Source organism: Leptospira interrogans, assembly GCF_900156205.1.
Lineage (GTDB): Bacteria > Spirochaetota > Leptospiria > Leptospirales > Leptospiraceae > Leptospira > Leptospira interrogans.
In genome coordinates this window covers 115,343-173,013 of sequence record NZ_FTNA01000001.1, presented here as the reverse complement: position 1 = coordinate 173,013, position 57,671 = coordinate 115,343, and the positions used below count along the sequence as shown (strand labels likewise).

Annotated in this window: 49 protein-coding genes, 2 pseudogenes and 1 riboswitch (2 of these 52 running past the window's edge); of the genes and pseudogenes, 35 read left to right on the top strand and 16 right to left on the bottom strand. The window is 34.4% G+C overall.

Annotated features, from left to right (window positions below; translation table 11 throughout):
• Positions 1-79: the start of a hypothetical protein gene (locus BW942_RS21350; protein ID WP_001017780.1), read on the bottom strand. Its footprint begins 197 nt before the window's first position; only the first 79 of its 276 coding nucleotides appear in the window; it begins with the start codon at positions 77-79; its stop codon lies off the left edge, out of view.
• Here BW942_RS21350 and BW942_RS00765 point away from each other — a divergent pair.
• From BW942_RS00765 to BW942_RS00755, 3 genes are all read left to right on the top strand, one after another.
• The gene (locus tag BW942_RS00765; RefSeq protein WP_000691276.1) at positions 50-1,405 is read left to right on the top strand and encodes a membrane protein; all 1,356 of its coding nucleotides are present in this window, start codon (positions 50-52) and stop codon (positions 1,403-1,405) included. The two genes, BW942_RS21350 and BW942_RS00765, sit on opposite strands and share 30 nt — an antisense overlap.
• A 104-nt stretch (positions 1,406-1,509) precedes the next feature.
• Complete coding sequence (locus tag BW942_RS00760; protein WP_000492446.1) at positions 1,510-1,815, top strand: YbaB/EbfC family nucleoid-associated protein; 306 nt, start codon at positions 1,510-1,512, stop codon at positions 1,813-1,815.
• Between the two features lie 417 nt (positions 1,816-2,232).
• The gene (locus BW942_RS00755; protein ID WP_000397121.1) at positions 2,233-3,006 is read left to right on the top strand and encodes a hypothetical protein; all 774 of its coding nucleotides are present in this window, start codon (positions 2,233-2,235) and stop codon (positions 3,004-3,006) included.
• 12 nt (positions 3,007-3,018) lie between these two features.
• On the opposite strand, the gene BW942_RS00750 is transcribed toward BW942_RS00755, so the two are convergent.
• On the bottom strand, positions 3,019-3,744 hold the full coding sequence (locus BW942_RS00750; RefSeq protein WP_000614776.1) for a leucine-rich repeat domain-containing protein: 726 nt from the start codon (positions 3,742-3,744) through the stop codon (positions 3,019-3,021).
• 471 nt (positions 3,745-4,215) lie between these two features.
• Between BW942_RS00750 and BW942_RS00745 the strand changes: the two genes are divergently transcribed.
• The 4 genes and pseudogenes from BW942_RS00745 to BW942_RS20690 all read left to right on the top strand — a co-directional run bounded on the left by BW942_RS00745 (position 4,216) and on the right by BW942_RS20690 (position 9,061).
• Positions 4,216-4,794: an LIC20153 family lipoprotein gene (locus BW942_RS00745; protein WP_001226846.1), complete on the top strand. Its 579-nt coding sequence runs from the start codon at positions 4,216-4,218 to the stop codon at positions 4,792-4,794.
• Positions 4,795-4,818: 24 nt separating this feature from the next.
• On the top strand, positions 4,819-5,520 hold the full coding sequence (locus tag BW942_RS00740; RefSeq protein ID WP_001079022.1) for an HmuY family protein: 702 nt from the start codon (positions 4,819-4,821) through the stop codon (positions 5,518-5,520).
• On the top strand, positions 5,499-7,631 hold the full coding sequence (locus BW942_RS00735) for a TonB-dependent receptor plug domain-containing protein (protein WP_017861714.1): 2,133 nt from the start codon (positions 5,499-5,501) through the stop codon (positions 7,629-7,631). The genes BW942_RS00740 and BW942_RS00735 overlap by 22 nt, the downstream gene beginning before the upstream one ends.
• 900 nt (positions 7,632-8,531) lie before the next feature.
• Positions 8,532-9,061, top strand: a pseudogene (locus tag BW942_RS20690) (DUF1564 domain-containing protein).
• Between the two features lie 191 nt (positions 9,062-9,252).
• Here the strand turns inward: BW942_RS20690 and BW942_RS00720 are convergent.
• Positions 9,253-10,461 carry an MFS transporter gene (locus BW942_RS00720; protein ID WP_000612020.1) on the bottom strand — a complete coding sequence of 403 codons (1,209 nt, stop codon included), beginning with the start codon at positions 10,459-10,461 and terminating at the stop codon, positions 9,253-9,255.
• Positions 10,436-11,113: a biliverdin-producing heme oxygenase gene (locus BW942_RS00715; RefSeq protein WP_000050531.1), complete on the bottom strand. Its 678-nt coding sequence runs from the start codon at positions 11,111-11,113 to the stop codon at positions 10,436-10,438. Before BW942_RS00715 ends, BW942_RS00720 begins: the two co-directional genes overlap by 26 nt.
• Before the next feature lie 797 nt (positions 11,114-11,910).
• On the opposite strand from BW942_RS00715, the gene BW942_RS00710 reads away from it, so the two are divergent.
• The 4 genes from BW942_RS00710 (at position 11,911) to BW942_RS00695 (ending at position 15,993) form a co-directional block, all read left to right on the top strand.
• Positions 11,911-12,102 (top strand): hypothetical protein, encoded by a 192-nt coding sequence (locus tag BW942_RS00710; protein ID WP_000466206.1) that lies wholly within the window; start codon positions 11,911-11,913, stop codon positions 12,100-12,102.
• A 695-nt stretch (positions 12,103-12,797) separates the two neighbouring features.
• Positions 12,798-13,190: a Fur family transcriptional regulator gene (locus tag BW942_RS00705; RefSeq protein WP_000444124.1), complete on the top strand. Its 393-nt coding sequence runs from the start codon at positions 12,798-12,800 to the stop codon at positions 13,188-13,190.
• A complete protein-coding gene (locus BW942_RS00700) occupies positions 13,187-14,764 on the top strand; it encodes a hypothetical protein (protein ID WP_001083737.1) in 1,578 nt (525 codons plus the stop codon). The genes BW942_RS00705 and BW942_RS00700 overlap by 4 nt, the downstream gene beginning before the upstream one ends.
• Positions 14,761-15,993 (top strand): AZOBR_p60025 family cell surface glycopolymer formation protein, encoded by a 1,233-nt coding sequence (locus BW942_RS00695; RefSeq protein ID WP_000599986.1) that lies wholly within the window; start codon positions 14,761-14,763, stop codon positions 15,991-15,993. The genes BW942_RS00700 and BW942_RS00695 overlap by 4 nt, the downstream gene beginning before the upstream one ends.
• A 1,360-nt stretch (positions 15,994-17,353) precedes the next feature.
• On the opposite strand, the gene BW942_RS00690 is transcribed toward BW942_RS00695, so the two are convergent.
• The 8 genes from BW942_RS00690 to BW942_RS22040 form a co-directional block, all read right to left on the bottom strand.
• Positions 17,354-18,937 (bottom strand): PDZ domain-containing protein, encoded by a 1,584-nt coding sequence (locus tag BW942_RS00690; RefSeq protein WP_000944569.1) that lies wholly within the window; start codon positions 18,935-18,937, stop codon positions 17,354-17,356.
• Positions 18,938-18,951: 14 nt separating this feature from the next.
• Positions 18,952-20,466, bottom strand: coding sequence for a S1C family serine protease (locus BW942_RS00685; protein WP_000125234.1), 1,515 nt, complete (start codon positions 20,464-20,466; stop codon positions 18,952-18,954).
• A 37-nt stretch (positions 20,467-20,503) separates the two neighbouring features.
• Positions 20,504-21,037 (bottom strand): adenine phosphoribosyltransferase, encoded by a 534-nt coding sequence (locus BW942_RS00680; RefSeq protein WP_000029425.1) that lies wholly within the window; start codon positions 21,035-21,037, stop codon positions 20,504-20,506.
• Positions 21,038-21,557: 520 nt separating this feature from the next.
• Entirely contained in the window at positions 21,558-22,445 is an 888-nt protein-coding gene (gene htpX / locus BW942_RS00675) for a protease HtpX (protein WP_000264281.1), read from the bottom strand.
• Positions 22,446-22,886: 441 nt separating this feature from the next.
• Positions 22,887-24,497, bottom strand: a complete 1,611-nt coding sequence (locus tag BW942_RS00665) for a permease (protein WP_001075232.1) — start codon at positions 24,495-24,497, stop codon at positions 22,887-22,889.
• A complete protein-coding gene (locus BW942_RS00660; RefSeq protein ID WP_000360826.1) occupies positions 24,494-24,964 on the bottom strand; it encodes a hypothetical protein in 471 nt (156 codons plus the stop codon). The genes BW942_RS00665 and BW942_RS00660 overlap by 4 nt, the downstream gene beginning before the upstream one ends.
• Complete coding sequence (locus BW942_RS00655; protein ID WP_000457972.1) at positions 24,957-26,846, bottom strand: polysaccharide biosynthesis protein; 1,890 nt, start codon at positions 26,844-26,846, stop codon at positions 24,957-24,959. Before BW942_RS00655 ends, BW942_RS00660 begins: the two co-directional genes overlap by 8 nt.
• Entirely contained in the window at positions 26,771-26,962 is a 192-nt protein-coding gene (locus BW942_RS22040; protein ID WP_080010724.1) for a hypothetical protein, read from the bottom strand. The genes BW942_RS00655 and BW942_RS22040 overlap by 76 nt, the downstream gene beginning before the upstream one ends.
• Between BW942_RS22040 and BW942_RS00645 the strand changes: the two genes are divergently transcribed.
• Complete coding sequence (locus BW942_RS00645; protein ID WP_000871586.1) at positions 26,888-27,460, top strand: hypothetical protein; 573 nt, start codon at positions 26,888-26,890, stop codon at positions 27,458-27,460. The genes BW942_RS22040 and BW942_RS00645 overlap by 75 nt on opposite strands.
• 5 nt (positions 27,461-27,465) lie before the next feature.
• On the opposite strand, the gene BW942_RS00640 is transcribed toward BW942_RS00645, so the two are convergent.
• The gene (locus BW942_RS00640) at positions 27,466-29,589 is read right to left on the bottom strand and encodes a hypothetical protein (RefSeq protein WP_000465640.1); all 2,124 of its coding nucleotides are present in this window, start codon (positions 29,587-29,589) and stop codon (positions 27,466-27,468) included.
• 1,964 nt (positions 29,590-31,553) lie between these two features.
• Positions 31,554-31,733: riboswitch (cobalamin riboswitch) on the top strand.
• 212 nt (positions 31,734-31,945) lie between these two features.
• Between BW942_RS00640 and BW942_RS00635 the strand changes: the two genes are divergently transcribed.
• The 18 genes from BW942_RS00635 (at position 31,946) to BW942_RS00550 (ending at position 49,655) form a co-directional block, all read left to right on the top strand.
• Positions 31,946-33,115: a CbiX/SirB N-terminal domain-containing protein gene (locus BW942_RS00635; RefSeq protein ID WP_001025017.1), complete on the top strand. Its 1,170-nt coding sequence runs from the start codon at positions 31,946-31,948 to the stop codon at positions 33,113-33,115.
• 20 nt (positions 33,116-33,135) lie between these two features.
• Complete coding sequence (locus BW942_RS00630) at positions 33,136-33,507, top strand: DUF3209 family protein (protein ID WP_000752159.1); 372 nt, start codon at positions 33,136-33,138, stop codon at positions 33,505-33,507.
• Positions 33,508-33,512: 5 nt separating this feature from the next.
• The gene (locus BW942_RS00625; protein WP_000160087.1) at positions 33,513-34,262 is read left to right on the top strand and encodes an FAD-dependent oxidoreductase; all 750 of its coding nucleotides are present in this window, start codon (positions 33,513-33,515) and stop codon (positions 34,260-34,262) included.
• Between the two features lie 3 nt (positions 34,263-34,265).
• Positions 34,266-35,369 (top strand): cobalt-precorrin-5B (C(1))-methyltransferase, encoded by a 1,104-nt coding sequence (locus tag BW942_RS00620; RefSeq protein WP_000145960.1) that lies wholly within the window; start codon positions 34,266-34,268, stop codon positions 35,367-35,369.
• Positions 35,366-36,037, top strand: coding sequence for a cobalt-precorrin-8 methylmutase (gene cbiC, locus BW942_RS00615; protein WP_000999239.1), 672 nt, complete (start codon positions 35,366-35,368; stop codon positions 36,035-36,037). The genes BW942_RS00620 and cbiC overlap by 4 nt, the downstream gene beginning before the upstream one ends.
• Positions 36,034-37,269: a bifunctional cobalt-precorrin-7 (C(5))-methyltransferase/cobalt-precorrin-6B (C(15))-methyltransferase gene (locus BW942_RS00610; protein WP_000649054.1), complete on the top strand. Its 1,236-nt coding sequence runs from the start codon at positions 36,034-36,036 to the stop codon at positions 37,267-37,269. Before cbiC ends, BW942_RS00610 begins: the two co-directional genes overlap by 4 nt.
• 2 nt (positions 37,270-37,271) lie before the next feature.
• Entirely contained in the window at positions 37,272-38,030 is a 759-nt protein-coding gene (cobI, locus tag BW942_RS00605) for a precorrin-2 C(20)-methyltransferase (RefSeq protein ID WP_000092523.1), read from the top strand.
• Positions 38,017-39,174 (top strand): cobalt-precorrin 5A hydrolase, encoded by a 1,158-nt coding sequence (locus tag BW942_RS00600; RefSeq protein ID WP_000828193.1) that lies wholly within the window; start codon positions 38,017-38,019, stop codon positions 39,172-39,174. The genes cobI and BW942_RS00600 overlap by 14 nt, the downstream gene beginning before the upstream one ends.
• Positions 39,171-40,664, top strand: coding sequence for a precorrin-3B C(17)-methyltransferase (cobJ, locus tag BW942_RS00595; protein WP_000715695.1), 1,494 nt, complete (start codon positions 39,171-39,173; stop codon positions 40,662-40,664). The genes BW942_RS00600 and cobJ overlap by 4 nt, the downstream gene beginning before the upstream one ends.
• Positions 40,665-40,677: 13 nt before the next feature.
• Positions 40,678-41,442 carry a precorrin-4 C(11)-methyltransferase gene (gene cobM, locus BW942_RS00590; protein ID WP_000870283.1) on the top strand — a complete coding sequence of 255 codons (765 nt, stop codon included), beginning with the start codon at positions 40,678-40,680 and terminating at the stop codon, positions 41,440-41,442.
• A complete protein-coding gene (gene cobO, locus BW942_RS00585) occupies positions 41,439-41,975 on the top strand; it encodes a cob(I)yrinic acid a,c-diamide adenosyltransferase (protein ID WP_001083457.1) in 537 nt (178 codons plus the stop codon). The genes cobM and cobO overlap by 4 nt, the downstream gene beginning before the upstream one ends.
• Positions 41,975-43,339, top strand: a complete 1,365-nt coding sequence (locus BW942_RS00580; protein WP_001022069.1) for a cobyrinic acid a,c-diamide synthase CobB — start codon at positions 41,975-41,977, stop codon at positions 43,337-43,339. The genes cobO and BW942_RS00580 overlap by 1 nt, the downstream gene beginning before the upstream one ends.
• The gene (locus BW942_RS00575; protein WP_000639347.1) at positions 43,336-44,019 is read left to right on the top strand and encodes an adenosylcobinamide amidohydrolase; all 684 of its coding nucleotides are present in this window, start codon (positions 43,336-43,338) and stop codon (positions 44,017-44,019) included. Before BW942_RS00580 ends, BW942_RS00575 begins: the two co-directional genes overlap by 4 nt.
• The gene (gene cobU, locus BW942_RS00570; protein WP_001166821.1) at positions 43,995-44,579 is read left to right on the top strand and encodes a bifunctional adenosylcobinamide kinase/adenosylcobinamide-phosphate guanylyltransferase; all 585 of its coding nucleotides are present in this window, start codon (positions 43,995-43,997) and stop codon (positions 44,577-44,579) included. The genes BW942_RS00575 and cobU overlap by 25 nt, the downstream gene beginning before the upstream one ends.
• Positions 44,579-47,170 carry a cobyric acid synthase gene (locus tag BW942_RS00565; RefSeq protein WP_001052891.1) on the top strand — a complete coding sequence of 864 codons (2,592 nt, stop codon included), beginning with the start codon at positions 44,579-44,581 and terminating at the stop codon, positions 47,168-47,170. The genes cobU and BW942_RS00565 overlap by 1 nt, the downstream gene beginning before the upstream one ends.
• A gap of 3 nt (positions 47,171-47,173) precedes the next feature.
• Positions 47,174-48,121, top strand: coding sequence for an adenosylcobinamide-phosphate synthase CbiB (cbiB, locus tag BW942_RS00560; protein WP_001145777.1), 948 nt, complete (start codon positions 47,174-47,176; stop codon positions 48,119-48,121).
• A gap of 16 nt (positions 48,122-48,137) precedes the next feature.
• Positions 48,138-48,761: a histidine phosphatase family protein gene (locus BW942_RS00555; RefSeq protein WP_000658522.1), complete on the top strand. Its 624-nt coding sequence runs from the start codon at positions 48,138-48,140 to the stop codon at positions 48,759-48,761.
• Between the two features lie 552 nt (positions 48,762-49,313).
• The gene (locus BW942_RS00550; protein ID WP_000807028.1) at positions 49,314-49,655 is read left to right on the top strand and encodes a hypothetical protein; all 342 of its coding nucleotides are present in this window, start codon (positions 49,314-49,316) and stop codon (positions 49,653-49,655) included.
• A 509-nt stretch (positions 49,656-50,164) separates the two neighbouring features.
• Here the strand turns inward: BW942_RS00550 and BW942_RS00545 are convergent.
• The 3 genes and pseudogenes from BW942_RS00545 to BW942_RS22185 all read right to left on the bottom strand — a co-directional run.
• Positions 50,165-50,812, bottom strand: coding sequence for a hypothetical protein (locus tag BW942_RS00545; RefSeq protein WP_000682106.1), 648 nt, complete (start codon positions 50,810-50,812; stop codon positions 50,165-50,167).
• A 119-nt stretch (positions 50,813-50,931) separates the two neighbouring features.
• The gene (locus BW942_RS00540; protein WP_000683580.1) at positions 50,932-51,555 is read right to left on the bottom strand and encodes a YiiX family permuted papain-like enzyme; all 624 of its coding nucleotides are present in this window, start codon (positions 51,553-51,555) and stop codon (positions 50,932-50,934) included.
• Between the two features lie 354 nt (positions 51,556-51,909).
• A pseudogene (locus tag BW942_RS22185) lies at positions 51,910-52,037 on the bottom strand (IS481 family transposase); the annotation flags it as partial.
• A 676-nt stretch (positions 52,038-52,713) separates the two neighbouring features.
• Between BW942_RS22185 and BW942_RS00530 the strand changes: the two are divergent.
• From BW942_RS00530 to BW942_RS00510, 5 genes are all read left to right on the top strand, one after another.
• Entirely contained in the window at positions 52,714-53,214 is a 501-nt protein-coding gene (locus BW942_RS00530; RefSeq protein ID WP_001971886.1) for an RNA polymerase sigma factor, read from the top strand.
• 20 nt (positions 53,215-53,234) lie between these two features.
• Positions 53,235-54,326, top strand: a complete 1,092-nt coding sequence (locus BW942_RS00525; RefSeq protein WP_000392377.1) for a FecR family protein — start codon at positions 53,235-53,237, stop codon at positions 54,324-54,326.
• A 63-nt stretch (positions 54,327-54,389) separates the two neighbouring features.
• Entirely contained in the window at positions 54,390-54,941 is a 552-nt protein-coding gene (locus BW942_RS00520; protein ID WP_001240474.1) for a HAMP domain-containing protein, read from the top strand.
• Positions 54,942-55,193: 252 nt separating this feature from the next.
• The gene (locus BW942_RS00515; RefSeq protein ID WP_000581670.1) at positions 55,194-55,901 is read left to right on the top strand and encodes a FecR family protein; all 708 of its coding nucleotides are present in this window, start codon (positions 55,194-55,196) and stop codon (positions 55,899-55,901) included.
• Between the two features lie 1,619 nt (positions 55,902-57,520).
• On the top strand, positions 57,521-57,671 hold the start of the coding sequence (locus BW942_RS00510; RefSeq protein WP_000749351.1) for a SpoIIE family protein phosphatase. The gene runs 1,337 nt beyond the window's last position; the window shows 151 of its 1,488 coding nt (coding positions 1-151); it begins with the start codon at positions 57,521-57,523; its stop codon lies beyond the right edge, outside the window.

Below are 57,671 nucleotides of genomic sequence, written 5' to 3'. Positions count from 1 at the left end.
TATTTGAGACTAGTCCTTCGATTCTGATTACCGATAATAAATTAAGAACATGAAAATCATCGGGGTCATCAATATTCAATCCTCTTTGTTTATTAGTAGCCTTTCTGCGGTTGGGTTAGGGGTTCTTTTATCTATTACTCAGGTCAAAACCCCAGAGAATTTTCAAGAAATGGAATTTTCTCCTTTAAAAGAAAAAAACGAATTCAGTCCTACCTTCAAAGAAAAAAGAGAATCAAAGGAAACTCAGACGTTTCAAGTTTTAGGTTCTAAAAAATTCCAGGAAATAGAAAAAGATTTGGAACTCACAGAAAACAGTGGTTTCAACTTTACAGGAATGGGGAATGTTTGGAGAAATTTCTCCAATACTTTAAACTGGAAACAGCCAGATATTCTATTTAGCGATTCGAATTTAAGTTGGTCAGGTGCGCGTTTTTTAGGAGTAAAACAAGATAAATTTCAAATGATGACTTCCGTTCTTCCTACCTTGGCTTTTTCAGAATTGTCTCCTTCTTTCAAAGGAAGAAAAGCGGACCCTTTCGGAGCTACAACAGGAATTAATCAAGCTAAGTTAGACGCCTTTGAATTGAGTTATACAGTTTTACCGGGAGTAAACGCAATTTTGAAAACCGGAAATTCTCTTCCTTATACTGCGGATCAAAGGGATCAGGGTTATTCGATGGCCGGATTTTCTTTTCAACCGAATGAGTACCTTAGTGCCAAAATTGTTTCTGGAAGTTCTTTCGGAAATGCAAGTTTAATTGCGAACAGATCTTCTTATTCTACTTACTCTGCCAATTCTCAATTTACAAATATAGATCCGAATATTGGAAACAATCCGGTTCTTAGAAATCAGGCGATGGGAAATACAGGAGGTAGGGTGATCGAATGGCAGGCAAATATTCAGCCCGTTAGACGTCTTTCATTTCAAACTTCTGTTTTGAATAAAGAAAAAGACAAAGGATTTTATAATCCGGAAGCGGCTCGTTTTTCTATGTTTATTGATTTTTCTAAAATTATTTTGAATGTAAGATACAGTTATTCCGCGGATCCAAATACTAGAAATAACGGACTTTATATTACTCCCGAATCCGACGCAACCACTCTTGGATTTACAATGCTTTTAGATCCGGCAGGTAGATATTCTTTATTTTTTGGAAACAATTACTACAATTTACTCTCTCAAAAAAATTCTGGAATCAATACCCAGGTTGACGAACCACTGCGTTCTTTTTCAGCCAGTTTTAGAGGAAAGACTAGTTTTCAGAACGCGATTTTTTTCATGAACTTCAGAAACAATCTTTCCAAGGGTGTAATTTATACAGACGTGGGACCGTATAGACTTCCTGCCTTCTCTCAATACTACACTGAGTATTTTACTTCCTTGGGAATGGAACTCTCCTTCTAATTTCTTATTTTAACGTTTTTGAAATTGGATCGAAAAAATTTTCGATCGATCGTTTGGGTTTGTAAAAAAATCATAGTTAAAAGTTTTTTGAGAGGGAATATAAAATGTTCAGTAACAAGTTAGAATCCATCAAACAAATGAATCAAATGCGCGTGAGAATGAAAAAAGTAGAAAAGGATCTTATGGCGCTTTCTTTTGAAGCGAAATCTAAGAACGATCTAGTAACTTGTATTTCTGATGGTAAGCTCAATATCAAAGATATATTTATTGAAGATGAACTTCTCGCAAAAAACGATAAAAAACTTCTACAGAAAAGTATCAAACAGGCAGTGTCTCGTTCTTTGGAATTGGCACAAGATGCTGCAGAAGAAAGAATGGCGGAGTTTCGTGGAATGATGGGAATGGAATAAACGTAAGCAAAATGGCGCGTTCAAGAGACTATTGCTGGGTTTGTACAAATCTATATGCGCGATTTAGAATGTAATTCAACATGTTTGTTTTTGGTTAGAGCGGCTTTATAAATTGTATTAAAATCATGTCGACAAATTATAATGTCTGATCAACGACTTTAGGTGTTAAAAACCTAAATAACTGATAAGGTCGAATATTAAAAATTTTACTGTAAGATATAAAACTGTGGTTAGTTCCCACAATTTTTATAGAGAAATTCAATTCTATAAAAATTGATTGAGAATCTGTAATTTAACTTAGAAATTTAGAATTTGTCGTTTTGTGAAAACTCACTTTAATAGATTTATAGAAAAATTAATTTTCCATCTGTTTTTGTTGTATTGAAATGAACATGAAACGTTTTACAAATCTTCACTATGGAATTTTCAACAATTCTAATGTTTAGTTTAAAAAAGAAACAGTATTATTTGCTATCTTTTACGATTTACATTTCTTTGATTGAGTTTTGTTCGTTTAACCATTCAAAAACGGAAAATTTACCCACTCTCAAGACCACCTTGCCTTTGTTATCCGGAGAATATTATTCTAATATCCAAAAATTAGAAGAAGGTTATTTTGTAAGACAGTTATTTTTAGACACGACCCGAAAACAGAATAAATTTGTTTTTGTACAATTGAGCGTGACACTTAGTAAAAACCGAGAAGAAACTAGAATTGAAGGAATTGTAAAGTTTACTGCTCGAGGGGCTGAGTTAATTCCTGAATCTTGTAGGGTTTTTACAAACAAGGAATCCGGAAACAGATGGGCTTTAGTAAGAGCTTACGATTGTGATCATCTTTCTTTTCAAATCGAATCTAACCGGCCTAATTTTATTTTTATTGAACCAGATTTTATGCCTGGGAATTCGATCGGAGTTTATAGAAAATCTGCGTCTTCCGATCCGAGTAAAATTAGCGCGCTCGTTTTGGAAAGTAATGGAAAAATCTTAGAGGTTTGGGGGCTTAGACTTTCTAGAGTGAGAAAAAACGCAACCGTTGTATTAGAAAAAGAAAACGGACAAAAATATTCAGTTCGAGCTTTAGAAACCATCGAAACCACTGGACAGGTTACAGCGGAAAAAATTCCTATCGAAAAAGGAGATATTCTATTATATGATAATCATATTAATTTTGGATCTTTTGTATATTAAAAAATTAAAATATTATAATCCTGGATGTATTGGAACTAACTTTAGATAGGGGAGCCGTTTCCGGATTTGATCCAATTCTTCCTTGGATAGATTTAACTCCGACCATTCTAGATAACGTAAATGGTTCATTTCGTAGACCGGATGTATTTCTCTGATTTTAGTATGCCCGATTCTAAGTTCTAATAAATTTTTACAATTTGAGATTGGTTCTAAGGATGAAATTTCAGTGTTTCGAATGTCTAGTTGTTGTAATCTACATTCTGAGCCGATAAAAGATAGATCTTTGATTTTCGTTTTATACAAACCTAATTTAGTCAATTTTCCGATTTCGGAATATTGTTTTAGGTCTTTCTCATCTACTGAAGTTTCTCCTAGATATAAACTGTGTAAGTTGGTTAGTTTGGACAAAGGAGAAAGTTCTTTTACTTTGGTTCCGTTTATATTTAAAAAACCGATCGTTTTTAAAGAGCTGAGTTCTTCTAAATTCTGAAATTCAGGATGTAGAATTTCTAGTGAAACTAAATTTCTAAAATCTACCAACCTGGTCGTATCTGGAAATTCACTTTCATTAAATCCGATCCAACGGATTTGATATGGATAGTATCTGAGAATCTTACCTTCTTTAGAAAATACTGGAATTTGACCTGGAATGGATTCTTTTTTAAATAAAGAACAAGAAAAGATCCAAGAACAAAAAATTAAAATTTTGAGTAAGGTAAAAAAGCGGATTTGGATCATCTAAGTTATTTTTCAACCAATCAAAAATAAAATGTCGTGTATAAGTTTAGATTTCAAAACTTGACCGCCAAATTTGTGCAATTCTAGGAACTCCCACTTTTTAGAATGGGATGCTCTAATTTCGATAATGTGGGAACTCATACAAGATTCTCTACAAAATTAGAGTTTCACAAATTTCTAAGTAAAACCTTTTTTAATAAGGTTTGATTCTACAAACAACTTGGATTTTGTGTAAGAAACTAAGTTTTATATAACTGAACTTTTACATAAAAATGTGGGAACTACTGCAAATTGCAATTTTACAAATAAATTTTGAAAATGTAGGAACTACCACTTTAGAAAACGACCTATAGTTTTCTTTAAAACAAATTTACGTTAAAAATCCAAATTTGTTTTACTTTATCCTGATTTTGAGTTTGACTCTCATCTTCACGTTTTCAAGATGATCCAAAATTAGGAAAAGGGTTCAATATGAGAAAAATTCAAAAATGTATAAATACAACAGTCATTTTCAGTCTGATTTTTAGTGTATTCTTAAATTGTAAAGACGACAAAAAAGACGATATAGATCCGTTATTAATTTTGGTAGGTTTAGCTTCTGGTTCACCCAGTTATAACTGTTCGGCAACCGTAAAGGGGAAAGTCGCTTCTTTGCCTGCGATGACCGCAACTACTTCCATTCAAACTCTTGTTTACGGTAAGGTTCCGTTTGTGAATCATTCCATTGCAGCCGTAAAAGTGACAGGTGCGGTCAACGGAACTAGAATCGTTTTTACCGGACGAAACGTTGCTGATTTTGATGAAGGGACTTCCAGTAATGAGAATGCACCTTTGATTTATAATACTTCTTCTTGCCCACTTGCCGATTCTAGCCAAGATACTACAAGATCGACTTACACAACAAGTAGCGAAGGTCAATATGGTTCTGCAGCTGGAGATGGTCCTTACACTTACACTTTAAATGCTACAAAAGGTGGGGATTACTACTTCGTTTTTTATCTTGCAAGTAGAACCGCGGAATCTCCTACGACCACGTTCCAACTACAGTAAAATTTAGATTTCTATTGATCTAAAATGAACCGATTCCCGATTCTCAAACAATTTTTGAAACATACTTGTTTTTGGTTCGGGATTTTCGTTCTTTTTCAATGTGCAAGACAACATCCCGCCGTCGATCAAAATGAGGTCGCGTTCCAACAAGCGCTTCTCGATCTACAAAAACAAATCGAAGAATCTACTCGGTCCAAAATCATTTCTACGGAACCAAATGGAGATGGTTCTTTCACTACAAGGATTCGATCCGTTTCTTATGACGTTTGGATCAAATATAATTTTGCCGACAAATCCCAAGCTTTTGTTCCGGACATGTCTGGGGGTTGGGATGTAGGTTTTCAAAGATTTAAACTTCAAACTAATAGCGGGCTCACGCATTCCGAAGGACAAGGTGGGGCTTGTATGACCAATCCTGTGGTTACCGATTTTGAAACTGCGGCTTCTTCTACTTCTACCGCTTTGGGTTGTGTAAATGCTTCTTTTTCTCCCGATACGAACGTATCCGAACTTGCAAGCGGGGGAATTCAAACAAATTACGTAGGCAATGACGTACTCAATAAATGGTTTAATTACAGTCTCGCTTTTTTACAACCTAATTATAAGGTTTTTGTAATCCGTTCCAACACAGGAAATGAATACTATTTGTTTCAGATTACTGGTTATTATAATTCCGAAGGCACTTCAGCTCATCCAACCATTCGATGGAAACAAATCCAATATTAAATCAATTGAATATGTTTTTCTCGTTCAGGCGCTTTTTTTCGTCCAATTGGATTCAAATTCTATTTTTGTTTCTTTTTTATGTTTCTATTCAGGCCCAAGATGAAAATATAAAAACAGAAAATAAAGTTATTCAAAAAGAGTCGCCAAACACAACCACTACCGATTCTAAAAAGGACAACGGGAATGGTCAAAACGGACAAATCGTTCCGGAAGAATCACAGATTGTGGTCACAGGTTCCAGAGGAGAAAGAAGACTTAAAGATTCTACGGTCTCTACCGAAGTCATTTCCCGTAAAAAGATAGAAGCAAGTGGCGATAGAAATGCTGCAGAAGTTTTAGAAACCCAACTGGGAATTGACGTAGTACCTTTTTTCGGAGGTTCTAGGGTACGAATGCTTGGTTTAGATTCTCAGTATGTTTTGATCCTTATTGACGGCGAAAGAATTTCCGGACGCTTAAATAACGCTGTGGACCTTAGTAGATTCAAAGTTCAGAATATTGAAAGAATCGAAATTGTAAAAGGCGCCTCATCGGCGTTATACGGAGCAGACGCAATCGGAGGAGTAATTAATTTAATTACAAGAGAAGCAGATAAAAAACTAAGCTATGAAATGCGAACTACTTACGGTAACGGAAGCAGAAAAAATTTCAACACCGAAGGAGAATTCAATACCACAGCCAACATGGGTTTTAGAAATGAATATGTGAGCGGTGCGGTTTCCGCAGGTTACAATAAAAACCCCGGTTATAGATTGGTCCCAAACTCTCAGGCGACTACTGGGAACGCCTATCAAGACTTAAACACAGGAATTAATCTTACCTTCAATCCGGATGGAAAATTCAAAGGTAAAACTAGAATTCTTTACCAACATAGAGATCAAAACGGAGTAGATGTTACCCAATCCAAAGCCGTCTTTGATCGTAATAACAAGACTCATGACTTTTTAGCTACTGGTTCTTTAGAATACGGATTTGGGAAAAGAAATTTGATTTCCTTTAGAGGAAATATTTCCAAATGGGAAAACAAATACTATAATAACCAAAGAGGTTCAGACGAATTAGATGTAAAACAATTGAACTCTGAATTAACTTCTCAAGGTACCGTTCAATTGGACATGGAAGCCTCTGAAAAACATTTTATCACTGTAGGTGCTGAATCCTTTGCGAATGAATTAGAATCAGATCGATTACAAAGTAGATATGTATATAGAACTAGGAAAGCGGTTTTTTTTCAGGACGAGTGGACCGTTTCTCGTTCTCCTAGAATTCGAGTAGTTCCAGGAGTAAGATACGACGATGATTCTCAATTTGGAAATCAAACAACTCCTAAACTTGCAGCCCGTTACGATATCTTTCAGAACTTAGTTTGGAGAGCGAGTTATGGAAGAGGTTTTCGTCCTCCGAGTTTTCAAGAATTGTATCTTCGTTTTGAAAATCCAGCCGTAGGTTATGTTGTAGAAGGGAACCCAAATTTAAAACCGGAACGATCAATTACGATTAACTCGGATTTAGAATATAGTCCTTTTAGTTTTTTGACTTTTTCTTTGAGTGTATATCGAAACGATATTATCAATCTAATTCAGTATAAATTCGATTCAAACAAAGGAAGAGAGTTTGCGGAATTTCAACTACAGAACATTGCAAAGGCTTATACAAGAGGAGGGGAATTTGGAGTTCAATATAGATTCTTAAAATATTTCACTCTTGAATTAGGATACAATCATACGGATACTAGAGATCTAAGCTCGGATAGACCTTTAGAAGGAAGAGCACTTCATCAGGCGTCTGCAAATTTCATCTATAATTCTCCCGGAGGATTCCAATTTAATCTGAGAGGAAAACATTTAGACAAAAGACCGTTTTATAGTTCGACTAACAATCTTTCAGCGGCAGGACAGGATTATATTCCCAGCGAAGTTAAATTAAATGAAAACCCTCCCGTGATTTACGGAAAACCGTTTACGATTTTAAACGTTAGAATTGAGCAGAAATTTTTCAATAAACACTTCGCTCTTTTTTTGGGAGTGGATAATTTACTCAATCAATACGAACTGGCTTATAATCCTACTCGGCCTAGATTTTATTATGGTGGATTCTCGGCCCAGTTTTAATTTCTTTTTTCAAAGTTTGATTCATTAATTTTATTCGATAAATTAAAAAGTACTTTTGAAATGTTCCGCACGAACTTTAGCTTACAGTGAGTTGGTATAATTGCTTATAATTACAGAATAAAGTTCCGAATCTAATAGTTTATATCAATAATATGTAATTCTGCGTAAAAGGTTTTGGGCGAATCCGGCAAGCCAGACCGAGCTCTCAGTTCTGGTCAATAAATTGTATACACGAAATATAATACAACACGCCTTTAGTTTCAATTTATTAACCTCGCATCGATCCTAACGCTGCGATCCATAGAAAGCAGTGTTGCTGAGTTACCCACGCTACAACCCATAGATGAATCTAAATCGGCTACTACAAACCAAAATGTGGCGACTTAACAAAGTCGAACGACCCCGAAAAACTCAGTGAAATACCTCTCTAAGGATCGGCATTCAGGAAAGCGATGTATTGAGTTCATGGAGTGAAATTCTAAGTTCTCCTACGTTTCAATTACTTTCGCATTGATTCGATCGAGTTTGTGTTAACCAGACACTTTATCATAATATTTAAAAGGTACTCAATTTTATAGGATGAGTATATCTGAGTGGTAAAATGTAGGAACTGTTACAAGTTATTTCATTGTAAAACTTTGAAAATATGTAGACTGCTTTTTAAGAGATTTTCTCCAGGTGCATGTTAAACTAAAGTGAGCTCGGTATAAGAAAGAATTTTCTAAAAGTATGAGTTTCTACATTTTTAGAATTTGTTCATAAAATCGTGATTTGCGGTAGTTCAACATTTTAGGAATGATTTATAAATTTTTCCACGAATTCACGTTAAAATATTTTGTTTCTTTAAAATTTTTTCTATAAATCGCTCCGTTTGGAAAGTTTGAAGAACCGTTTTCTAATATGGACATTCTTTTGTTGGATGACGGTCAAAAAATTGAGTCTGCTTTGGTAGAAAGTTCTGTTGCAACGGATTCTCTTTTGGTTCCAGATGTTTATTGGAATCGTTTGAATGCTCAAGAAAAAAAAGCTCTGCGGGGCAAACTCCCTTTTTTATTGAGAAAATATTCCAAGCAGATCGCTTCTATGAAACGTCTGCATGATCGGGCGGGTAAAATCAAATACAATCGGGGCGTTGGTAAGATGAAAAAGTTCAGCATTCGAGTCCATACTGGTATTTGGGCTACTTTGGGTGTCTTGGCGGCGGCTCATGGTGTTTGAGGTGTTATCTTTTTAATTATATGCTTTGGCTGGAGGATCTTGGTGGAAAAGAAGATTTTTTTGTAAAAAGTTTAAACCCAGGAGTTCCTAGCTTTCACTGGACTTACAAAATGATTTGGAAGATTAACAGGAGACAAAATATAATTTCGAGAGAATTACAATTTGAACCAAATCCAATGACAAATAAATATCCATATGATTTAACGTCGTGAAGTAATCAATGAAAAGCGATTAAAATTGAAACATTATGCTACAATCTATCAAGAGTAGCGCATTGAATTTTTTATATCTAAAGTTTAAAAATATAATAATACACTTTTACCAAAAAAACAGCTTTATTCAAAATTCAAATTTCCTGAGAATAAAAAAAACAAATACATAATAGTTTCAGAATATTCTAAAGTTATTTTTCATTAAGAATTTTATAAAACGGAATGCTTACCAGAACGATTAAAATTTGTGCAGTACCAAATACGAATGCGGTAGAAGATGATCCTATAAAAGTGGTTGAAATTCGATCTAATCCGACCGAAGAAATTGGACCTAAAAAAAATCCGAGAGAACCAAATCCGGTTAAACTTGCCATTACGATCCCGTTATTCTCTCGAGTACAAAGAGAAGACGCAAGACGTAGAGAAGTAGCAAACATTAAACCTGCTCCTAAACCGCAAAATAAAAGTGAAATTCCAATCCAAACAACGGACTGAAATATACCGGAAAGTATTAAAGAAACGCCGTAGATCAAAGATCCGATAGCAACTGGAAAATACTTTCCAGTTTTTTTTGAAAGATGAATTGCGGGGTAAGATAATAAGGCCATGGGTAAAAAAACTAAGGATAACATCTTTCCGGTTTCGGAAGGGTTGAGTGAAAATTCTTCTCGAAGACGTAGATTGAGCGAACTCATAAAATACCCGGATGTAAAACGATCTAAAAATTGGAACGCAAGAGGAAATAAAAGAAGAGGGTGTGTTAAAAATAGAATCAAAGATTCTTTCCAAGAATGTTTTTTAGAAACTCTGAACTTTTCTTCAGGAACAAATTGATATACAATCCATCCAAGAAACAATAAAATTACTGAACCAACTTGAAACGGCAAAACTGGATTCAATTTTCCTAAAAAACCAAACGAAAGACCTACGGCCCCTCCTAAAGAAAGAAGCATTCCAGACAAACCCATCAAGATCCCGTTCCCAAACTTACGTTTAGAATCTACGTGTTCGAAATCTGCAACAGATGCAAGAAGCAATCCGATCACAAATACATGTGCTCCTCCTTCCAAGAAACGGAGAAATAAAAGAGTAAAAAGAGTATCTGCGTAAGGAAGAAGATTTAAAAGTAAAGCATCAAACCCGCAGAAAAGTATAATAATTTTTTTACGAGTTCCAAAAGAATCCGAAAGAAAACCGGCCATCGGGGAAAAAACAAAAGAACCGAGCATCGCTATACTTAAAAACCAAGCAACTTCTTCGTTACCGGATTGAAATCTGTCCTTTACAATTTCCTTAAATACAGGAACGATCATCGTTACCGGAAGCATCGCCAAAAAAACTGCCACCGGTAAAAAGTATGCGGACTTTTTAGAATTAACCTTTTCCAAGAACGGAATCATATGTTTCCTTACCGATTGCGGAAACTAAGTCCTGTTCCAGTTCGGAAAAAATTCCCTGATTTAAAAGAAAAACTTGTTTTGATTCGGCAAGAATGGATTGTTTTTCGGAATCGTTGACTGGTAGGGAATCTAACGCGGTACGATAATTTTGTTTGAATCCATTGATGTCTTGAATCATAGGAAATTCGTAAAAAGAAATTCCTTTTCCTTCTGGAAGATTTAAAGCTCTAGCCGCTACTTTTTTCAAAATTTGCCCACCGGAAAGATCTCCCAAATAACGAACGTAAGAATGAGCCGCCAAAAGTTCCGGTTGAGTTTCTGAAATTTTACGAATTCTTTTCACATAGTCTTGAGTTGCCACACTTGGTTGATGATCGTTAGGTTTCCAAGTTCCGTAAAAAAACTGAAGATCTTCTAAAAGTGCGTTTTTACGGTAGAGTTCCGGAAAATAAATCGATTTTAAAACCAGATTGTTCTTATTACGTTCTAACTCTTCTTCCATTGACTCATAAACATAGTAGAACGCTTCTAGATGTCTTGCATAAGTCCCTTTTTCCAATATTCCTTTCATAAAACAACGAATGAAAGCAGAACTTTCTGCGGCTTTGTGCTCTTCAGATGTCCCTTCTCGTAAAATAGTTGCTAAACTCATTTTGATTCTCCTGACAATACTGTGACAATTCTTATAAATTGATATTGAGAATCAAACTTATTTTTGGACAAATATACAGATTTTCTAAAAATGTGGGAACTCATACGAGTTAGAATCAGTGGGTTTTATATTCAATTTTAATGATATTTAGAAAAACGAACTTTTATGAAACGGGTTTTTAATTCACAATGATCATAGATATCAATCATTCACTTAAAAATTAAGGATAGGCAGAACCAGAATTCTGCTTTTGAAATGGCATTTGTTTCAAAATTGAATGATGCAAACGTGAGTTCGGCGTAAGGGCTGGTTCATTTTTCTAAAAAAAAGTTGTGATTTTGATTTCTAAAATGTGGGAACTCTCGCAAATTACGATTTTACAAATAAATTCTAAAATTGTAGGAACTCACACTTTTCTATTTTGCGAGAAATTTTGTCATTAGGAAATAAATTAGAATTTCAAACGATTCATGAAATTACTACTCAGATGCATGAAAATAGTACCAAATTATTTTAACGGCCGAGGCCGAATTTGTGAAAAAATAGCAGTATTTAAAAAATACCGCAAATTCAGGATTTACGGCATCTTAGAACAAAACCAGAAATATTCAATTTTTTGAAACAATCTAACCCAAGTATTTTATTTATATGTACCGAGTAATTACTCAGAATTATATAATAAAGCATCTAGTATTTTACACTGAAACACTGTTACGATAAAAATTAAAGGTACATAATTTTATAGAAATCAAGTAGTAACCGTTTAAACAATTTTATGCCTTTCTTGAAATCTTTCGTTGTTTTTCAGAGTAAAACTATTTTCTTCCAACAAAGTTCTACAAAAACGATACGCAGTAGTTACACTCAAAAAAATCGTTTTCTTTCTTCAAGGGTATCTTAAAAAAATCAGTATCATTTTACTGGCCCTTAGAAAATTGAGCATCTGTAATTGTTGTGACAAAGTGTCGGTTAACGCGTTTTCGGTATAATCCAATACAAAAGCGATTGAGGTGGGGAACTCAGCAGAACACTCTTTCAAACTTAGTGTTTCGCTTCTTGAACTCAATAAAAACCGATTCTTAGAGAGACATTCACTGAATTTCCGGGTCGTTCGAAGTAACCTAGCGTTTCAGCTCGACAGATCACGTTCTATAACAAATTAAATTCGGAAAAAAATTTTGTTCCTCAATTTGTTGATCGGAGTTGAAAGCGTGGTCTGACGACGAATTTACCTAACCGTTCTGACTCAGAATTTATGTTATTGAAGTGTAAACGATTGGTTACTTCATTAGAATTGTTGAAAAATTAATTCTCTATGGGTTTTCGTTGTATGGAAACGGTCGATTGAAGTGTTTTGTTAATTGTTGCTATGGAATTTTTCAACAACTCTATTATATAGTTCTAAGTTCAATATAAAATATAGGAGTTCCCACACAATTGGTGGTTTATAAATGTTCATGGAAGTTCCTACAATTCGAGATTTTGAGACAGGCTTAAAATAAAAACACATGATCGAATTTCTTAATTTAAGAATTTTGCATCGATAGAAACAAGTAGTAGCAACCATCTATTTTCAGTTACAAAGTCCGTATCCTTAAAATAAAGAAGTTCCTACAAGGAAATGTTAATAGATTGACAGAAAAAACAAAAAGATCCGAAAATTTATAACAGTTGGCCGTATAACGTGGAAAGTAAAAAGACAGTTCTTAGAAATACAAAACAGAAGGGAGAAATTTTGAAAGTTTTGGAAATGGCAAAGGGTCCACTTTCCATCAAAGAAATTTACGAACTTTCCCGAAAGAATTTAGACAATTTAGGAATTGCAACGGTCTATAGAGCGGTCAATCATCTGATGGAAACGGGAACTATCCATGAAATCCATCTTCCGGGAGAATCTTCCCGTTTCGAAGCAAGCCGTCATCATCACCATCATTTTCACTGTAAACAATGCGACCGTGTATATGATATTGAAATCTGTCCGATTCCTCTGGACAAAAGTCCGAAAGGTTTTACTGTGGACACCCATGAGATCATTCTCTATGGGACTTGTTCCGATTGTAATTCCAAGGCACAATGAATTCTGAAACCCGAATCAAAATCAAAATAATTTGGATCTTTTTATTCCTTTTACTTGGATTTTTATTTTTAGATCGAGTTCTATTTCCGATCGCACTTTTCGAATTTCCGAATGAACTTGAATGGGATACTTCTCCTTGGTATAACTTTCTTCATAAACGAAAAAACATTCATTTTGAAAAAGATGAAAAGGGAATTCTCATAACGGGAAGTAGTGTAGCTCTTTATTCCTCTTATCCTAAACAGATAACCGAAGAAATACAAAATTCTAATATAAAAGACGGAAAAAAATTTAGAGCGGAATTTTATTCTCATCCTGCCTTATCTCCTACGGATCTTTATTATTACTCAGATGATATTTTATCTAAAAAACCTGAGCTGGTAGTCTACATATTAAATCCAGCAGATTTACAATTAGATTATATTCAAAAATTAGAATCTTCTGAAGTCCGTTTTGACGAACGAACAAGAATAAAAGATTATAAGATTCGCCACCAGAATCGTTTCATTTTTCCGGGAGAGTTTCTTGCTGATCATTGGAGAGATTATACAAAAGCAGAAATTTTTGCTCAATTGACAAAAACATTCATACTGTTGAATCGCTTTAGAAGTTTCTTATACGATCCTTGGGTAGAATACATAGAACATCATACCAGAACTATGCGTTCTTATCATTACTACACTGGTTCCATACCTAAGGAAGGGATTTTTCTCCGCGGATGGACCCCGCCTTCATTTACGATCGAATGTGAGCTCAAAGATGGAAAATTGTCGGAAGATATTTTTACTCAGAAGCCGGGAGTTCGGATTCAAGTTGAAGAAATAAATTCAAGTGCAAAACATCTAAACAGAGAACCGATTTTTTATGATCGAACCTTTTCTAAACCCGGATGGAAATCGCTTTTTCTCGACTTCAAAAAGAATTCATCCGGAGAAAATCCTCAATCAGTTACCTTAAAATTTACTGTTTCTCCTACTACAAGTTCTGACGAAGTGGATGCGAGAATTTTTGGGATCCCAGCTAATTATGGAATTCGTCTTCCTCAAAATTTTTGTAAAAAGGAAATTAAAACCAATATTTCTTATGATAGAATTCACGGTTTAGACGATGATCGGATCGAAACTATGTCCGATGAAGATTATTTGAAAGACTATGAAAAACGCCTCTATTTCAATCCGGAAAACGAAGGTGCCCTTAATCGTTTGAAAAAAATTCAAAGAAACAAAGAAATTTTAGGAAACTCAACTTACTTTACTTGGTCTGAAATTCAATTTTTGGAAAAGACAATCTCTAAGTTTCAAGCAAATGGTCAAAAATGGATCATCATCAATTCTCCTGAAAATCCAATTGAAAGCAAATATTATAAAAATGGAAATTGGTATCGTGGTTATCTTAAATTTTTAAATTCTTATAAAAATGATACATATGGTTTTTACGATCTCAAAGATGCGATTCCGGATAAAAGATCGTTTTTAGATCCGCATCACCTAACATTTAACGCTGCAAAACATAGTTCTTCTTTATATACAAACGTCATTCTAGATTTTTTAAACGTTTCGGAGCGAAAAAAATGATTCTGTTTTTTTCAAAAGTGCGTACTTTTTTTGAAAACCCTTTTTGGATTCTTCCTTTATTTATTACGTTATACGCTCTTTGTTCTCTATTGATTTGGAAAAAATACCATTGGAATCCAAGTTCACAAATTAATTTCGGAAAACAATTCGCAGTTCAAAATATCGAAGAAACTCCGAAAGGTGCTGTTATTTTTTTAGGTCGCCCAGGGGATTTAGGAGCTGGTTATGACGGGCAAATCTTTTATTACTATTCTAGAATGTTAACTGGATTTCATTTAAATTGGCCCAAGGGTTTTGAAGAAAACATTCGCGCTCCTAGAATTGGTTACCCCCTTTTGGTTGCGGCTTTCGGTTGGTTTGGGGCTTGGGGCACCATATTTGGAATGTATTTTTTAAATTTATTTCTGATTTTATTTTCCTGGTTCTTAGTCAGGGATCTATGTGGTGTAAAATATCGTATCTATTCTAGTTTTTATTTATTTTCTCCTTTTCTTTTAGGGAGTTATACTCTTTTGGTTAGCGACGCAGTATTAACCGGGCTTTTAGTAATTACGTTTTGGTTCTACAAAAAGGAAAAGTGGATTTGGTTTTCTTTATTTGGTGGGCTTTCGATTTTAACAAAAGAACAGGCATTCTTTTTACTCTTTCCTCTCGGTGTTCAATCCCTTTTGGAAAAAAAATGGAAGGACTCTATTCTGATCGTTTCCACTTTATTATTACCGTTTCTTTGGGCTGTTTTTTTAAGAATTCAATTTCCAAGTTGGTCTCCAACACGATTTACCGATTTTTTTACTCCGTTAGACGGATTTGTAGGTTACTGGAATGAAATCAACGAACCTTCTTTATTATCTTTTTTGCAAGTTCCAAATTTAAAAACGAGTCTCGTTCTTTTTGCTAAAAAATTTTCTAGACTTCCTCTTTTTCTTTTATTTCTTGCGGGTTTGTTTGTATTTTGCAGTGGGAATTGGAAAAAGGGAATCGCGGGAAGACTTTCTTTTTTTCTGGTGATCTTTTCCGTTTTTTCCGCGGGTTATGTGTTGTATTGGTCTTCCTATGAAAACGTTTCTAGAATGTTTACAGTTTCAATTGCATTTTTAATTTTTTGGAAATTAGAAGATGATTCTGTTGCGGATCTTCTCTATTGGATTATTACAGGAAGTATCTTTTTGATTTTCTTGTTTAAACTTGCATTTGTTTCTTCTATTCTTCCTTATGAAATCTGGAAATAGCCGTATTTTATCAGAAATCTCCAAACAAATTTGATCCATAAAAACAAGTTGAAGCGCTTGTATTTCATTTCGGATTAACACGAAAGTTCATATAAAGTAATCAGAAAGAATTTTTTACGAATCTGTATAAAGTTAAGTAATTGTGAATTTTTATGATACGTTCTGTTTGAGTAAAAGATATTATTAAGAACTATGTAAAAATTATTCAAAATTTTCTACTACTCAAGAACTGTATAATTTAGTATTTTATATTAAAATTGTATTTTGCGATGAAAATTTACGGTATCTATTTTATCAGGATCAATAGTTTACTTGTTTATTAGAGTTGTTGAAAAATTCCATAGCAACAATTAACAAAACGCTTCAATCGACCGTTTCCATACAACGAAAACCCATAGAGAATTAATTTTTCAACAATTCTATTAATAAAAATCCGAATTCCTACATTTTGATATATTTCTAAAATACAACCTGTTATGCCGTTGAGTTTTCGGATCAGGTTTTACGCGAACTTAGAATTTAGGATATTCGAATATTTTACTTTTTTAAAGTGATATTGTGGTGGAGATCTTATTAGTTGCGGCAACAGGCAATAAACCAAACCTTTCGGATTATTCTCTCGAAGAAATTCTAAAGAATGTGAAATTCGGCGTAAGAAATTCGTTTTATAAAAACCCTATTTTTCTATAAAAAATAAACGTTTAAAAATTTGTAATGTGACTTAATTTGTGAGAACCACCCGAACTCTAATCATAAAAAATGAATGTTTGAAAATTTATAACGGAACTTAATTTGTAAGGAACTATCACAAATCGTGGATTTACCAGTTAATCTTTGAAAATTGTAGGAACTACTAGAAAATACAAAGGAATCATCGTCCAATCAGATTTTTGCATAAAACTGCTGTTTTACGACTATCATAAAAATTTAAATCCCATTTTAACGCGAGTAAAGATTTTCTAAAAGTATGAGTTCCTACAATTTTAGAATTTGTTCGTAAAATCGTGATTTGTAATAGTTCCTACACTTGAATATGATAGATTCAATTATTATAAAATTCTCTTTTATAAAATGATGTAGTTTTCCACATCATTTTTAGATGACAAATCTAAGTTTTGTAGTAGTTCCCACTTGAATACAACAGATTCAATTGTTATAAACTTTTATTTTATAAATTGTGGTAGTTCCCACATTTAAAAAATCAATCTGTAAAATTCAGATTCTAACTTTTTTTCAGAATTATGGGTTTCTTACGTCGAACTCAAATTAAATATTTCATTATGAAATAAAGATTTGTAATAGTTAACTTTGCAGAAAAATCGATGAATTTACGCTAACTAGGATTTATATTTTCCTAGAATCAATGTCCATTTTCCGAAAAACGAATTTTATAACTTTTATAAATTCTTTCGTTGATTTCCGGAAGTTCTTTTCGATTCAAGGCGATTTCAGTTCCATCATCTAAAGAAATCAAAGCGTATTCCGATTTACCGTGTTTTATAATTTGTCTTAAATCTCGAACAGATTTTACATTTTGACCATCTATCTTTTCTACGATTTTAAAACTCAGATCGTGGAAACCGTTATTGGATTCGTCTGGAAGAACCTGAGATAGAAGAACGATCTTTCCTACGCCATCTTCCTTTTCGTGAAACTTATAGTAATCGTAGAGATAAAGAAGTTTGCGATCCACTCTAGATCTCCAATCCTTTCCCCATTCTTCTAAGAGGGCTTCGGAAAGTTCTAGAAAAACAAAACCACCTTCTACGGCAAAATCGTTGGAAGTGGGAATATTTTTAAACGGAATTCGAACCGCAGAATAAGGAAATGGTTTCAATTTCATACTCAAACGGATCTTCTGCTTATTTCGTAATACTAGAATTGGAATTTCTTTGCCTAAAGAATATCCGAACAAATCCCCTGTATGTGCTAAAAAGGAAAGAACTTGTTTCCCGTATAAAGGATGTTCTATATATCCTTTAGAATCTACATTCTTACCGCCGAATTCTAAAATAATATCTTCTAATTTGAGTACACCACTTGCTGATGACCCTGGAATTACATCTGCAACTAGAATTCCAGAATCAGATTTTTCCATACCATAATATTTTTTTACAGAGCCATCGGTCATTGGGCGGAAACGAAATCCTTTATAACCAAAAACGTCAGGACCAGAAGTAGTTAAGAATTTTTGAATGATAAAAGAAGGAATCATTCTACCTGAATTTTTACCCGAAGTAAATTCGTACAAAATACCGGAAACCTTTCCATTTTCAATCACGACTTCTCCAAAACCGTTTAAACCTTCACTGGAACTTACATCCACAACCGGAAGTTCAACTTGACCCAGAGGCATCTGATCCATGTCCATACTCAAAAGTGAAACACTCGTAGCTTGGATCGAACCCGAATTATCGAGTTGATAAACGTTTGTTTGTTTTGGAAATACTACAATCGGAGAAAATTTAAGAGGAACTAAATCTTGAAAAAAATCCTTTTTTTCTACAAGAAGAAGCGCCAAATTAGCTTCCGGGTCCATACGAAATGCAGTCGCTTTTATTTCTGAATAGGAAGAATATTTTTTTACTTCGATTAAAGTTGCATTTGGTAAAAGAGAATAGGGAATTAGGATCTGATTTTCCTCCGTAACAATACCCACTCCTCTGCGAACCCTAGGATTTTTTTTCTTCCAAGGTTGATGATATTCCGGTTCTTGAAATGTAACTTTAATTTGAACAATACTTTTATGATACGTTCCTTGAGTGGATAAAATTGAACTTTCTTTGGTGGACAAAAATTCCTTTTTTTTATCGGGATCAACTTCCTTCGCTTTAGAAAGATTTTTTTTAATGAGAATTCGATTGGATTCTCTCTTTGAAGAAATCTCCGCCAAAACTTCGAACGAAAAACAGACTAATATTGTTATGATCCAGATTCGTAACATTATAATTTCCTTAATTATTCCAGACCGTAAATTTTACGGATTTTTTCGTCTGCTTTTTCCGCTTCTTCACGATTTAGAATGAGAGGAACTTGAATATCTAAAAATTTCAAACGTAGATATTTATCTTTGGATTCTTTTAAAATTTTTTTCAGATCCTTTAATTCTCCAACAGGTATTCCATTCACGGATTCTAAAATCATATTTACAAAATAATCCGAGGAAGAATTTACCGGATGAGAAAGTTTTCTATATAAAACTACGTCTGTCTTTTTAGTTCGATTGAGTCCATCTTCTATAAAATAAAAAAATCTATATAATAACTGACTTCCTCCAGAAGTGTTTCCACTTCGACCCCAACTAGTAATTAAATCTCGAGATATCTCTTGAAATAATAGCCCACCAATCATTTCGAAGTCATATGATCGATCGTATTGATTTCTCATAAAATCGAAATCGGACATACGACGCGCCGGGAAAGACACCGATATTTCTTTTCCTTCTCGATACAATTTAAAAGAAATTTTATCTCCCGCGTGTTTGTTATCTACGATTTCTACAAAGTCCACTCTTGCGTCCTTGTCCTGCATAACGGTTCCGTTTTTTCCAATTGGTTGTCCGTCAATTTCTAAAAGAAAATCTCCTTCTTTTAAATGATTTTCAGCGGAACCATTTTTTAAAACTTTAGAAACAAAAACACCTTCCAAATGATCCGGAATTCCCTTTGCTTTTCTAAGAAATACGTTAAACGAATTGAGAGTTCGCACTCCTAATTCCACATATCCATCGTATTTTCCGTCTTCAATATCCTTAAGGAAATGACGTATAACGTTTGTAGGGATGAGATAACCTATATTTTCTCCTTTAGTCGCTACTTGAAACGCAACTCCTACTACTTTGTCGTCTTGAATTGCGGGCCCTCCGGAATTTCCGGGATTGATCGCTGCATCTACTTGTAAAACCAAATGACTGTCTACCGCAGAATGAGAATAAACCGATTGATCTTTTCTGGATACAATTCCGCGAGTAACCGAAACTTTATTGCCTCCGATCGGATAACCTACTACGATCAAAGGGGAATTGAGCTCTGGAATTTCTCCGAGTTGTAAATCTCTGGAATCCTTATAGAACTCAGGATTTTCCGCTTCTAAAACTGCTAAGTCACAATCATGAGCTAAGTGAAGAATTTTTACTCCGTACCATTCTGTTTGATTGTATCTCTGAACCTGAACAAATTTAGCATTGGAAACTACGTGTGCATTGGTTAGAATTCTTTTATTTCCGATTAAAAAACCAGTTCCAGAACCCGCCCGGACTGCATCTGTCGTCCAAGGAGTAAACGGATTGACCGCTTGCGAATAAACTCGAATTTGTACAACTCCTTTTCTAAGTTCGTCAAAGGGTAGTGGGTTTTCGACGGCATAAATCCCTGACTGTATAAAAAGTATGAATCCAAGCGAAAAAAAACGATTCGCTTTTTTAAAAAAGATTTTATTCCAGATTCTAAAAGAAAATGATAATATTGCCGTCAATGAAATCTCCTTAATAACATTCGTATTTTAGAATTTTCTAATGGCCTTCGAACTCACAAATCGAAAAAACCGGAACCTTGAGTTCTTCTTGAAGTTTTTTACGTCCTCCTAAATCAGGAAGATCTATAATCACTCCGGCTTCATAAATTTCCGCTCCTAACTTTTTGAGAAGTTTTACTGCAGCAATCATGGTCCCACCGGTCGCGATTAAATCGTCCATCAGAAGAATTTTATCTCCAGGTTGGATCGAATCTTTATGAACTTCAATTACGTCTTTTCCGTATTCTAAATCGTATTCTTCCGACACGGTTTCAGAAGGTAATTTTCCTTTCTTGCGTATAGGAATAAAACCGACTCCAAGCTGAAAGGCTAAAGGAGCGCCAGTGAGAAAACCTCTGGCTTCGATTCCAGCTACTTTTGTAATCCCTTTCCCTTGATAACGGTTTACAAAGGTACCAATGGTGAGTGCAAGTCCTTCTGGATCTAATAGAAGAGAGGTTATATCACGAAATAAGATTCCGGGTTTTGGATAGTCAGGTATGGTTCTAATTTTGGATTTAACAATGGACATCTAAATTTTACGTCTCAAAATTTTTAATTTAACGTAAATTCGGTGTGAGAAAAATTCTGGCAAATAAAAAATTCAATGTTGCTTGCTTCAGCGCATAATTCTATGGATGGTTGCTCTGCAAGTTGTGTTGAACTCAGCAAAACGCTTCCTTAAACTTGATGCCTCACTTCCTGAATGCCTATACTTAGAGAGTTTTTCCGGGTGGTTCGACAGGTGCAACATATGAATCACTTTCGCATTGATTACCGAACTCATATTAATTTATGGGTTCTATTCAAAAAATCCAATCCATTTCAAACAATTCTTTTTTGTCCTAAATATAAAAAAGCCCGGTAAACAAAACCGGGCCGATTTTATGTCTTTCGACTCACTTACAGAATCTTTTAATTTGAAAAACCTCTATCAAATCCAATAACAATTACGTTTGGCGAAGAATCCCAACGTAAAACAGCCATTTGACGACATTTCTACTTTTAAAACTCCTGATAGAGGCTTCCTTTAAGATTTTGAAATAACTGATTCAATATCCAGAGTTTTTCAAAGCCGCAATTCTTGCTTCTAAAGGAGGATGAGTGGAAAATAAGGCCATCCATTTGTTATGTCCGGATATTTTCATTGTAGCAAGAGCTTCTCTTCCTCGTTCGTCTTCCGGCGCGTCAAATGTACGTTTTAGTTTTTCTAACGCAGCAATCATATTCTGACGTCCGGCGAGTTTCGCTCCACCTGCATCTGCTCGATATTCTCTAGTTCTAGAAAAATATGCTACTATAATCGATCCTAGAATACTGAATAAAATACTCAATACGATATTTGCAATTAAACGGACCGTATATTGAAGTTCATCTTTGACCATCGTACTGAGAGCGTAGCTGATAATTCTAGAAAAGAACATTACAAAAGCGTTAACAACTCCTTGGATCAGAGTCATAGTCACCATGTCTCCGTTAGCTACGTGTGCCAACTCATGTGCAAGTACTCCTTCTACTTCCGCGTTATCCATTGTTTGAAGTAGACCGCTGGACACCGCTACTAAAGAACTAGATTTAGAAGGTCCAGTTGCAAATGCATTTACTTCTGGAGAATGATAAATTCCTACTTCAGGCATAGGAAGATTGGCCGTTCTCGCAAGCCTTTCAACTCTAGAATACAATTCTCTTTCTGCCCCGGAAGCAGATCTAGGATCTATGACCTGCACTCCCATCATCATCTTCGCCATAAATTTGGACAGAAGCAATGATACGAACGCACCTCCCATTCCCCAAAGGAAACAGAATACGAGCAAAGAACTCAGATTGATTCCATTTGCATCCAGGTACGGACCGATTCCAAGTACACTCGTTACAATTGAAATCGTAACGACAACGAGTATGTTGGTCAGTAAAAATAACCCAATTCGTTTAAACCACATTTAGGTTTCTCCTTATAATTCTATAAATACTATCTAAAGTCCTTTTTCTTTTAGATCTCACAATGAAACTTATAGGAACCATTGTGTTTTAGTTTTTCAATACGATCTAACAACTTAGTTTGAGTTCAGAAACGAAACTTAAATTACTCAAACTCGATAGATCAGCGCCTATTATCCAAAAAAAGTATCTTTTCGTTAGATCGTCCAATTTTTGAAATTGTGGGAACTCCTACTTTTTTGTTCACAAACAAATTTCGCTTTTAGGCAAAATTTTCCGTTACAAATTACGAAATCATAACGTAAACATTTTCTTTATGCCTATTCAATCGTATTGTTTTTTTAAATTTGAGTCTAATAAAATTGTGGGAACTACCACATTTGAATTTTACCAATTCAATTCCTATTTTAGACCCAAAAAACGTATTTTTGGTTTGAATCAATTTAAACCTTTCTAGGTTCCTTTCGAAAAAAAGAAGCCAGTAAAAATAAAATTCCCAATAAAAAATAGGCGGTTACAAAAGAATTAAAACTAGATCCAAATTGATTGAGAATGTCATTTCCTCGGAGAGTAAAACCGTGAATGAATCCAGTACCTGCAAGAACAGCCGCAATCAAACAAGTAATCAAAGCCTTTTTGAAATCCCGATCGATTACAAAAACCGCAATCGAAGCCCAGATCATAGAAGAGATCAAAAAACCTTGTGACAAACTCAAAAGCCCACCCATAGGATAAGGTAAAAATGGAAGAGAAAGAGGCACATCCGACATCCAAAGATGAGAAGTTTCTTTAACTCCAGCATTTTCTAAAATTCCAGCAATCGATCTATCTGCATAGTTAAAAGTGGACTGAATGAGTAATACTCCCCAACCAGCAAGTGCAGGTAAGGTTCCTATGACTACGGCGGGTGCGTGTCTACTTGGGGTCGCTTCAAATGCTTGAGATCCAATCACAATTCCAATCCAAAGAACGATTGCCATTCCAGCTTCTACAGGAATCAGAGCTTGTATAAAAGCAAGTAGTCCAAACAAGGCGACTAACGTCATAAATATTCCATTTAGAGTAGAATAACCAGCTCTTGCACCCAAGGCTTTCCAACCAGGATGACCGATATAAATTGTAGTTGGAAAAGGAGATCCAAAAAAAGAACCGACTATGGTTCCTACTCCATTTGCAAGAAGAGAATCTCTTGTATTAAAAGAATCTCCACAAGCTTCCGCAGATTCTATATTTTGTAAAGAACCAATCACGTTGAAAATTCCCATAGGGATGATTACGGAAAGATATTCCCAAATGTCCGTAAGCCCCAAAGCAGAATATAAATCACCGATCGATAAAATCGGTAAGTAAAATCCAATCTGACTCGCAGAACCCTTGAGTAAAGCTGCATCCATAATCGGGTTTCCCCAAATTCCAGAACACCAAGCGAGAATGGTTCCCAAAACTACAGATACAAGTCCTCCCGGAAGACGAAATGGAAACACAACTCTTGCAAAATATTGTAATAAAATTACTCCAAAAGGAAGAAAAGCGATGAGCGGATTTTGAAATGTACGAACCAAAAAATCCATCGAGATAAAAGTGATCGCGATTCCAGCCAAAGAAGAAAGCAGTGCCGCTCTTGGAGTCACCTTACGAATTTTTTCGGCGATAAAAGAACCGAATATCTCTATCAATCCAGAAAGAAAACTCGCCACAAGTCCTACCTGCCATGCGGTTTTGTAATCTCCAGTTTTCTTATATACGGGAAGTATAATAAAGAATACAAAGGCGAATAAAGAAACCGTATTAATTCCGTAGGGCAGTGCGGTAACGTCGGATCTATTTTCTTTTTTACCAAGACGATACGCCTGCCAGGAATAAAAAAGATTTCCAAGTAAAAGAGAAATTGCAGTTCCAGGAAGAATTACTTTATAAATAAAATCTCCAGGAACACCACAGAGTGTGGTTAACAAAAAGGAAAGAACTAAGATCTGAATTAAATTATCGATCATTAGACCAAAAAATCCGTCTAAATCCCCCGGCATAAACCATTTGAATTGATTCTGGTTCATTGTTTTGACTTACTCCCAAAATTCACTTGAATCACTTTGGACGAATCTCCCTCTTCATCTTTTTTCTTTTTTGAAACTGTTTTTTCACCGGACGAAAGTTCTTTGAAAATCTCTTGTTCTTTTGTGAAAACTCTCATATTCGTCAAAGCCGTCTGGGTTTTATCAAAATAACGTAATATACAATCCCAAGGAATAAAAACCTCTTCCCAGGTATAACCAAACTGAAGTTCGGCGTAGATCCATTCTTCTACAGGGTCCAAGTTTTTCACTCCCCCCTTGGATCCAAATACAAGAACAATTCCAACTTCCCGTTCGTCTCCAACTAATCCGCGTTTACCGATTACCAATTGGGGATGAGGAAGGGCGTGTAAATAAAAAGTTCCAAATTTTTCCCAGTAGAGTTCAAATAGAGAACGTTTAAATTTTCTGAGAGTTAAAATTTCTTCTTTCAGATTTTGTTTATCCATTTTGTAGGTTTTGATTAGCGTTTGTCTCGTTCAAATAATCCCCGTGGATTTTGTATTCTGGGACTAAAGCTTTAAAAGCGAGAAAAATTTCTCTATCCTTATTGGCTCTAGCCAATGTCAAAAGTTCGTTAAACCTTGCTACAAATGTAGTGGCTTCTTGATTTTCTAAAGGGGCGGCAATTTTAATTTTGGGATGATGTGTTTTTTTAATCCCTTCTAAACCTAACAAAAGTTCTTCGAATAATTTTTCTCCAGGTCTAAGTCCAGTGAATTGAATTGGTATGTCTACGTGAGGTCTAAGTCCACAAAGACGAATCATTTCTTCTGCAAGGTTTAGAATTTTTACGGGTTCTCCCATTTCAAGAATGAAAATCTCACCACATTCTCCCATACTCCCCGCTTGGAGTACAAGTTGAGTCGCTTCCGGTATGGTCATAAAGTAACGGATTACGTCGGGATGTGTAACCGTAACCGGTCCCCCATTTGCGATCTGTTCTCTAAATCTTGGAATTACCGAACCATTGGAACCCAAAACGTTTCCAAATCGTACTGTGATGAATTTGGTTCTTGTTTCTCTAGAAATATGTTGTAAATACAATTCGGCTGCTCGTTTAGACGCTCCCATAATATTCACCGGATTGACTGCTTTATCCGTAGAAATAAGAACAAAACGTTCCACACCCGAAATTCTAGAAATGTCCGCGATATTTTTTGTTCCAAGAACGTTATTCATCACAGCTTCGGTAGGATTGATTTCCATCATAGGAACGTGTTTGTAAGCCGCAGAATGAAAGACTACTTCTGGAGAATGTTTTTCAAAAATAGAGCTGATTCTGGAAAGGTTCTTAATATCCGCTACGATTGGAACGAGTTCTATATTTTGTCCCTGTAATTTTTTTCCTAGTTCATATTCAATTTCATATAACGGAGTTTCTGCAGAATCTAAAAGAAGAATTCTAGAAGGTTCAAAAACTGCAACCTGTCTACAAAGTTCACTTCCGATCGAACCTCCCGCTCCGGACACCAAAATGGACTTTCCTTTTAAATAAGAACGAATGGATTCTATTTCTAGATCTACTACCGGACGACCTAGCAAGTCTTCTACTTGAACCTCTCTCAATTGATTCAATTTAGGAGAATCGAAAAATAAAGAACCCAAAGAAGGAAGAATTTTGAACTTCACGTCCGTATGTTCAAAAGAACGAATCAACCGACTGATGAGTTTTCCGTCTGGGCTGCTCATCGCTATGATTACTTGTTTGACTCCGAAACGATTGATGATCTGTTCCGCCTGATCAATCTTAGCTAAAATAGGAATTCCTTGGATATGGGCTCCTATCTTTTGAACATTATCATCTAAAAATCCGACAGGATTGAGTTTAAGTTCGTTGTGTCTTCTAATTTCCGAAAGTAAAGTGGCACCCACTTTTCCTGCGCCTAAAATCAAAGTGGGAAGTCCTTCTTCCTTGGATTTTTTGAGAATATACTGATCTCTGAACACTCTCCAAGAAAAACTACGGATACACAAAAAACTTAAAAGGAGAAGTGTGTCTAAAACCGGAACCATTCTCGACAGCTGTTCGAAACGATTGTAAAACAAAAGTGCCGTGGTAGAAATGAGAGAAGAAAGAAGTGTAACCTTGATGATTTCCACAAGATCGTGAATGGAAGCGTACACCCAAATTGATCTGTAGATGTCAGATAGAATAAAAACGATTGATCTAACCGAGATGACGATCGCTAAGGAAATAAAAAATCTTTCCGGTGAAGCAAGAAAAATAAACGACTCAAAGCGAATCCAATGTGCTAAAAAATAAGAGATCCCCATGAAGATGAGATCCAAAGGGAAGATCCACATTCTTCGATTCCACTGAGCGAACATGTAGGAAATAAAATCCGCTTGTTCTTAAAAGTCCAATCTTTTTGAAATGGCTTATTCCTATTTTTAAACGAATCGAAAAATGTGTTGCAGAAATTCTTTTCTTGCCTCACTCCAATAGTAGAATAAATCGGTTCTTATATTGGGACAACTTGAAAGAAATTATCATTAACCTCCAAGGAGATCTGGACTTTAAATTGGGAGAGATCATTCTTTCTAAATTGGAAGAACTTTCCGAAGCTCCACGTAGAGTTCTTTTAGACGCTTCCGGACTCGAATCAGCTACCCTAGAAGGCACTTCTATACTCAATCAACTTCCAGAACGTTTTCCAAATTCTAAATTCGCGATTTGTTCCGTACCAACTGGAATTGAAATTTCTGTCAAAGGCGAAAACAAAATTTCAGTCTTTTCCGATAGAGATTCAGCAAAATTACATTTAACTGCTAATTCCAAAGGGGAAGTTTCTTCGTTTGTTGAAAATGTACTCGTTCATTGTCCGGTTTGTTTTCATCTTTTGAAAATTAGAATCTCTGGAAATTACGGTTGTCCCGTTTGTCATTCTAAGTTTTTTGTAACAAAGGATTGGCGTACCTCTGCCTTTGAAAGATTATTATAATATTCTTACATTTCTTCAAAAAATCGAATCGTTTCTAAAACCTCCACTGGAACGTTTCCTGCTTGGAAGTAGGGGTTGTATCTTTTTTTGATTCCCGAAACGAGTCTTCTTTTTTTGGCTTCAAAAGAATCCATCGATTCTTTGAGAATGGGATGTTTTTGTAATTCGGTCCTCAACTGAGGAGAAAATGGAACGTATCGATTGAGTATGTCTCTGGCTACTCGGTTGAGTCTGAGTTTTCCAGAGGATTCGAACAAAATCCAATACGAATAATCCGAGGCGAACATATCTTTTAGGTTTTTTCTATATTTCAGTAGCTGTTGATCGATTCCTTTTTTTGCGTCCGGTGTAAGAGCAGGAGATTTTCGATAGTTCTCCAGATAAAGATAATACTCAGATGTTAGTGAAGGAGGAGAGGAATCTTTCCACTTTCTTCCTCGAACCGTCCTTTCCATCTCCCATCTAAATTCTCCCAGAGTTCTTGTAATTGCCAGAGTCATATTCTCATTCAGAATTTGTGGAAACACAAGTCTTCCTCTCGAACTAAGTCCAGAAGTAATTTCTTGCCATAAAACTCCTCTGCTTCCAAACACAGGAAGTATAATACAGTCCGGACAGATTTCTTTCATCGCCAGTTCCGGTTTGCCAGGAGTTTGTTCTGGTTCGAAAGAAATTTGTCTGTAAAAAAGATGTTTATCTATTTTATGAACGTGATCCACGACCGAATTTATTTTTTCACGCGTAACTAAAAACGCATCCGTTTCTCCATACATTTGATCTTCAGAAAGTATCGGATAGGCAAGATTTGGATTAGCAGAAACTCCGATCAGTCCATTAAATAATAAATTACTTAACTCCCAATCTAAAAGATGTAACAGATCTTCGATCCCACTGTCTCCTGCGTATTCGTCCGTTCCAGTTTTACGGATCATAGAAGCTCGGACTTGTTCGTAAGACTGTGCGAGATGATTTCTAGAAGGAGTTTTTTTTCCGGAAAGTATCAATCCCAACCATTCCGGTAAAAAGTAAACCGCAAGTTTATGATCGGAGGGATATGGATCTTGTGTATCTTTAATTTTTTCTAGGGTTTCATAGAGTTGAACGATTCTCGTGGGAGAAAGTAAATTCTCATCCATATAAAAGAAATATAAAAAAAGTAGAACTGGTTTTGGAACCGGAGAGATATCCGATCGATACCTCGCATAACATGCTGAATAAAGTTCTATAAATGTTTGTATTTCTTCTGGTTTGTGTTCCTTTCGAACTAAGCCAGGGTGTTCTTTAAATGCTTGTACTCTTCTTTGAATTTCAGATGTACCAGAAGTGCCTATAGAACCGTAGTTTAATATCTGAGACAAACTTCCTTGAAATTCATCTGGTAAAGTAGAATCTTCTAAAATTCCTCCTCCCATTTGAATTCCACCCCAAGCCCTTGTTTTCTCAGGATCTTTTTCGGGAGCCGTTTCTACTTGAATACCTATATCGTTTCCGTTTAGGCTATAAATTTTTGCGTCAAAACGAATCCAATCTCTATCTTCCCCAGAATATAAAACGTGAATCTTATCTCCTGTAGAAACAGGAAATGAATGATAGAGTTTTTTTGTGAATACTTTTGCATGAATCGATTTTTGTACAAAGTCAGATCCGGGAGGTCCAGAATACAAAAGACCGGGAAAGGCTTCTTCGTCATCGGTTAAAAATACTACTGGTAGTATTTTTTTTGGATGCGGACCTAGATCGTGTACGAGATGTTGCAATCTTTTGAATATGATTGCGTCCCTCCAAGCAGGGAGTTCTCCTTGATGTGCAAGATAAATTGCAAGTTCTGGAAGGAATACTTCCTGAAACCAAGAAGAAGACTCAGCTATTTTTTGAAGAACGGAAACTCCAACGTGATCTAAAAAAGAATGGATTTGAACTACATCCCTTCCGTGCATGTAAGTAAGGGGTAATTTTTTTAGAATTTTCGCCCTAAGTGCAGCGCGACGTTCAATGGAATTACGAAATCGTTTTTCTAGATAATAACCTGTAAGTAAAACTAGAGCTACAAAGATAGTTCCATTAATAACCGGAATCCAAGAAAATTCCGGCCAGATAAGAACTGGACGCGCTTGGGCCAAAAAAAACATGCGAAATATATACGTTTCTTTTTTTGAGGGTCAAGCAGGATTCTTAAAACTATTTTTGAGAATCCTACAATTGAATTCCAAAACTTCGAACGACCTTATCTTAGATCGGATCCAACGGGGTTTCAACTCTAAAAAGTAAATTTGATTTTGTTTGTATCACTTTTTAAAAGATTTGTGTGTAGGATTTCTGACTTTTTCGCAAACTCGTAGTTAGAGTTTTTTAGTAATTTATATAACGTGGTAGTTCTTACAATTGGTTTTGTTTCGAATTTCTAAACCTTTTTAAAACGTATCCTAAAACCGTCCAATGTGGGAACTACTACGAAAATTTAACGAGATTAGAACTGTTAGAAAGTTTGTAAATCGTCAAATGTAACCCAATTTGTAGCATAACCAACCCACAACGCGATTCATAAAGAGCGTGTGCTGAGTTTTCCCTATTTTTGGGTGGGGTGGTAAGGTTCGGAAAATTTTTCTCTATCAGAAAAACATACTTTTTGCAAGTAAAAAGACTCATTCTTGTCGGAACACTTGAAAAATGTGCCTTTTTGAGCCCAGAACGGCGATCCATAGAAAGCCCGTTCTGTTGAGTTCATTCTGATTCTAAAATCCTATTTAACTTGTGGGCAAGGTTATGAATTTGTAGGAACTATTGCATCTTATTAAAAATATCTAAAGATTATCGTTTAAAATTTCTTTGAGGTTTTGGGATAAACTCTGATATAATTTTTATCTTAATTCTAAGTTTTTCACTGGCTTGATAAAATCGTAAAATATTTTCGATATGAAAAACGTGCAGAATTTTAGTTTATTTTGAAATTCTATTTTTTACTCAAAATTATAAAATAGAATAGAGTTGTTGAAAAATTCCATAACAACAATTAACAAAACGCTTCAATCGGCCGTTTCCATACAACGAAAACCCATAGAGAATTAATTTTTCAACAATTCTAATATCTAGTATTTTATGTAGTACCCTAATTTGATAGGGATCAGTAATAATCGCATGCAGAATAAAATTTTATAAATCTTGAGTCGATCCATCTGAAGACTTTAAACGATTTTGTTTTGTAAGATCAGAACGTTTCTAAAAGTATGAGTTCCTACATTCCCAAACTTATTTGTAAAATCGTGATTTGTAGTAGTTCCCACAGTTTCGGAATTGATCTGTAAAGTTCAAGACTCCAACTTTTTTCAGAAAAACGAATCATAGAATTCCTTACAAAATTCACATTAATTTATAGAGATAATTGATTTTGTTTTCTAACTTCTAAAGACTTAAAAAAACAGGAAGTCCTACATTGATCTTTACAAATTCGGTTTCTCTTTCGAAGAATGAGCTGGTTTTGTAAGTTTTACTGTAAAAATTTACCATTGTGGTAGTTCCCACAGGTTAAGTCCTTTGTGAAATTTATAGGCTCGTAAATCGTATTTTCATTGTTAAATCCAGTGGAGTTTCCTCACAAATTACTACCAGAATAAATGACTATTTTACAAAGATTCAGAAATTATATCTAATTTGAAATCGCTGGCTTTTTTGTGTGAGATCCCACATTTAGAACAAGTTCAGAGTAGTTTTATGCTTTCGAACAGTAAATCAGCAAGATTAAACTTTTAAAACAGTTCCTAATTTTTTAATTTTCAAGTAAATTGATACATAAACTTATACGAAATTCCAAAATTATAATTTCTACCCAAAGCTACATAATAAGTGCTTAATCTTCTAATACTTTATATTCCAATAATTTAAATTCAGTATAAGAATCTGAACGAATCCAGGTCGTGTTTTTAGAAAAAACCAATACTCAAGTATTATAAAATAAATTATAATTTTATGAAATTATTATATTATTTCAAATTAATTACTTAAGTATTAAAACTTATTGTAAAAATATTTTCTCATAAAATTGATTTTCTAATTTAAAAATATACTTTCCAAAAAAATCGTTTTGCTTCTTGCTGGAAGCACAGTTTTTTCATAGGGTTTATCTATGTTTCACATAGATAGGAAGACGGTTAAAATCCGTCACGGTATCCGCCGCTGTAAGAAGGACGAAAGACATACTAAGCCACTGGGACAACCTGGGAAGGCGTGTCGAGTAGAAAGATTTCAAGTCAGAATACGACCTATGAAAATTCCTGAAAGTGCGTTTCGACCTCGGAAATAAGGCAATCGTAACTTAAGCAAAATTTTACAATAAAAGAATGTTCTAATTTTATTTCCGTATTTAAAACGTTAGTCGTTCTTGTCTTAAAAGAGAAGATTTTATGTATACTGTTCATATACAAATAAATGACCTTGTCGAAATTTTATTTTTACTACTTTCGAAAAGAACAAAATAAAGCATAATAAAATATGAATATTCCTGGAATTCTTATCATAGGACACGGAAGTAGAGAATCTTCTTACGATAGAGAATTTGAGCAGTTCGTACAAGGATACCACAAACTTCATCCGGAGTATGAAATTAAAACCGCGTATGTAGAACTTTCAAAATCTGATGTTAAAACCGCTCTCAGAGAGCTTTCAAAAACACATAATAAAATCTTGATATTTCCTTTGTTTTTATTTGCTTCCAATCACGTTAAAAATGACATCTCTTTAATTTTATCCGATTTAAAAAGGGAATTTATTAATCATCAATTTATTTCCGCAATGCCTCTAGGAATACATAGAAATATCATAAATTTATTACATATACGTTCTAAACAAAATAGGACTCAATCAAAAACCGGTGTGATCGTAGTAGGGAGAGGTGCCTCTGACGCTGACTCCAACGGAGATTTTTACAAAGCGGTTCGTTTTTTTGAAGAGTCTTCTTCTTTTCTTTTTGTAAAACCTAGTTTTATCGGAATTACAAAACCTCTCTTACAAGAAAGTTTAGAAATGTGTATAAAATTAAGACCGGAACATATTTTAATCCTTCCCTATTTTCTATTTTATGGAAAACTAATAAAAAAGATTTATCATATAGCTAAAGAATTTTCCGAAAAATATCCTTGGATTAAAATAGAAACAGCTTCTCATTTTGGCCCAGATCCAACTCTATATCCGATACTTGACGAAAGAATTTCACAGGCGCTTTCTGGTGCAGCAACTTTACCTTGTGATAACTGTGAATATCGAGTTTCTATTCCTGGACTCAAAAGCAAAGTAGGAGGTTTGAACTCTCTTCTTTGGAGTATGAGACATTTAGAAACTCATACTCAGGCGGCCCCTCATGAATTTCCTCATCGAAATTTTAAAAAACATATCTTCGTTTGCGATAGCGTAGACTGCGTAAATCAAGGTAGTATTTCTTTAATCCATAAAATCCGTTCCTTTATTAGAAAACACGGAAGACAATCCGATTTTAGAGTTTCTAAAAGTTCTTGTTTAGGTAGATGCGGTGAAGGTCCAACCGTTGTAATTTATCCAGATGGAATTTGGTATCAAAGAGTAAGTGAAGACGATGCGAAAGAGTTAGTCGACGAACACTTATTTAACGATCGGTTAGTTACAAGACTCGTAGATAATATCATGTAGTAATTTGAGGAGTACAAACATTGGCATGTCACGAAATTGCCGCCTTGCGGTTAGGTATGATGAATTTAATTGGAATTAAAGATGAAACCACAATTCGACACGAACAATCTGAAATCGGAACTGTGTTAGAATCTCCTGGACCAATTCGTTCTTTGGCGGAAGCAAAAGATTTTGAATCACTCATCAAATTTTACGAAATATCTTTAACTGATTTAGAGGAAAAAATCTCTAAAATGAAAAAAGACGATCCCAAAATGGCGTATTACCGGTCTCTTTTAATCTTAACAAAAAAGATAGAATTCGAATTAAAAAATTCTGTTTTTATCTTTCAAAATTTCTTTCGAGATTTGGAAGAAATACACGATTTCGTCCACGAAATTTTTCCAGCATAACCAATATGACAAAATTTTCTAAAAGAGCCGAAATCAAAAACATTTGTAAAAAGAACGGTTCTGTGATCATCACTTTCGTTTCTAAAAATGGACCTCTTAACTTTTTAGGAGGCCAGTATATAATCTTAAACTCCGGTCTTAAAACAAAGGATGGAAAAGAAATCAAACGAGCTTACTCTATTTTTTCTTCGGACGCACAACAAGAAGAATTTCAAATTTGTATCCAGCCAGTTACGGGCGGACTTATATCCAATCATATTCCAAATCTTGCAATTGGTAGCGAGTTAGAATTTTCTGGTCCCTGGGGAAAATTTTTCGAAAATCCGAATTGGCCTAAAAAAGGAAAAATTCTTTTAATCGCTACCGATATTGGAATCACCGCTATCCATTCCATTCTTCATTCTTTGAGATGGAAAGATAAACTCAAAGACACTTATGTGTTATGGTATCTTTTTCTTAAGGATAAATCTATTTCTGTCCAAGAAATTTTAAAACGACTCCCAAAAGAATTCCATTTTATGAATGTGATTTCCGTTTCTAGAATCAATCATCCAAATAGAACCGAAGAATGTCTTCGTTCTCTTAAAGAAGAGTTAATCACCTTCGATTTTCCTCAAAGTGCCTTCTTAGCAGGAGATGGAAAACTAATTCGAGTCGCCCAAAACTTTCTTTTAGAAAGTGGATTGGATGAAAAATTCATAGGTATGGAAACGTTTTTTAACTCCACAAAAAAATCGGAGATCACAAGTCCTTAGGTTATGACCGGAAAAAAACTAAAGGAGGGTTTTACTACAGGTGCTTGTTCTGCTGCTGCGGCAAAGGCTGCGACTAGACTTTTATTAAAGGGAAAACCTATTTTGGAAATCGAAACGACCCTTCCCAACAAAAGACAAGTTCTTTTTACTGTCAAACGTTGCCAACTCGAAGGAGAAGTTGCAACCTGCAGTGTTGTTAAAGACGCAGGTGATGATCCAGATTGTACACACGGTGCTGAGCTCACGGCACGAGTTCGCTTAACAAAAGAAAACGAAATCAAATTAAAAGGTGGAGACGGTGTTGCCGTTGTCACTAAAGCAGGACTTGGCCTTGAAATCGGTCAATCTGCGATCAATCCTATTCCCAGAAAAAATATCAAAGAGATGATTTTAGAAGAACTACAAGGTAGTTCGTTTAACGGTGCTGAGGTGGAAATAAGTGTTCCAGGTGGTCAAGAAATGGCTAAAAAAACCATGAATGAACGCCTAGGTTTGATAGGTGGAATTTCCATTTTAGGAACCACGGGAATCGTAAAACCTTATTCTACGGCTGCATTTAAAGCAAGTGTTATACAAGCGATTCAGATGGCCAAAGAATATGGTATCGATACGATCGTTCTTACCACAGGTGGTAAATCCGAAAAATTCGCAATGGATCTATTACCAAATTTGAATGAACTTTCCTTCATTCAAGTAGGAGACTTTATCGGAACCGGCATAAAAACATCGGTTAAGGAATCAATTCGTCACACGATCATCGTAGGAATGATTGGTAAGCTATCTAAGATGGCAGACGGCGTGATGATGACTCATAGGGGTGGTTCTTCGGTAAATACTACAATGTTGTCCACGATCGCTAGATCCATAGGAGTTCCAGAAGAAATCGCGATCGAAATCCAAAATGCGAATACCGCAAGACATGTATTAGAAATTTGTAAAGTATCTGGATACAAAATAATCACAACTAAAATTTGCGAAATCGTAGCCGAAAAATGTTCCAAACACGCGGGAACGAATATAATGATTTCTTGTTATATGGTGGATTTTGACGGAAAACTTTTAGGGAAGTGTGAAAATTTTTCTCCAAACGTTGGCTTAAATTTATGAATGATATGAGACAAATAACTAATTTAGGAAGAAATATTGAGAACAAATCTTTTTCAATCATTGATGAAGAAGCCGGACCTCATTCTTTTTCACAAGAAGAATGGGAAGTGGTTCGAAGAATTATACACGCAACCGCAGATTTTGATTACAAGGATATTACTAAAATTCATCCACAAGCGATCGATTCTGGAATCCAAGCGTTAAAAAAGGGATGTCCGATCGTATGTGACGTTCAGATGATTTTGTCCGGCCTAAATCCAGAAAGACTTAAAGTTTACGGCTGTAAAACATACTGTTTCATCTCGGACGAAGACGTAATTGAAAACGCTAAGAGAAAAAATTCTACGAGGGCAATCGAATCGATTCAAAAAGCAAATTCATTCAATCTTTTAAATGAATCTATAATAGTCATCGGCAACGCGCCAACGGCTTTGTTAGAAATCGAAAAACTAATTCGTCAAGAAGGAATCAAACCAGCTCTTATTGTGGGAGTTCCGGTGGGCTTTGTTTCCGCAAAAGAATCCAAAGAAAGCATATTAAAATTAGAATATTATAATGTAACTTCAATTCCATATATCCTTACTATGGGTAGAAAGGGAGGTAGTACAATCGCAGTTGCAATCCTTCATGCACTTCTCTTGTTATCTTCCAAAAGAGGAGAAAGATGAAAGCGGTTACTGTTGTCGGTATGGGCGATGAAGGTTGTCCAGGGCTATCAAGTATCGCTGCCAATGCGGTCGCAAAAGCTCAAATACTCGCTGGCGGAAAAAGGCATTTAGATTTTTTTCCTCAATTCTCCGGAGAAAAAATAGTATTCAAAGATGATTTGACCCAAACCATCAAAAGGATCGCGGAACTTTCTTTGGAACATACAATATGTGTTCTTGCGTCCGGAGATCCTTTGTTTTTCGGAATCGGAAATTTAATTCGTAAAAAAGTAGGTCCTGAATACGTAGATTTTATTCCAGCCCCCAGTTCCGTTCAACACGCGTTTGCAAAAATTGGAATTCCTTGGGACGACGCCGAAGTCTTATCCTTACACGGAAGATCTTCGAAAGGACTGATTACCAAATTACAATTTCTTAATAAGGTTGCATTGTTCACGGACAAAATCAATCACCCGAAAGAAATCGCTTCTTATCTATTGTCTTTCAACGAATCTGAATGGACTGCATTTGTATGCGAAAATCTAGGAGGAGAAAAAGAAAGAATCCGTAAATTCGACTTAAAATCGTTAAGCGAAGAAGAAGAAATTGACCCTCTAAACGTTTTGGTTCTCATTAGAAACTCAGTAAATTGGAAACCACCTACAGTTGTGCCTAACGTTTCAGAAGAAAATTATTCAAAACGAGTTCCCAAAAAAGGGCTAATTACTAAAAAAGAAGTTCGAATTCTTTCCATCGCGTTTTTAAATATCAGAGAAGATAGTGTAATCTGGGACATTGGAGCAGGCTCTGGTTCTATAGCCATCGAAGCCGCACAGATCGCTAAAAACGGCAAGTCCTATGCAATTGAAATTGATCCTGAAGGAATTGAAATTTGTAAACAGAACATTCTTCTCCAAAAGACGGATAATGTACATGTGATTTCAGGAAAAGCTCCAGAAGTTCTAGAAAAACTTCCAGATCCAGACTGTATCTTTGTAGGTGGTTCTAATGGAGATATTTATGAGATTATTAGAATATCATTAAATAAGCTTTCGCCTCTCGGAAGTTTGGTAATAAATGCAGTAACCATAGACAACGTTTCTCAAATCTATCAGAGTTTTAAAAAATTAAAACTTGTACCTGAAGTAACTCTTTTGAACGTTTCTAGAGGACGAGTCCTAAAGGATTATCTTCGGTACGAAGCTCTCAATCCGATTCACATTTTTAAGATTAAAAAACCGGAGAAAATGTGAACTTGAGTCGATACGGAAAACTATACGGAGTAGGGGTAGGCCCAGGTGCTACAGATTTGATTACTCTAAGAGCCGTTCAAATTTTAAATTCGGTAAACGTATTAGCAATTCCTAAAACTAGTGAACACTTAAAACCATTTGCTTGGAGAGTTTGTTCTCCTATTATTCAGGAAAATCCTTCCCAAGAAAAATTATTTCTTCATTTCCCAATGACCAAGGACCCGGATATTCTTGTTCCTGCTTGGGACAAAGCATTTACAGAAATTGGTAAACGTCTGGAAAAAAAACTTAATGTCGCCTTTATTACTCAAGGTGATCCTTCCGTTTACAGCTCTTGGAGTTATCTTTTAGAAGAATCAAACGACCGTTGGCCCGGGATCGAGATAGAAATCATTCCAGCGGTTTCATCTATTACTGCAATTCCAGCCGTTCTTCAAACTCCTCTCGCAGATGGAAGAGAACGTTTTTGTGTAATTCCCGGAACTTATGGTATTGAAGAGTTACCCAAACTTGTACAACATTTCGATACAATCGTTCTTACCAAAGTGGGACAGATCATTCCCAAACTTGTTCAAATTTTAAAAAAATTGAATATTCTTAAAAATGCGAGTTACGTTTCCTATGCAACTACGGATAGACAAAAGATCGTGACAAATCTAGAAACGATTCAAAATGAAAGTTGTGATTATTTTTCGACAGTTATTTTATCGATTCGAAAACGAAAAGGCATATTGAGAGGTCAAAACTGTGAAACGGAATAGAAAACAATATTCCGTTTTTGTAATTACAAAACACGGATTAGAAATCGCCAAAAAAATTCAAGCCATTTGGCAAGACATAGATCTTTTTGTCTCCGCTAAGTTTATCCAAGACGCTCCATCAAATTCCAAGCTGCTTTCTTTTCCTATGGATAAAACGTTGCGCGAAACTTTTCGGGAGTACGATTGTCATATTTTTATCATCAGCGTCGGTGCCGTAGTTCGTATGATCGCCCCTTTATTAGAAAATAAGAAAGTAGATCCGGCTGTTCTATGTGTTGATGATAAAGCCAAGTTTTCAATCTGTGTTTTATCTGGTCACGTAGGACGGGGAAATTTTTTTACGGAAAAACTTTCAGAAATATTAAATAACATTCCTGTGATTACTACCGCTTCCGATGTTTCCGGAACTTTAACCGTAGATATTTTAGGTAGGGAATTCGGTTGGATTCTGGAAAATCCGGATCGAAATATAACTAAAGGTTGTGCGGCCGTGGTCAACGAAACAAAGGTCTTATTTATTCAAGAAACTGGAGAACCGAATTGGTGGCCTTTGGATAAACCCCTTCCTAAAGGAGTAGAATATTCGATTTCCTTAAATAATGTGCAACCGGAAGATTATGAAATTCTTTTGATCGCTACTGACAGAAGTAACGTCCACAAAACACATAAAGAACATTATAAAAATTCTGTATTATATTATACTAAAACATTGATTTTAGGCTTAGGATGTGATCGAAATATTCCTTTCGAGATCGTAGAAAACGGAATTTATAAAATATTAGACGAAAACGGATTTGCAATCCAAAGCGTTCGTGCAATTGCAACTATCGATTTAAAAAAAGAAGAATCTGCCTTTCTAAAACTTTCCCAAAAATATGGGTGGGAATTGATCTTTTTTTCGCCAGAAGAATTAGATCGCGTTTCTCAAGTGAGATCCCCTTCCGAAATTGTAAAAGGTTTTACAGGAACAAAATCGGTGAGCGAAGCCGCGAGCCTTCTTGCTTCTGGAGCAGATTCTCTTCTTCTTACAAAACAAAAATACAAAGAGGAACCTAACGGTAAAAATCTTACAATTGCAGTTTCCCGTATTCCACACCCTAAACGACCAAATTTACACAGGAGTGTTTTAAAAGCAGACAAATGAAAAAAGGTAGGTTGAACATTGTAGGAATTGGACCGGGTAATGACGAACATATCACACCTGCCGCTTTCCATGCAATCCAAGAAGCTGACCTTGTAATCGGCTACGTTACTTATATAAATCTCGTTAAACACCAATTAGTTGGGAAACAAGTAACTCAAACCGGAATGACAGAAGAAATAGATAGAGCACAAGAAGCAGTTAATACAGCCAAAGAAGGTAAAATTGTCACTTTGGTCTCTTCTGGAGACGCCGGCGTTTATGGAATGGCCGGATTGGTTTTTGAAGTGTTGAGAAAAATGGGATGGAAAAAAGAAGAATCTCCAGAAATCAAGATCATCCCTGGTATAACCGCCGATAGTTCTTGCGCCTCTCTCATAGGAGCCCCTATTATTCATGATACGGCAAGAATTTCTCTCTCCGATCTTTTAACTCCCTGGTCCGTAATCGAAAATCGCTTAAAATGTGCAGCGCAAGGGGATTTTGTAATTACTCTTTATAATCCCGCCTCTGGGCGAAGACAAAGACAGATTGTAAAAGCTTCTAAAATTATTAAGCGACATCGTTCTGGAGATACTCCGGTTGCTCTTATAAAAAGTGCTTATAGAAAACAACAAAACGTATTTCTTTCCGATCTAGACAATTTCTTAAATTACGAAATTGGAATGAATACTACCGTAATTGTAGGTTCCAGCAACACTTTTGTCTATGAAGGTTTTATGATAACTCCTAGGGGTTATACAAACAAATATTCTTTAGAAGACGCAAGTCTGAAAGAAGGACAGAAAAAAGGATTCTCTCTTCGTACTATCGAAGATTTAAAAAGTAACACAAATTTAGAAGACACTTCCTTAAACTTGAACGTCACTAAAATCCGAGGAGCTTTTATCAAGAAATCGACTTCCATAGTGAGCGATCAAGAACTATCCAAAAGTCCAGCCTCAATTACAAATACAGATTCTTCTAAGATCCAATCCCAAGATTCTTCGGCAATCAAAGCGATCAAAACGTTGGACCTGCTTTCTAAAATACAAAAAGAAAGTTCTAAAAAAAGTCATAAACAATTAGAGCCTGGAAAAAAAACGTTAGCCTACATAGGTAGATTAGGTGGAGCAATCCTTTTTAAAACTTTAGAAAAATTTTATATTATAGGGAAATTAAAAAATTCAATATGTTTTGAAGAATACGGTTTTCAGAACCCTGGAGAAAACTATAACAAATACTTAGAACTGAAAATCGTCGATATGGAAAAGGTTCTAAATTTTCCATTTGAATTCTCGATGTTTCTCCCAAATCAGATCTTACCGGAAGAGATTTATGAAAAATTAGTTATCCATAGAAATTCTTCCATAAGCGAACGTCTTCTAAATTACGCTTATGAAAAAAGCGAAAGAGTTTTTTTAAACGGACAAGAATATAGAGACATTTCTTGGTTAGGAATTATTCCTTTGGAAGTATGGAATTTAGTCCGAGGTATCCTTTTAAAATGTTAAAGAGTTATATTTTATGAAAGTTTATATCATTGGAGCAGGTCCGGGAGATCCCGAACTAATTACAATTAAAGGTGCAAAGCTCATAGAAGCTTGTCCAATCGTTCTTTATACCGGTTCGCTCGTACCAAAAGCCGTAATAGAAAGAACTAAAAAAGATGCGATTGTATTAGATTCTTCGAGTATGACTTTGGATGAAATCATTTCGGTCATATTATCCGCAAAAGAAAACGATCAAGACGTGGCGAGAGTTCACACCGGCGATCCTTCGATCTTTGGTTCTATTGCGGAGCAGATACGAAAATTAGATTCTTTGAATATTCAATATGAAATTGTTCCAGGGGTCAGTTCTTTTACTGCCGCCGCGGCTGTTTTAGGTAAAGAACTGACTCTTCCCGAAGTTTCTCAAACTATTATCATCACTCGCATTTCAGGAAGAACACCGGTTCCAGAAAGGGAAAGACTTGAAATCCTTGCTCAATCTGGCGCAACTCTAACTCTTTTTTTAAGTGTTTTACATATCCGAGCAATCGTAGAACGACTAACCCCATATTATGGAGAAAAATGCCCAGTAGCAGTCATTCAAAAAGCGACCTGGCCTGAACAAAAAGTTGTAGTAGGAACGTTATACGACATTGTATCTAAGGTAAAAAGGGAAAAAATTTCCTCCACGGCAATCATATTTATAGGTCCAATTTTAGATTGTAACGATTTTGCAGATTCTAGACTTTATTCCGCGAATTTTTCACACGGTTTCAGAAAGGCCAAAAGGAATCTATGAACTCAGACGAAAAGAATTCCAAAGGACTTGTAATCGTTTATACAGGTAACGGCAAAGGAAAAACTACGGCTGCTTTGGGAATCGTCTTCAGAGCCTTAGGAAGAGGGCTGAAATGTGGGGTAGTCCAATTTTTAAAAGGTAAATGGGAAACCGGAGAAAAAATGTTTTCAAAAAAAATACCAGAACTCGACTTTCATGTCATGGGATTGGGTTTTACATGGAACAGCGAAAACTTAGACAAAGATAAAACAGCCGCAAGAATGGCGTGGACGTTTTCTTCCAAAATGATTTTGGAAGAAAATTATAATATTATAATATTAGATGAAATTACTTATACATTTCATTACGGCTGGTTGAACGTAGAAGAAGTAATAAATATTCTAAAAAAAAGACGTAAAGATCTTCACGTAGTCATTACTGGAAGAAACTGCCCTAAAGTTTTGATGGACTATGCAGACCTAGTGAGTGTAATCGAAGCCCAAAAACATCCGTATCAAAACGGAATTCCGGCACAAAAAGGAATCGATTTCTAATGAATATTAAAATTCCCAGAATTGTAATCGGAGGAACAGGAAGTGGAGTTGGAAAAACTACAATCGCACTCGCACTTACCCAAATTCTCCGAAAAAAAGGTTTGAAAGTTGCAACTTTCAAATGTGGTCCTGATTATTTGGATCCTACTTACCATTCTAGGGCTTCGCAAAAAATTTGTCACAACCTAGATGGATGGTTGATGGGTAAAGAATCAGTTCTGAATACTTTTTACCAAGCATGTCATAACGTAGATATCGCAATTATAGAAGGTATGATGGGACTTTTTGACGGCCATTCTCCAAACTCCGAAATCGGTTCTACTGCGGAAATTGCAAAGTGGCTCGCCTCACCAGTGTTAGTTGTTTTAGATACAAGAGGAATGGCAAGAACCGTTTCTGCAATTTTAAAAGGACTAAAAATATTTGACCCAGATCTCAATCTAGCGGGAGCTTTCGCTAATTTTACCGGAAGTCCATCTCATATTCAACTTTTAAAAGATGCATCTACTGAAGTTCCAATTCTAGGTGGCCTTTGCAAACATTCGGAGCAAACGTTTCCGGAAAGACATTTAGGTCTGTATTCCGCGTCTGAAGAAAATGTATCAGAAGAAAAATTTAATTTTTGGGGAGAAGAAGGAGAAAAAAGTTTAGAAGTAAATTCTATTCTTGAAATTGCGAATTCTGCTCCTGAAATTTCAATTCCAGTTTCGAATATAAATACTACTTTAAAACGTTGTAAAATCGGAATCGCTATGGATTCTGCGTTCCACTTTTATTATGAAGAAAATTTAATGCGACTCAGACAAGCCGGAGCAGAATTAGTGTTTTTTTCTCCTCTTTCTGATTCCAGACTTACTGATGTAGATGGGCTTTATTTTGGAGGAGGGTATCCAGAAGTTTTTGCGCCAACTCTATCTAAAAACAAATCATTACTTAATTATATTCGAGATCTATCATACAAAAATATTCCAATTTACGCGGAATGTGGAGGACTTATGTATCTTTCTAAAGGAATCAAACTAGTCGAAGGAGAATTTTTTCCGATGCTCGGCTTAATTTCTGCAACTTCTATTATGGAAAAAAAATTAAAAGCCTTGGGTTATGTAGAAGTAACTACAAAAAAAGAAACAATCTTCGGAGAAGTAGGACTAAGATTCAGAGGCCATCAATTTCGCTATTCGGACTTAGAACTAGATGAATCCAATCCGATCGAACTTGTTTACAATCTTAGAAAAAGAAAAAGTGATCAAGTTAGCGAGGAAGGTTATTCCAAAAATTCGATTCTTGCTTCCTACATACACGCTCATTGGGCTTCCAACCCAAACTTGGCAGAAGGATTTGTTCAATCCTGTTTACGGAAATGATTTATATTAAGGATTCTTGGCTCGAAGTAAACTTTGAAGAACCACATAACGTTCTGAGTTGGGCTTTAATCGGAGGAGGCTGGAAAGAACAAGTAGACTGTGTTCTATGGCATCGTGTGAAAGATGAAGATCTAACTCTGGAAGTGGATCCGATCGACTACTTCTATAAAAGTTTATTATATAAAAAAGAATCTAGGAATGGAGTTGGTTTTCTTACCAGTGTTTCTCTTGAAAATTATTCGGAAGTAATATTAGAAAAACAAAATTTAAAAATTCGATCTGTTGTCACTGTAGGATTAGGAAACTCGGTTAGAATTGGAGATCCACCGTTCCAATCAAATTCGTATGGAACGATTAATATACTAGTACAATGTTCCATCCCATTTGACTTGAATACTTCTTTAGAAGCAGTTTCCCTCATTACCGAAGCAAGAACTCTCGCCGTATTGGAAGCAAAGATACGGTGTAAAACTGGACTTGCAACCGGCACCGGAACTGATTGTATCGCGTTTGCATCTCCTTCTTGTATTTCAACAAAACGTTATACTGGAAAACACACACTTTCTGGACATCTTATTGGAAAGGCAGTTTATCAATCAGTAAGTCAAGGAATTTCAAATTGGAAAAAAAGCAAATTCAAAGTAAAAACAAAAAGATGCAAATACCCACTATCACTTTGATTACAGGAGGTTGCAGAAGTGGTAAAAGCAGATTTGCACTCGAACTTGCAAACGATATAAAAGGAAAAAAATACTTTATTGCAACTTGTCCCACCTTTGACGAAGAAATGAATCAAAGAATTCTAAAACATAAAAAAGAAAGAAACCATTTTATATGGGAAACCATAGAAGAAGAATTCAATTTTTTGAATTTATTTAAATCCGAATATTTTCTTGAGAAGTCAATTATAGTAATCGATTGCCTTAGCCTCTGGATCAATAATTTATTATATAAATCTAAAATAGAAAAAAGAAAAATCGAAGAAGTTACGATTAAAAAAAGTTGTACAAAGCTTTTGCAACATATTCGAAACACCAAGGTAAAACACGTTATATTTGTGAGTAGCGAAGTTGGACTTGGACTTGTTCCCGGGAGTAAAGCCGGTAGAATCTATAGAGACTTACTTGGAATATGCAATCAGACAATAGCGCATAACGCAGATTATGTTTATTTTATGTCCAGTGGAATTCCCATTAAGATAAAAGGACAAATTAAACAAAATCAAAAGGTTAAAATTTAATGAACTTACCTGAACACGGAGGGAATTTAATCAAACTTTCAAAAAAGGCCGGGTGTAATCCGAAAGAAATTTTAGATTTTTCAGCCAATATAAACCCATTAGGCTTTCCGGAATGGTTAAGGCCCTTTTTACATTCCAAAATAGAAGACCTCATTTCTTATCCAGATCCAAATTACACTTCTTTAAAAAAGAAAATACATTCAAAATATGGAATATGCACAGAACAAATTGTTCTAGGAAACGGAGCTTCCGAACTTATACTTCAAATACCATTTGTAGTCCAAGCAGATTATGCATTAATCGCAGTTCCTTGTTATAGCGGGTACAAAGAGGCAATTTCACTTCTAAAGATTCCTTGTATCGAAGTCACCCTTAAAGAAGAAAAACAATTTCGTTTAGATATAAACGAACTTAGAGACATACTTAAATCTAAGCCAGATCAAAAAGCCTTGGTTTTTTTAGGACATCCAAACAATCCCACGGGAGTAACACTTGATAAAATAGAAGTTCTAAAAATAGCACAAGAATTTCAAAATTCTGTTTTTGTGATCGACGAATCCTTTATTCATTTTTGTACGAACGAATCTTCCTTTCTCAAAGATAAAACCGAGAATATGATTCTAATCCAATCTATGACTAAAATTCTCGCTCTTCCTGGTTTAAGAATTGGAATTTGTTATGCTTCCCCTTTGATTTGCTCCAATATTTCTAAAAGACTCCCCACATGGAATGTAAACAGCATTGCCGCTTCAGTGTATGAAAAGGCAATTTCCGACGAAGACTATATAGAAAATTCAAAACAAAATATAAAAATTTGGAAAGAAAAATTGATATATGATCTTTCTAATTTAGAATTTTTGAATTTATTTTCAAGCGAAGCTAATTTTATTTTAATTAAAATCTTGGATAATAAAAATATATTCGATTTAACTCAAGAATTACTTATAAAATATAAGATTGCAGTAAGAAATTGCGAAAACTTTTCTGGATTATCTAAAAACTTTATCCGAATTGCAGTACGAACCCCTGAAGAGAATAAAAAAATTATAGATGCGTTTTCAAATATATTTTATGGGACTCGACAAAGACTAAAATCTCGAAAGAAAACTCCTTCTATTATGTTTCAAGGAACCGCGTCTAACGTTGGAAAAAGTATTCTAACCGCTGCTTTGTGTAGAATTCTCTCACAAGATGGTATAAAAGTAGCTCCTTTTAAATCTCAAAATATGGCTCTCAACTCATTTGTTACTTTAAATGGAGAAGAAATAGGTAGGGCACAGGCGCTACAAGCACAAGCAGCCAAAATTCTTCCCGATATACGAATGAATCCAATTCTACTCAAACCTTCGAATGAAAAAGATTCCCAAGTAATCATCAACGGAAAACCACTAAACTCGATGAATTTTAAAGACTACGATCAATACAAACCTATCGCGTTTGAAGAAGTAAAAAAATCTTACGATTCTCTTGCATCAGAATATAATGTAATTATAATAGAAGGTGCAGGTAGTGCTTCTGAAGTAAATTTGAAAAAAAACGATATAGTGAATATGAAAATGGCAGAATACGCAAAAGCAGATGTATTGTTAGTAGGAAATATAGATCATGGAGGACTATTTGGATCCCTTTTAGGAACGATGGAAACTCTAACCGAATGGGAACGAAAACTAGTTTTTGGTTTTATTATCAATCGCTTTCGGGGAGCAAAAGAACTTTTAAAAACCGGCGTAAACTATATAGAGGAATATACAAATAAACCCATCCTAGGAATTGTTCCATACATTAAAAACCTTAAATTGCCGGAAGAAGATTCCTTGGAATTTAAATCTGGAGCGTTAGACGATACATCAAAATTAGAAGAAAGATTAGACGTTGTATTAATTGATATTCCTAGGATTTCTAATCATACGGATATAGACGCACTTAGAGCTGAACCAGATGTTAGAGTTAGAATCGTAAGAACTGTCGAAGATTTAGGAGAACCAGACGTTTTAATTCTTCCTGGAAGCAAAAACGTAATCTCAGATTTGAATCATTTATATGATGTTGGCTTAGTAAATAAAATTTTTGCCTTATCACGAAATCAAAAAACGGACATAGTAGGGATTTGTGGAGGTTATCAAATGCTGGGAAAAAACATTTTTGATCCGTATCGTATCGAAAGTGATCAGGGTTCTATCCAAGGGATTTCACTTTTACAAATTGAAACTATATTAGAAAAAAATAAATCTCTCAAAAGAGTTTTCGCAACCCATATTCCAACAAAAACAGAAGTAGAAGGATACGAAATTCATCACGGTAAAACAAAATCTATCGGGAATACGCGCGTAATACTTTTAAACGAAAAAGCTGAAGAACTAGGACACAGCGATCCGACGGGGAGAATTTGGGGAACATACATTCACGGAATTTTTGACAAGGACGAGTTTCGTAGAAAATATCTAGATCAAATCAGAATCCGAAAAGGAAAATCTCCTTTAGTTAAAGTTCAAGTGTCTTATAATTTAGAAAAGTCTTTAGACAGATTAGCAAGATACGTTAGACAATCTTTAAATATAAATCTCATCTATCGTAAATTAGGGCTCGGCTAAAAAATGCCTTGGGGCATAGCCATATCTATTCTTGTCGATTTGATTCTAGGGGATCCTAAAGACCTCCCTCATCCAGTAAGAGCTATCGGAAAGTTAGCCAGAGCTTTAGAAAAGTTTTTTAGAAACAATTGTTCTTCGGAAGAAATAGCCGGAATTTTAACCTCTTGTCTCGTATATTTAATTTCTTTTATTATACCATTTTTATCGGTACAATTTGCAAATCAACTTCATTGGATTTTAGGTGAACTCTTATCTATAATGATTATTTATACTACGATCGCAATTCGAGATATGATTGATCATAGTAAAGAAGTTTATGATGCGTTAGTACAAACTAATCTTCCATTAGCTCGTAAAAAAGTATCTAAAATCGTAGCGCGAGATACAGAAAACTTGAGCGAGTCTGAAATCATTCGAGCCTGTGTAGAAAGCACTGCTGAAAACTTAGTAGATGGAATTACAACTCCACTTTTTTATGCAGTTTTTGGTGGGCCTGCATGGGCAATGTTATATCGATCCATTAATACGTTAGACTCTCTTTTCGGATACAAAAACAAAAAGTATCTAAGATTCGGAAGTTTTCCGGCAAGAATAGACGATTTAGCAAATTATTTACCGGCAAGAATTACATCTTATATACTTGTACTTTCATCTTTGTTTCTAGGTTATAATTTTAAAAATTCATTATATATTCTACAAAGAGACGGGAAAAAACATCCAAGTCCAAATTCAGGTCTTACAGAAGCGGCTGTAGCAGGAGCTTTAGAAATACAGTTAGGTGGAGTTAATCTTTATAGTGGGGTTCAAAATATAAAACCAAAACTCGGCGATCCAAAAAAAGAATTTCAAATCGAACAAATTCTTCAAACCAACAAACTAATTTTACTATCTTCGATTTTAACTTTTATATTTTACATTTTAATTTATTCAGGAGCAGCTTATTTTTTGTAAGAACGAAGTTAAAGAATTGAAAGAAATATTCAAAAAATCAAATGTTATATACGTATTCAGACATGGGGAAACTGATTGGAATCGAGAAGGAAGACTTCAAGGACATCTAGAAATTTCAATCAACAAACAAGGAAAACTTCAGTCAAAATCTTTAGCGTTGATTTTAAAACGATTAGGAATCGAAGTTTTATTGAGTAGTGATTTAAAAAGAGCTCAAGAAACAAGTCAAATTATATCTGACGAACTGAATTTAAATCCGATTTTTAATCCCGGCTTCCGAGAGGTATTTCTGGGAGACGGGCAAGGAAAATTAATAAACGAAGTAGATTTTTATTTTGGAAAAAACTTTTGGAAAAAATGGAATAATCATGACCCCCTCTATGACACACTTCGATTTCCAAATGGGGAATCAAAACAAGAAACAGATATTAGGGTACATCTTTCCCTGATACACATGATAAACTTATTTTCCAATCAAATCATAGCGTTATGTACACATGGCTTTGTTATGAAAAGAATGCTAAAGACTTATAAATCTAAAATAAAAAATATATCGAATATTCAAAATGTAGAATGTATTCAATTTAATTTCCAAGAAATTAAAACTGCCATGATTCATTCTTCTTTAAAAGAGACTTAAAATAAAAAACTTTTATAAAATCTAAAATTTATCTTTCAATCAAATTTTTGCATAAAATTGCTGTTTCACGATTCTCATAAGAATGAAGAATGCTAATTTCTGCAAACTTACCAACCTTTATAAAATTGAGTATCGTAATCTCTATTTCAAAACCTGTTTCGGTGTAAAATGTTGGGCACTTATTATATAATTCTGAGTAACAAAAGAAGTTTAACTTTTTACAGGTCATCTCAAAAACATAAAGAGATTTCCATAAAATAATGAGGATAAGATTAAATTTTTTACACAAATATTTGGTAACTTAAGATATAAGTCTAATCAGAAATAACAATACAATTTAAAAATCTATTAACTATTTTCTATAACAACATCATACCTACAAAAATGAGACTAGAGTAATGATTTCATTTTTGATAAATTAAAAAAGATACTGTTCAATTTAAATCGGTTATTATAATAATATAAAAATCAGATTTAGTAAATCACTGATTTTTGTAAAAATAAAAGCGGAGATCAAAACATTACCAAAAAAATCTTTCTTAGGTAAACCACATGAAACAAGAACTTAGAGCAAAAGATCTTTTGGAGATACATCCAGATTCTTCAAAAGCAAAAGAACTAGAGAAAAAACTAGATAACTTTATTGTAGTAGAAAAAAATTTTTTCCGTATTACGAACCAAGCTTTTTTTGTAGGTCTTATCTTCCTTATCTTAGGCCTCTATACTTTAAAGGCATTTCCAGATGCAAAAATATCAGAAGGGTTTGGAGGAATCAGTATCTACGGTCTCTTTATCACCTCGGGAATTATTTTAATGTCTTGGTTTAAAATGGGTGAGATTTTAAAGGTACTCGCAGAGTTTATTGTTAAAACAAGAAACGGAGGTAATTCTTAATTAGGATTGTTTTTGAGATTTGAACTTTTCAAACTTTTACTGTAAAATCTTAATTTGTGGAATCCCCACAAATTAAGATATATTATAAATTTTTAAATAATTATTTTTGGGTAGACCAAGAATCTACTTAGAACTACACAATAAAATACTAATTAACCTAAGTTCGGTTTAAAAAAAATTCTCAAAGTGTTGAGTTTCTACAATTTTAGAATTTATCCGTAAAATCGTGGTTTGTAGTAGTTCCCACATTTGAATAATCGATCTGTAAAGTTCAGATTCTAACTCTTTTCAGAATCATGAATTCTCACTTACGTCAAGCTCACGTCAATTAATGCCTCAATCCCGTAAATTTAACGTAAAAAAACCTGGGAGATCGCGCTTTTAGCTTCAGTCAATAAATTGCATAAAAGAAACATAATACGATATTTTGTCTTGAGTTACAATTTTATTATAGAACGCAATCCGTCGAACGACCCAAAAAACTCAGCGAATGTCTCTCTATTTATGATTCAATTTTCTAATATTTCTTTTAGTTTAGAAGAAATCTCATCTGATTTATTTAAAATCATGAAATGTCCCCCATTCTTTATAATGAATGCATTTTTTATTGATCTAACTGGAAAAAGTTTATCTTTATCTCCATGAATATGAACAATTTCATTTGGAGTATACTGATTATACCATTTTAATATCGTGCTTAGTGCCCACTTTATGAATTTTGCATTCGTTAATTTGATAAAGTCCTTCAATAGTTTTTTATCTTCATCAGAATTTATCCCAAATAAATACGAAAGAATTGGATTATAGATTTTATAAACAAATGCAGGAACCATTTTTATAATACCCAAAGCCGAAATAAATCGATAGATTTTCGGCATTTCCATTTTGTTTTTGATACTAGAAATTATTATTATTTTTTTTACGGATATTATCTTAGATAACTCAATTGCAACAATTCCTCCAAAAGAAACTCCAATGAGAATGATTTCTTCTGATTTACTAATTTGTTTAGACAATCTTTTGCAATAACTAAAAATTTCTTCGTTAGCTCGAGGATCTACCCAAAAAATATATTTTAAATCATTTTCACCAAAATCAAGATTTTTGAATACTCTTTCATCTGCACCAAGGCCGCTAATTAAATATAAATGTTTCATTTATTTCTAGAAGTTTCAAAAAAAAGCAATTTTATGTAAACTGACGCATAACGAACGATATATACGCTTCCCGACATCATCGAGTCCGAGGTTTTAGAGCGGGCACAACTGCAGTTCGTTTAGTTCAGTTCCATAATTGTTTTTAATTTTTTCGATGAAAACATATCCGCTGGAGAAACGACAAAATCATTGAACGGGATATTCTTTCCGTATCTTTTCTTCATTAGATATTTTACCGCTGGGTTACTCAAATCGAAATCCTTTAGTCTTTTCTCTTCAGTGAGTTCAATATTCAATGCTTGTTTAAATATTTTCCAAGCCAATTCAGTACAATAAATCTTTTCATCAGACCAATTAAAATAAATATCGTAATGCTTTCCGATATATTGATTCCCAATAGATTTCATTAATCTTATTTTCTCTTCGGTTAGAAGCATATCCGAATTTGCCAGTCTTTTAATTACGAAATGCTTATTTTTTCCCTTCGAAATAAAAGTATCAATTTCCGTAATTTTCACCGGTTCAACGGCTTCCAAAACTTTAAGTTTTTCTTTATATTTAAAAATTATTCCGACATGCGTATATCGTGATCTCGTAGCAATTTTAATAGCCTTGCCTTGTTCAGAAAAAGTTTCCTGAAATATCAAATCACCTTCTTTAATCTTATCAATGGGCTCGCTACTCAAGTGAAAAGAGACAAGAAAGATTGAAATCAAAAATGATATTTCAAAATAGTGTTTCATTTTTATTTGATTGTCCTTTTGCAAGCATTACATAGATACATAAAAATAACAAAATATACGAATATCATAAAGACGCGTTATTCTATCAATTCCAAAAGCTTAGAAAATAGAGTTGTAGGTAATGCAATTCAAAGAGACCGATAGATAATTCTCAAAAACAGTTTCATGTAGGTTTTTAGGTGAGGAAACGTTCAGTGTTTCAAGTATATTTTTAAATGAGGAAATAAGTAACTTCCCATAATCATATTTATGTCCCATAATGTAAGCCCATACCTTTGAGCGTATCTACTCATACTTTACACATCGTGCTCAATACATGCTTTTCAAAACGAAACGTAAATATGTAATCCGTGTTCAATAAATTGGCGGAGGATTCTTATATTGCAATACTTTTCCTGTAATAAATCTAACATATCCAGAACTGCGTTCGTAAAATAGATCTTACACAAACGCTCTGAGACTTCTTCAAATCCAACCTGTTCAACCGATTACACAAAATATCAATGTCAGATCTATATTTAATCTCTTTTTGTTAAAAAATCGATTCAATATGACACGCCATTTTTCGTACAAAAGTTATTTCTTACGCCAACCTCAACGTTAAATTAAGTCATAAGCCCAAACTGTTGATGATACAAAATATTCTTGATCTACTAACATTGCAATTTTGTAAGTAGCATAATTAAAATTCAAATGACTTTGTATTAAGGCTCAAATAAAACAATCGGAAATTATTGAAAAGTGCTCTTAGTGTCTATCTAGGAAATAGCAACAAACATACATCGTAGACTTTTAAACAGCGACCCAAAGGCACGAATATCACAACGATCTGCAATCACGAAACGAGTCGGTTATATCTGCAGACTAACTATAGTTTTGCGAAAACGTTGCCTTTTTTATTGAATCGATTTTCTGTAATAGGAAGCTTGAAGATTTCCAAATGCTAAAACGACAATCTCAAATTCTCTTTTAAGCTGGGAAAAGCGACAAAATAATAGAGACAAAAAATCATACTGTTTCTTTTAAAAAAAAACTATATTTTGCAAAAAATGAACACTCATCCTGTTAGCTTAGAAATAGAAGTAAGGACAAAGGAATTTACTTGAAATCGGGTTTCGCAATTTCAACTTAGTTCCAATGGCCACCCGGAAGGATTTTATGGATGCTCTCTATCGAGAGTACAGCGGAAAAATCTTTGATTTTCTCTATAAATATAGTTCCGGGAATCCTGAAATTGCGATGGATTTGATGCAGGATACATTTCTGAATTTTTTCAGGAAATATTCCGATACAGATATAGACCAGGAACAGGCGATCCGTTTACTTTATACGATTGCTCGGAACCGCTCCATCAACTATTCCCGGAAATTTTCCACGGTAAAGGAAAGTGGAAATTCCGAAATGCAGGAGTTCCAGGAACAAAAACTTTCTTTCGTTAGAAAGGCAGAACTAAAAGATTTAGAAGAACGTCTATTAGTCTGTTTGGACGAACTTGAAGAAGACGAAAAATATGCCTTGATTCTTCGATTTATGGAGGACTACAATCTGACTACTATAGCGGAAATTATGAATATATCGGTATCGACTGCTTCTCGTCTCATCGTCAAAGCGACGGCGAAAGTAACCGAAATCGCAGAAAAAAAGAATTTGAAACCCTGATCGTAGAATCATAGATAAAAATGGAAGAACCGGGAATGAAAAGGGAACAAAAGATTCAAGAAATTCTTTTCGAAGGAAAACAAAACGATCTTAGTCCTTCAATAGAATGGCTGGCTAAAGGTTTGAGCAATTCTTGGGTAGAATATTCACCCCAAAAATCAGACTTCGAATCTCTTTATGCCCAGGCCAGTAAAAATTCTTCTAAAATACTTTCCTTTTCCGATTTTACAAAAAATAAACTCATTTGGGGAATTTCAGCGGCAGCGATATTTCTTTTTGCAGTTACATTAGGATATTATTCTATTCTTAAGGATAAGCCCTCTCTCGGAGTTGAAAAAGGGGGGGTAGAAATTTCACAAGTAGAAGGAGAAGCCTACCTCACCTCCTCCGATCCAAAAGACAAAATTCTTTTAAAACCAGGGGTACGAATCCAAGAAGGCCAGAGAGTAGTCACTGGTTCTAAAGCCATTTTGAACTTAAAAGTGTCCGATGGAATTGTAGTAAGAGTACTTTCTGATTCAGAAGTCTCCTTTCGATTAATTGATCTTTCCACCCATTACAAAATTGGAATCGATTTAGAAAAGGGAGAATTATTAGCTCATATTCATAAAAATCTTAAAAAAGAAGAATTTATAGTTCGTTCCGAAAATTTAAGCGCGGAAGTAAGAGGTACAAGTTTTAGTTTTCAGAATATTCCTGGACAAGGAACCAAAGTAGAAGTTTTAGAAGGTCGAGTAGCAGTTAGCACTCACGTAGAATCTCAAAAATCAGCTCCCGAAGGTGAACAAGTTATAGAGCCAAATCAGGGAATTTTTGTAAATCAAAAGGGTTTTGTTCGCAGTCATTTAAACGATTTCGAAAAAAATCGTTTAGAAACCGAATTCGAAAAACTGCCAATTGAAAACATTCCTCGAGATAAAAACCGAACCTATTCAAACAGACAAGAGTTACTAACGGACTTCCAAAGATTAGAAAAAATTATTTTGATCAATGGAAAAGAGATCGAAGGTGTAATCGTAGACATGGATGAAAAAGCGATGTACATTCAAACTCTTGAAAAAGAAATTGTTATTCAGAGAGAATCCGTCTCTGAAGTAATTCAACTCTACTGAAAATAAATTCTCTTTGACAGTCGGTCGGTAAATCGGGATATTTAGTTCACGAGGAACCATTACATGGCAATGGCAAAAGAAGACGCCGGCAAGAAAAGAATTTTTAGTAACTACATTGTAGATCAAGATTTCCAATTTAAGTTTTTATTAAATTATTCCTTACTCATTGTTTTTGGCCTTATCTTGACGTTAGGTTTTCTATACTGGTTAAACTATACTAAGTTCGACAAAGGAGTTGTTTTTCGTTTGAGAAATGACCCTATTAAAGTATATCAAAAAGGTTTCGAAGATCACAACGGAGTGGAAAGGGAAAAATTTGTGGAAAGGGAAATTTTTCTTCCGGACTACGATCATAAACTAGATATGTTTACAATTCAAGTAAAAGGAATACTCTTTTTATCCTGTTTGTTCTTGGGAATGACCACAATCTTTACTATAATCTATTCTCACAAAATGGCCGGACCTATTTACAATATCAAAAATCAACTTAGAAAATTAGCAGCAGGAGAAGAACCGGCTCGGAAGATCAAGATTCGAAAAGGAGATGAATTTCAAGAACTTGCAGATCTTCTCAATCAGGTCATTGAAACCAGAATCAACAATAGAAAAAACTAAATTTTTTCTCACTAAAGGTGAAGAAAACTTTCTTTCATTAGAGTTGTTAAAAAATTTCATAACGGCGATTCACAAAACTGATTCAATTGATCATTTCATGAAACAGAAATAAGATGGAGAATTAATTTTCAGCAACCCTAAATATAATCAAAACAATTGTTTTTAGGAATGAATCTCAGATTACAAAAACAGTTTTTAATATTTGAAAATTAATTGTAGATTTTTTAAGAAATCCGTGTAAATTTTTCCGATATGATTCATAACGTTTTATTCCTTGTTGCTTTTTACCTATTCTTACCTCAAATTCTTTTTGCAGATGAGGAAATCGCAATTGTACTTTTTGTAACTGGAAAAGTTCAGTATTCTCAAGCAGGGAAAATAGAAACACTTAAGAAAAACGTTATATTAACAAAAAACGCAAAAGTAGAAACTGGAGAAGGAAAAGCTGATTTACAATTAGGTGCAAATGCCGTAATCAGGATAGCCCCATTTACGAAAATTGAAATTGCAGAACTTTTTTCAGATAATTCTAAAAACACTGCAAAACTTACTTTAGTTTCCGGTAAACTATTTACAAACGTCCAAAAATCTAATAAAAAGGAAGAACTAGAAATAAGTTCAGCCTCTTACACTGCTGGAGTTCGCGGAACTCAATTTGTAATCAGCGAAGAAAAAACAAAAGCTCCTAAAAATGAGGATTCGGATATTCCTGAAGGAGTTTTTGTAAACGAAGGAGAAGTCACAGTTCATCCTTCTTCAGGAAACGATTTAAATCTTCAAGCAGGAGAACAAGCATCTTGGAATGGTAAGGAATTATTGGCAGAACCTCTCAAAGAATTTATGAAGGAAAAAATGAAAATCATTCAAAACTTTAAGGCGATTAAAAGTGAAAACTATCAGATGCTTAAAGAACAAAAATTGAAAAATAAAGAACTTTTAGAAAACTTTCCTAAATCTTAATTTAAATTTTACGTAAAAAAGAAATAACCCTAGAAAATATAAATCATTTCAAATGATGTTAGTTTTTGAAAAACTTATCTACTTTTTACAGAATGATTTTATCTATTTGTCTCACTCGATTTCTACATAATAATCTTAATTTTGTGTATTAGAATTGTTGAAAAAAATCCATATCTACAAACAATTTTTCCTATTCACTTTAATGAAAAAAACAGAAGAAAATTAATTTTTCAATGAATCGAATACACAAGAATTCCATTTTGTTAAATTCAATGTAAATTCGACGTAATAAATTCGTTTTATCAAATATGATTTTCCGTAAAACAAAATGTGGGAACTCATACAAATTCAAGTTTTACAGTTAGATTTTAAAAATATGCAAAATATCATCATACGTTTGTTAACGAAGAATTTATTTTATTACTTGGACATATGAAAATAATACTATGATAAGCTAGTTTGTTCAAAAATGTAAGATTTTTTAAAAAAGAACGATTCCGAACTAGAAACAATTTTTAAAACTACTCCTACCTCTTTGCAAAATTGATCGTTAATTTTTAGTGTTACTTTCATATACCCGAATAGTAAGAGCTTTAACTTTGTAGGAACTACCACAAATCTATATCTTACAGATAAATTTAAAAAATGTAAGATCTCATACAAATTTCAATTACGAAGAATGACCATTTAAAAATTCGTAATGTGACTTAATTTGTGGGAACTCATACAAACTCAAGTTTCAGAGTGAAAGTCAAATATTCTTCCAAAGGAAAAAGTTTTTTGGGTCGGTAAAACAAAATGTAGGAACTCCACCACTTTTAATCTTTAGAAACTAAAAAGTTAGGCACTTTTATTTACATTCGAGGTTCGATTCTCACATAAACAATTTAAACATTAGAGTTGTTAAAAAATTCCATACTGGCGAACAAAATTGCTTCAACCGACCGTTTTCATACAATAGAAACAGATGGAGAATTTCATTTTTTAATAACTTTATTTATAGAGATAATTTACTACTTCTATAAAATGAATTTGAATCAAATAAAACTTATATAATAAATTTATAATACTTATTTTTATTGAGTTCAATATTACTTTTTTATTGATTTTGAATGATGTTTTACATTCTTAAAACGAATTTCGAATTGGAAAGTAAATAGTAAAAAATCGATTATTGTATTGAAATCAATTCCTCTTTGAAATGACCAAAACTAATTTGTAAAAATTTATTTTGAGTACTCGGATTTCGTAAGGAGAAACTTAAAAATTTTTATATGAAAGATTTTATTTTCTGAAAAGCTTATTATAATTTTGGAAATATGCATTAAAAATGTATAGAATCATTTTTGAGTTGTTGATTTCAAAATTTTAAATTGAAATGGGAAAGAATACGAAATAATACGTTAGGTCTATCTCGATTTACAAAAAAGAAATTCTTTTTAATTTTTACTGCTACAGAATATTGCGGATCTATGTCGTATCCAAAGCGTCAAAAACTTTTTGACTTCTTTTGAAACGATTGTGACTCAAGTGTACCATTAGGCTCCCAGAAACAAAACGATTCACTTTATAGTATGCAATGATTTTGACTCATTCAAGAACGATAATCTATCTTGACCATGAAGAAATCACTTCGACTACAGATTATCGTCATTTATACGATTTTAACCGTTGTAAATCTTACTTTTGTAGCGGTCATGATTTTCGAAAATCAAACGGATCTTCTCATTTCCAATTTTACTTTAGAATCGGATCGTGTCGCTCGGGAAA

Excerpts from the sequence above, each read along its gene's own strand:
- BW942_RS00765 (WP_000691276.1), top strand. The coding sequence starts at position 50 with ATGAAAATCATCGGGGTCATCAATATTCAATCCTCTTTGTTTATTAGT.
- BW942_RS00760 (WP_000492446.1), top strand. The coding sequence starts at position 1,510 with ATGTTCAGTAACAAGTTAGAATCCATCAAACAAATGAATCAAATGCGC.
- BW942_RS00755 (WP_000397121.1), top strand. The coding sequence starts at position 2,233 with ATGGAATTTTCAACAATTCTAATGTTTAGTTTAAAAAAGAAACAGTAT.
- BW942_RS00750 (WP_000614776.1), bottom strand. The coding sequence starts at position 3,744 with ATGATCCAAATCCGCTTTTTTACCTTACTCAAAATTTTAATTTTTTGT.
- BW942_RS00745 (WP_001226846.1), top strand. The coding sequence starts at position 4,216 with ATGAGAAAAATTCAAAAATGTATAAATACAACAGTCATTTTCAGTCTG.
- BW942_RS00740 (WP_001079022.1), top strand. The coding sequence starts at position 4,819 with ATGAACCGATTCCCGATTCTCAAACAATTTTTGAAACATACTTGTTTT.
- BW942_RS00735 (WP_017861714.1), top strand. The coding sequence starts at position 5,499 with ATGGAAACAAATCCAATATTAAATCAATTGAATATGTTTTTCTCGTTC.
- BW942_RS00720 (WP_000612020.1), bottom strand. The coding sequence starts at position 10,461 with ATGATTCCGTTCTTGGAAAAGGTTAATTCTAAAAAGTCCGCATACTTT.
- BW942_RS00715 (WP_000050531.1), bottom strand. The coding sequence starts at position 11,113 with ATGAGTTTAGCAACTATTTTACGAGAAGGGACATCTGAAGAGCACAAA.
- BW942_RS00700 (WP_001083737.1), top strand. The coding sequence starts at position 13,187 with ATGAATTCTGAAACCCGAATCAAAATCAAAATAATTTGGATCTTTTTA.
- BW942_RS00695 (WP_000599986.1), top strand. The coding sequence starts at position 14,761 with ATGATTCTGTTTTTTTCAAAAGTGCGTACTTTTTTTGAAAACCCTTTT.
- BW942_RS00690 (WP_000944569.1), bottom strand. The coding sequence starts at position 18,937 with ATGTTACGAATCTGGATCATAACAATATTAGTCTGTTTTTCGTTCGAA.
- BW942_RS00680 (WP_000029425.1), bottom strand. The coding sequence starts at position 21,037 with ATGTCCATTGTTAAATCCAAAATTAGAACCATACCTGACTATCCAAAA.
- htpX (WP_000264281.1), bottom strand. The coding sequence starts at position 22,445 with ATGTGGTTTAAACGAATTGGGTTATTTTTACTGACCAACATACTCGTT.
- BW942_RS00665 (WP_001075232.1), bottom strand. The coding sequence starts at position 24,497 with ATGAACCAGAATCAATTCAAATGGTTTATGCCGGGGGATTTAGACGGA.
- BW942_RS00660 (WP_000360826.1), bottom strand. The coding sequence starts at position 24,964 with ATGGATAAACAAAATCTGAAAGAAGAAATTTTAACTCTCAGAAAATTT.
- BW942_RS00655 (WP_000457972.1), bottom strand. The coding sequence starts at position 26,846 with ATGTTCGCTCAGTGGAATCGAAGAATGTGGATCTTCCCTTTGGATCTC.
- BW942_RS00640 (WP_000465640.1), bottom strand. The coding sequence starts at position 29,589 with ATGTTTTTTTTGGCCCAAGCGCGTCCAGTTCTTATCTGGCCGGAATTT.
- BW942_RS00635 (WP_001025017.1), top strand. The coding sequence starts at position 31,946 with ATGAATATTCCTGGAATTCTTATCATAGGACACGGAAGTAGAGAATCT.
- BW942_RS00625 (WP_000160087.1), top strand. The coding sequence starts at position 33,513 with ATGACAAAATTTTCTAAAAGAGCCGAAATCAAAAACATTTGTAAAAAG.
- BW942_RS00620 (WP_000145960.1), top strand. The coding sequence starts at position 34,266 with ATGACCGGAAAAAAACTAAAGGAGGGTTTTACTACAGGTGCTTGTTCT.
- cbiC (WP_000999239.1), top strand. The coding sequence starts at position 35,366 with ATGAATGATATGAGACAAATAACTAATTTAGGAAGAAATATTGAGAAC.
- BW942_RS00610 (WP_000649054.1), top strand. The coding sequence starts at position 36,034 with ATGAAAGCGGTTACTGTTGTCGGTATGGGCGATGAAGGTTGTCCAGGG.
- cobJ (WP_000715695.1), top strand. The coding sequence starts at position 39,171 with ATGAAAAAAGGTAGGTTGAACATTGTAGGAATTGGACCGGGTAATGAC.
- cobM (WP_000870283.1), top strand. The coding sequence starts at position 40,678 with ATGAAAGTTTATATCATTGGAGCAGGTCCGGGAGATCCCGAACTAATT.
- cobO (WP_001083457.1), top strand. The coding sequence starts at position 41,439 with ATGAACTCAGACGAAAAGAATTCCAAAGGACTTGTAATCGTTTATACA.
- BW942_RS00580 (WP_001022069.1), top strand. The coding sequence starts at position 41,975 with ATGAATATTAAAATTCCCAGAATTGTAATCGGAGGAACAGGAAGTGGA.
- BW942_RS00575 (WP_000639347.1), top strand. The coding sequence starts at position 43,336 with ATGATTTATATTAAGGATTCTTGGCTCGAAGTAAACTTTGAAGAACCA.
- cobU (WP_001166821.1), top strand. The coding sequence starts at position 43,995 with ATGCAAATACCCACTATCACTTTGATTACAGGAGGTTGCAGAAGTGGT.
- BW942_RS00565 (WP_001052891.1), top strand. The coding sequence starts at position 44,579 with ATGAACTTACCTGAACACGGAGGGAATTTAATCAAACTTTCAAAAAAG.
- cbiB (WP_001145777.1), top strand. The coding sequence starts at position 47,174 with ATGCCTTGGGGCATAGCCATATCTATTCTTGTCGATTTGATTCTAGGG.
- BW942_RS00550 (WP_000807028.1), top strand. The coding sequence starts at position 49,314 with ATGAAACAAGAACTTAGAGCAAAAGATCTTTTGGAGATACATCCAGAT.
- BW942_RS00545 (WP_000682106.1), bottom strand. The coding sequence starts at position 50,812 with ATGAAACATTTATATTTAATTAGCGGCCTTGGTGCAGATGAAAGAGTA.
- BW942_RS00540 (WP_000683580.1), bottom strand. The coding sequence starts at position 51,555 with ATGAAACACTATTTTGAAATATCATTTTTGATTTCAATCTTTCTTGTC.
- BW942_RS00530 (WP_001971886.1), top strand. The coding sequence starts at position 52,714 with ATGGATGCTCTCTATCGAGAGTACAGCGGAAAAATCTTTGATTTTCTC.
- BW942_RS00525 (WP_000392377.1), top strand. The coding sequence starts at position 53,235 with ATGGAAGAACCGGGAATGAAAAGGGAACAAAAGATTCAAGAAATTCTT.
- BW942_RS00520 (WP_001240474.1), top strand. The coding sequence starts at position 54,390 with ATGGCAATGGCAAAAGAAGACGCCGGCAAGAAAAGAATTTTTAGTAAC.
- BW942_RS00515 (WP_000581670.1), top strand. The coding sequence starts at position 55,194 with ATGATTCATAACGTTTTATTCCTTGTTGCTTTTTACCTATTCTTACCT.